This window comes from Frateuria sp. sgz306004, assembly GCF_057750885.1.
In genome coordinates this window covers 1-57,232 of record NZ_JBYLFE010000009.1, presented here as the reverse complement: position 1 = coordinate 57,232, position 57,232 = coordinate 1, and the positions used below count along the sequence as shown (strand labels likewise).

The 57,232-nt window shown below is 64.5% G+C and carries 49 protein-coding genes (1 of these 49 cut by a window edge); 16 read left to right on the top strand and 33 right to left on the bottom strand.

Translation table 11 applies throughout. The features are described from left to right. Together rng and AC3G2C_RS17755 are read left to right on the top strand one after the other, a co-directional pair. Window positions 1–1,425, top strand: the 3' portion of a protein-coding gene (gene rng / locus AC3G2C_RS17760; protein WP_488385976.1) for a ribonuclease G. It extends 66 nt beyond the left edge of the window; the window shows 1,425 of its 1,491 coding nt (coding positions 67–1,491); its start codon lies off the left edge, out of view; its stop codon occupies window positions 1,423–1,425. 66 nt (window positions 1,426–1,491) lie between these two features. After that, window positions 1,492–5,394 (top strand): YhdP family protein, encoded by a 3,903-nt coding sequence (locus tag AC3G2C_RS17755; protein ID WP_488385975.1) that lies wholly within the window; start codon window positions 1,492–1,494, stop codon window positions 5,392–5,394. A gap of 12 nt (window positions 5,395–5,406) precedes the next feature. Here AC3G2C_RS17755 and AC3G2C_RS17750 read toward each other — a convergent pair whose 3' ends face one another. Next, window positions 5,407–6,612, bottom strand: coding sequence for a sterol desaturase family protein (locus AC3G2C_RS17750; RefSeq protein ID WP_488385974.1), 1,206 nt, complete (start codon window positions 6,610–6,612; stop codon window positions 5,407–5,409). 143 nt (window positions 6,613–6,755) lie between these two features. On the opposite strand from AC3G2C_RS17750, the gene tldD reads away from it, so the two are divergent. The 3 genes from tldD to AC3G2C_RS17735 all read left to right on the top strand — a co-directional run bounded on the left by tldD (window position 6,756) and on the right by AC3G2C_RS17735 (window position 10,062). Then, window positions 6,756–8,195, top strand: coding sequence for a metalloprotease TldD (gene tldD, locus AC3G2C_RS17745; RefSeq protein WP_488385973.1), 1,440 nt, complete (start codon window positions 6,756–6,758; stop codon window positions 8,193–8,195). 209 nt (window positions 8,196–8,404) lie between these two features. Further along, window positions 8,405–9,826, top strand: coding sequence for a YeiH family protein (locus AC3G2C_RS17740; protein WP_488385972.1), 1,422 nt, complete (start codon window positions 8,405–8,407; stop codon window positions 9,824–9,826). Between the two features lie 5 nt (window positions 9,827–9,831). Further along, on the top strand, window positions 9,832–10,062 hold the full coding sequence (locus AC3G2C_RS17735; protein ID WP_488385971.1) for a hypothetical protein: 231 nt from the start codon (window positions 9,832–9,834) through the stop codon (window positions 10,060–10,062). A gap of 10 nt (window positions 10,063–10,072) precedes the next feature. On the opposite strand, the gene yjgA is transcribed toward AC3G2C_RS17735, so the two are convergent. Both yjgA and AC3G2C_RS17725 read right to left on the bottom strand, forming a co-directional pair. After that, the gene (gene yjgA, locus AC3G2C_RS17730; protein ID WP_488385970.1) at window positions 10,073–10,654 is read right to left on the bottom strand and encodes a ribosome biogenesis factor YjgA; all 582 of its coding nucleotides are present in this window, start codon (window positions 10,652–10,654) and stop codon (window positions 10,073–10,075) included. Window positions 10,655–10,681: 27 nt separating this feature from the next. Beyond that, a complete protein-coding gene (locus AC3G2C_RS17725) occupies window positions 10,682–10,930 on the bottom strand; it encodes a DUF1653 domain-containing protein (RefSeq protein WP_488385969.1) in 249 nt (82 codons plus the stop codon). A 114-nt stretch (window positions 10,931–11,044) separates the two neighbouring features. On the opposite strand from AC3G2C_RS17725, the gene pmbA reads away from it, so the two are divergent. Continuing rightward, window positions 11,045–12,397: a metalloprotease PmbA gene (pmbA, locus tag AC3G2C_RS17720; RefSeq protein ID WP_488385968.1), complete on the top strand. Its 1,353-nt coding sequence runs from the start codon at window positions 11,045–11,047 to the stop codon at window positions 12,395–12,397. 145 nt (window positions 12,398–12,542) lie between these two features. After that, complete coding sequence (locus tag AC3G2C_RS17715) at window positions 12,543–12,980, top strand: DUF4870 domain-containing protein (protein WP_488385967.1); 438 nt, start codon at window positions 12,543–12,545, stop codon at window positions 12,978–12,980. Between the two features lie 98 nt (window positions 12,981–13,078). On the opposite strand, the gene AC3G2C_RS17710 is transcribed toward AC3G2C_RS17715, so the two are convergent. The 8 genes from AC3G2C_RS17710 to dnaE all read right to left on the bottom strand — a co-directional run bounded on the left by AC3G2C_RS17710 (window position 13,079) and on the right by dnaE (window position 22,125). After that, window positions 13,079–13,498: a hypothetical protein gene (locus AC3G2C_RS17710; RefSeq protein WP_488385966.1), complete on the bottom strand. Its 420-nt coding sequence runs from the start codon at window positions 13,496–13,498 to the stop codon at window positions 13,079–13,081. Window positions 13,499–13,501: 3 nt separating this feature from the next. Beyond that, entirely contained in the window at window positions 13,502–13,813 is a 312-nt protein-coding gene (locus AC3G2C_RS17705) for a hypothetical protein (protein ID WP_488385965.1), read from the bottom strand. 238 nt (window positions 13,814–14,051) lie between these two features. Beyond that, a complete protein-coding gene (gene ispA / locus AC3G2C_RS17700) occupies window positions 14,052–14,951 on the bottom strand; it encodes a (2E,6E)-farnesyl diphosphate synthase (protein WP_488385964.1) in 900 nt (299 codons plus the stop codon). A gap of 51 nt (window positions 14,952–15,002) precedes the next feature. Continuing rightward, window positions 15,003–15,251: an exodeoxyribonuclease VII small subunit gene (locus AC3G2C_RS17695; RefSeq protein WP_488385963.1), complete on the bottom strand. Its 249-nt coding sequence runs from the start codon at window positions 15,249–15,251 to the stop codon at window positions 15,003–15,005. Window positions 15,252–15,335: 84 nt separating this feature from the next. Beyond that, window positions 15,336–16,625: a tRNA lysidine(34) synthetase TilS gene (gene tilS, locus AC3G2C_RS17690; protein ID WP_488385962.1), complete on the bottom strand. Its 1,290-nt coding sequence runs from the start codon at window positions 16,623–16,625 to the stop codon at window positions 15,336–15,338. Beyond that, entirely contained in the window at window positions 16,618–17,373 is a 756-nt protein-coding gene (locus AC3G2C_RS17685; RefSeq protein ID WP_488385961.1) for an NYN domain-containing protein, read from the bottom strand. The genes tilS and AC3G2C_RS17685 overlap by 8 nt, the downstream gene beginning before the upstream one ends. 99 nt (window positions 17,374–17,472) lie before the next feature. Continuing rightward, window positions 17,473–18,429 (bottom strand): acetyl-CoA carboxylase carboxyltransferase subunit alpha, encoded by a 957-nt coding sequence (locus AC3G2C_RS17680; protein ID WP_488385960.1) that lies wholly within the window; start codon window positions 18,427–18,429, stop codon window positions 17,473–17,475. A gap of 141 nt (window positions 18,430–18,570) precedes the next feature. Continuing rightward, window positions 18,571–22,125, bottom strand: coding sequence for a DNA polymerase III subunit alpha (gene dnaE / locus AC3G2C_RS17675; protein WP_488385959.1), 3,555 nt, complete (start codon window positions 22,123–22,125; stop codon window positions 18,571–18,573). Between the two features lie 235 nt (window positions 22,126–22,360). Here dnaE and AC3G2C_RS17670 point away from each other — a divergent pair, with 235 nt between their 5' ends. Next, window positions 22,361–23,800: an amino acid permease gene (locus AC3G2C_RS17670; protein ID WP_488385958.1), complete on the top strand. Its 1,440-nt coding sequence runs from the start codon at window positions 22,361–22,363 to the stop codon at window positions 23,798–23,800. A 44-nt stretch (window positions 23,801–23,844) separates the two neighbouring features. On the opposite strand, the gene AC3G2C_RS17665 is transcribed toward AC3G2C_RS17670, so the two are convergent. The 15 genes from AC3G2C_RS17665 to rpsB all read right to left on the bottom strand — a co-directional run bounded on the left by AC3G2C_RS17665 (window position 23,845) and on the right by rpsB (window position 39,330). Further along, window positions 23,845–24,054: a hypothetical protein gene (locus AC3G2C_RS17665; protein ID WP_488385957.1), complete on the bottom strand. Its 210-nt coding sequence runs from the start codon at window positions 24,052–24,054 to the stop codon at window positions 23,845–23,847. Between the two features lie 442 nt (window positions 24,055–24,496). Further along, a complete protein-coding gene (gene rnhB / locus AC3G2C_RS17660; RefSeq protein WP_488385956.1) occupies window positions 24,497–25,192 on the bottom strand; it encodes a ribonuclease HII in 696 nt (231 codons plus the stop codon). Next, the gene (gene lpxB, locus AC3G2C_RS17655) at window positions 25,128–26,339 is read right to left on the bottom strand and encodes a lipid-A-disaccharide synthase (protein WP_488385955.1); all 1,212 of its coding nucleotides are present in this window, start codon (window positions 26,337–26,339) and stop codon (window positions 25,128–25,130) included. The genes rnhB and lpxB overlap by 65 nt, the downstream gene beginning before the upstream one ends. 78 nt (window positions 26,340–26,417) lie before the next feature. Beyond that, window positions 26,418–27,191 carry an acyl-ACP--UDP-N-acetylglucosamine O-acyltransferase gene (lpxA, locus tag AC3G2C_RS17650; protein WP_488385954.1) on the bottom strand — a complete coding sequence of 258 codons (774 nt, stop codon included), beginning with the start codon at window positions 27,189–27,191 and terminating at the stop codon, window positions 26,418–26,420. After that, complete coding sequence (fabZ, locus tag AC3G2C_RS17645; RefSeq protein ID WP_488385953.1) at window positions 27,188–27,661, bottom strand: 3-hydroxyacyl-ACP dehydratase FabZ; 474 nt, start codon at window positions 27,659–27,661, stop codon at window positions 27,188–27,190. The genes lpxA and fabZ overlap by 4 nt, the downstream gene beginning before the upstream one ends. Continuing rightward, window positions 27,654–28,682 carry a UDP-3-O-(3-hydroxymyristoyl)glucosamine N-acyltransferase gene (gene lpxD / locus AC3G2C_RS17640; protein ID WP_488385952.1) on the bottom strand — a complete coding sequence of 343 codons (1,029 nt, stop codon included), beginning with the start codon at window positions 28,680–28,682 and terminating at the stop codon, window positions 27,654–27,656. The genes fabZ and lpxD overlap by 8 nt, the downstream gene beginning before the upstream one ends. 344 nt (window positions 28,683–29,026) lie before the next feature. Then, the gene (gene bamA, locus AC3G2C_RS17635; protein WP_488385951.1) at window positions 29,027–31,474 is read right to left on the bottom strand and encodes an outer membrane protein assembly factor BamA; all 2,448 of its coding nucleotides are present in this window, start codon (window positions 31,472–31,474) and stop codon (window positions 29,027–29,029) included. A gap of 199 nt (window positions 31,475–31,673) precedes the next feature. Beyond that, complete coding sequence (gene rseP, locus AC3G2C_RS17630; protein WP_488385950.1) at window positions 31,674–33,020, bottom strand: RIP metalloprotease RseP; 1,347 nt, start codon at window positions 33,018–33,020, stop codon at window positions 31,674–31,676. A 22-nt stretch (window positions 33,021–33,042) separates the two neighbouring features. Beyond that, window positions 33,043–34,233 (bottom strand): 1-deoxy-D-xylulose-5-phosphate reductoisomerase, encoded by a 1,191-nt coding sequence (locus tag AC3G2C_RS17625; RefSeq protein WP_488385949.1) that lies wholly within the window; start codon window positions 34,231–34,233, stop codon window positions 33,043–33,045. Continuing rightward, window positions 34,230–35,048, bottom strand: coding sequence for a phosphatidate cytidylyltransferase (locus AC3G2C_RS17620; RefSeq protein WP_488385948.1), 819 nt, complete (start codon window positions 35,046–35,048; stop codon window positions 34,230–34,232). Before AC3G2C_RS17620 ends, AC3G2C_RS17625 begins: the two co-directional genes overlap by 4 nt. Before the next feature lie 13 nt (window positions 35,049–35,061). Beyond that, window positions 35,062–35,802, bottom strand: coding sequence for a polyprenyl diphosphate synthase (uppS, locus tag AC3G2C_RS17615; RefSeq protein ID WP_488385947.1), 741 nt, complete (start codon window positions 35,800–35,802; stop codon window positions 35,062–35,064). A gap of 17 nt (window positions 35,803–35,819) precedes the next feature. After that, complete coding sequence (gene frr, locus AC3G2C_RS17610) at window positions 35,820–36,377, bottom strand: ribosome recycling factor (protein ID WP_199042227.1); 558 nt, start codon at window positions 36,375–36,377, stop codon at window positions 35,820–35,822. 174 nt (window positions 36,378–36,551) lie between these two features. Further along, window positions 36,552–37,274: a UMP kinase gene (gene pyrH, locus AC3G2C_RS17605; protein WP_488385946.1), complete on the bottom strand. Its 723-nt coding sequence runs from the start codon at window positions 37,272–37,274 to the stop codon at window positions 36,552–36,554. 242 nt (window positions 37,275–37,516) lie between these two features. Then, complete coding sequence (gene tsf / locus AC3G2C_RS17600) at window positions 37,517–38,395, bottom strand: translation elongation factor Ts (protein ID WP_488385945.1); 879 nt, start codon at window positions 38,393–38,395, stop codon at window positions 37,517–37,519. Between the two features lie 56 nt (window positions 38,396–38,451). Then, a complete protein-coding gene (rpsB, locus tag AC3G2C_RS17595; protein WP_488385944.1) occupies window positions 38,452–39,330 on the bottom strand; it encodes a 30S ribosomal protein S2 in 879 nt (292 codons plus the stop codon). A gap of 346 nt (window positions 39,331–39,676) precedes the next feature. Between rpsB and map the strand changes: the two genes are divergently transcribed. The 5 genes from map (at window position 39,677) to AC3G2C_RS17570 (ending at window position 46,394) form a co-directional block, all read left to right on the top strand. After that, on the top strand, window positions 39,677–40,441 hold the full coding sequence (gene map / locus AC3G2C_RS17590; RefSeq protein WP_488385943.1) for a type I methionyl aminopeptidase: 765 nt from the start codon (window positions 39,677–39,679) through the stop codon (window positions 40,439–40,441). Between the two features lie 167 nt (window positions 40,442–40,608). Next, complete coding sequence (glnD, locus tag AC3G2C_RS17585) at window positions 40,609–43,263, top strand: [protein-PII] uridylyltransferase (protein ID WP_488385942.1); 2,655 nt, start codon at window positions 40,609–40,611, stop codon at window positions 43,261–43,263. Between the two features lie 881 nt (window positions 43,264–44,144). After that, a complete protein-coding gene (gene dapD / locus AC3G2C_RS17580) occupies window positions 44,145–44,972 on the top strand; it encodes a 2,3,4,5-tetrahydropyridine-2,6-dicarboxylate N-succinyltransferase (protein ID WP_488385941.1) in 828 nt (275 codons plus the stop codon). Beyond that, window positions 44,969–45,325 (top strand): Spx/MgsR family RNA polymerase-binding regulatory protein, encoded by a 357-nt coding sequence (locus AC3G2C_RS17575; protein WP_488385940.1) that lies wholly within the window; start codon window positions 44,969–44,971, stop codon window positions 45,323–45,325. The genes dapD and AC3G2C_RS17575 overlap by 4 nt, the downstream gene beginning before the upstream one ends. Window position 45,326: 1 nt before the next feature. Then, window positions 45,327–46,394 (top strand): VIT1/CCC1 transporter family protein, encoded by a 1,068-nt coding sequence (locus tag AC3G2C_RS17570; RefSeq protein WP_488385939.1) that lies wholly within the window; start codon window positions 45,327–45,329, stop codon window positions 46,392–46,394. A gap of 69 nt (window positions 46,395–46,463) precedes the next feature. Here AC3G2C_RS17570 and AC3G2C_RS17565 read toward each other — a convergent pair whose 3' ends face one another. From AC3G2C_RS17565 to AC3G2C_RS17550, 4 genes are read right to left on the bottom strand one after another with little or no spacing between them, the layout of a single operon-like run. Continuing rightward, complete coding sequence (locus tag AC3G2C_RS17565; protein ID WP_488385938.1) at window positions 46,464–48,143, bottom strand: flotillin family protein; 1,680 nt, start codon at window positions 48,141–48,143, stop codon at window positions 46,464–46,466. Between the two features lie 12 nt (window positions 48,144–48,155). Further along, entirely contained in the window at window positions 48,156–48,773 is a 618-nt protein-coding gene (locus AC3G2C_RS17560; protein ID WP_488385937.1) for an OB-fold-containig protein, read from the bottom strand. Further along, window positions 48,770–49,447 carry a PspA/IM30 family protein gene (locus AC3G2C_RS17555; protein ID WP_488385936.1) on the bottom strand — a complete coding sequence of 226 codons (678 nt, stop codon included), beginning with the start codon at window positions 49,445–49,447 and terminating at the stop codon, window positions 48,770–48,772. The genes AC3G2C_RS17560 and AC3G2C_RS17555 overlap by 4 nt, the downstream gene beginning before the upstream one ends. A gap of 33 nt (window positions 49,448–49,480) precedes the next feature. Further along, complete coding sequence (locus AC3G2C_RS17550) at window positions 49,481–49,984, bottom strand: hypothetical protein (protein ID WP_488385935.1); 504 nt, start codon at window positions 49,982–49,984, stop codon at window positions 49,481–49,483. Between the two features lie 308 nt (window positions 49,985–50,292). On the opposite strand from AC3G2C_RS17550, the gene dapE reads away from it, so the two are divergent. Beyond that, a complete protein-coding gene (dapE, locus tag AC3G2C_RS17545) occupies window positions 50,293–51,426 on the top strand; it encodes a succinyl-diaminopimelate desuccinylase (protein WP_488385934.1) in 1,134 nt (377 codons plus the stop codon). 21 nt (window positions 51,427–51,447) lie between these two features. Here the strand turns inward: dapE and AC3G2C_RS17540 are convergent, their stop codons facing one another. Next, window positions 51,448–52,260: a DoxX family protein gene (locus AC3G2C_RS17540; RefSeq protein WP_488385933.1), complete on the bottom strand. Its 813-nt coding sequence runs from the start codon at window positions 52,258–52,260 to the stop codon at window positions 51,448–51,450. 281 nt (window positions 52,261–52,541) lie between these two features. On the opposite strand from AC3G2C_RS17540, the gene AC3G2C_RS17535 reads away from it, so the two are divergent. Both AC3G2C_RS17535 and AC3G2C_RS17530 read left to right on the top strand, forming a co-directional pair. After that, the gene (locus tag AC3G2C_RS17535) at window positions 52,542–54,191 is read left to right on the top strand and encodes a M20/M25/M40 family metallo-hydrolase (RefSeq protein WP_488385932.1); all 1,650 of its coding nucleotides are present in this window, start codon (window positions 52,542–52,544) and stop codon (window positions 54,189–54,191) included. 503 nt (window positions 54,192–54,694) lie between these two features. Beyond that, the gene (locus AC3G2C_RS17530; protein ID WP_488386026.1) at window positions 54,695–55,750 is read left to right on the top strand and encodes a DUF5694 domain-containing protein; all 1,056 of its coding nucleotides are present in this window, start codon (window positions 54,695–54,697) and stop codon (window positions 55,748–55,750) included. 26 nt (window positions 55,751–55,776) lie between these two features. Here the strand turns inward: AC3G2C_RS17530 and AC3G2C_RS17525 are convergent, their stop codons facing one another. Further along, window positions 55,777–56,055 (bottom strand): helix-turn-helix transcriptional regulator, encoded by a 279-nt coding sequence (locus AC3G2C_RS17525; protein ID WP_488385931.1) that lies wholly within the window; start codon window positions 56,053–56,055, stop codon window positions 55,777–55,779. 154 nt (window positions 56,056–56,209) lie between these two features. Further along, window positions 56,210–56,542 (bottom strand): hypothetical protein, encoded by a 333-nt coding sequence (locus AC3G2C_RS17520; protein WP_488385930.1) that lies wholly within the window; start codon window positions 56,540–56,542, stop codon window positions 56,210–56,212. Window positions 56,543–57,232 lie beyond the last annotated feature (690 nt).

The window sequence follows — 57,232 nt, the reverse complement described above, 5'->3', positions numbered from 1 at the left end:
ATGTTGCAGGAGGTGCACGTGGAGCGAGCCTCCCGTCGCGGCTACGTCGGCAACGTCTACAAGGGCCGCGTGCAACGGGTCATGCCCGGTATGCAGGCGGTGTTCGTCGATATCGGGTTGGAACGCGCGGCGTTCCTGCACGCCTCCGATATCGTGCGGCCGCCGTTGCCGGTGGCGGAAGGGGCGGAGCCGGTGCCGCACGCCAATGGCAACGGCCATGTGCCGTCCATCAGCGAACTGGTGCACGAAGGCCAGGAGATCGTGGTGCAAGTGGTGAAAGACCCCATCGGCACCAAGGGCGCCCGGCTCTCCACGCATCTGTCCATTCCCTCGCGCTACCTGGTGCTGCTGCCGCATGCCAAGACACTGGGTATTTCCGCGCGCATCGAAGAAGAAGCCGAGCGCCAGCGCCTGAAGGATGTCCTGAACTCCCTGATTGGCGAGAATCCGTTGGGCTACATCGTGCGCACCAACGCCGAAGGGCAGACGGCCGAGTCGCTGGCGTTCGACGTGACGTACCTCGGCAAGGTCTGGCGCGTCGTGCAGGAAAACATCGTCAAGGCCAAGGTGGGCGAGCGCGTGTACGAGGAGTTGTCGCTGCCGCTGCGCAGCCTGCGCGACATGCTCAACGACGACATCGAGAAGGTGCGCGTGGATTCGCGCGAAACCTTCGAGAAGGTGGTCAAGTTCGTGCACAAGTTCATGCCCCACCTGGATGACCGCGTGGAGCATTACAGCGGCGAGCGGCCGATTTTCGACCTCTACGGGGTGGAGGACGAAATTCAGCGCGCGCTCAAGAAGGAAGTGCCCCTGAAGTCGGGCGGCTACCTGATCGTCGACCAGACCGAAGCGATGACCACCATCGACGTAAACACCGGCGGCTACGTCGGTACGCGCAACCTCGAGGAAACGGTCTACCGCACCAACCTGGAGGCCGCCCAGGCCGCCGCCCGTCAGCTGCGCCTACGTAACCTGGGCGGCATCATCATCATCGACTTCATCGACATGACCGACGAGGAGCATCGTCGGCAGGTGCTGCGAATGCTGGAAAAGGGCCTGGCGCGTGACCACGCCAAGACCACCGTCTATCCCATGTCCGCTCTGGGCCTGGTGGAAATGACCCGCAAGCGCACCACCGAAAGCCTGGAGCGCCAGTTGTGCGAGCCATGCCCGGCCTGCGGCGGGCGCGGCACGGTGAAGACCGCCGAAACGGTCACCTACGAGATCTTCCGCGAGATTACCCGGGCTGTGCGCCAGTTCAACACCGAGAAACTGCTGGTCATGGCCAGCCCCAAGGTGGTGGGCCGCATCCTCGAGGAAGAGTCCGTCGCGGTGGCCGAATTGGAAGAGTTCATCTCCAAAAGCATACGCTTTCAGGCCGAAGAGCATTATTCGCAGGAACAGTTCGATGTGGTTCTCCTCTAAGGCCTCTGCGCATCGCCGATCAGGCGATGCGGTGGCGGGGCCGTGAGCCCCCTTTGGCATAAACGCATGCAACTGAGCGCCCGGGCCTTGGCCTGGGTCGTTGGCGTGGGCGTGATTTCGCTCGCGGTCCTGATGGCGTTGACCCAATTGTTTCTGCCGCTGATGGCACGCCACCCGGAATGGGTGGCCGCGCAGCTCGGCGCGCGCCTGAATCGCCCGGTGAGCTTCCAGAGCATGGAGGGGCACTGGCAGCCTGCCGGCCCACTGTTCGTGATGCATGGGGTGACCATCGGCAACGGCCCCGGTGAGCAAGGCGAACCGGTGCGGGTGCCGGAGACGGAATTGAAGCTGGACTTCGGTGGCCTGCTGCTGCCTTCCCGGCATCTGCTCAACCTGCGCGCACGTGGCCTGCAACTGGACTTGAGCCGCGACCCCGACGGCACCTGGCATATCAACGGCATCGGCCTGGCTGGCGGCCAGGAGCGGCAGAACCCGAGCTTTGGTCGTCTATCCGTGGGGCTGTGGCTGACCCAGACGCGCCTGGACATCACCGACAACCGCCTCAATCGCCACTACACGTTGCTGGCCGATCAGTTGCGCCTCAGTCGTCAGGGTAGCCGGGTGCGTGTGGGGGCCTTGCTGCGCCGTGAAGGGGCGCCAGGGGTGCTGCGTGGCGCTGGCAGCTTCAGCGACGATGGCGCCGATGGCCGCTTGTGGCTGAGCGGCAGTGCGTTGGACTTGCATGCCATGTCCAACGGCATCGACATGGGTGGCTACACCGCCGACGGCGGTACCGGCTCCTTCGAAAGCTGGCTGGATTGGCGCGAAGCCAAGATCGTGCGTGTACTCGGTCGCGTGCATCTGCGCGATGTCGCCATTTCCAACCCGGACGGGGCAACCGCCAACGTGACCGCGTTGGATGGTATTGGCGAGCTGGCGAACGACAACGACGGTTACCGCCTGCGCTGGGCGGCGGACGACGGCGGCGCTGCCCTGGCCGAACTGCATGGCCTCCATACCGATCAGGCCCGGGTCGACGTGGTTGCGAAGGATTTGGAACTTGCCCCGCTGGTGCCCTGGCTTGCGCTCAAGCCGCAATGGTCGCCGGGGCTTGCCCAATGGGTAGGTAGCGGCAAACCACGTGGTCGCCTCACGCGGGCGCAGATGCACTGGAATCATGCCGATGGATTGCAGCAGTTGGAGGTTGGCTTCAGCGGCCTGGCGATCAACCCGGTAGGCAAGTTGCCGGGCATCGACGGCATGCAAGGCGAGTTTCGCGGCGACGCCCAATCCATGGCCGTGAGCTTGCCGGCGCAGGCTACGGTGTTGCGTTTTCCGCATACGTTCCGCGAGCCTTTTGTGATGCAGAAGCTCGCCGGCGACGTGGCGTTTTGGCATGAGGACGATGCCTGGCGCATCGGCACCGATGCCTTCGTGTTCGAGGGGGCCGGGTTCGGCGGTGAGGCGCGCGGCGAGGTTGCGTTGCCCGATGCCGGTGGACACCCGTTCCTCGACCTCTACGCCGCACTCGACCACGCTGATGTGGCTGCGGCCAAGCTGTTCTGGCCGATCGATTCGATGGCTCCGTCTGCTGTGGAGTGGCTTGACCAGGCATTGGTGAGCGGCAAGATCGATCACGGCGATGTGCTGGTACGCGGCGACCTGAAAGACTGGCCTTTCCATCACAACGAAGGGCGCTTTGAGGCGCGTGCCGAAATCAGCGGTCTGGAACTCGACTACGGCAAAGACTGGCCGCACGCGCAGAACGTTACCGCCGTTGCCAATTTCATTAACAGCGGCATGCTGGTCGAAGCCTCCGCCGGCGAGTCGCTGGGCAACAAGGTGGATCGCGCGGTCGCCTTGATTCCCGAGTTCGGCAACACGGTGCTCGATCTCAATGTGAGCGGCAACGGCACGGGTGCCAGCATGCTGGAATTCGTGCGCAAGAGCCCCATCGGCATGCATCAGGCCGACACGTTGGCGAAGCTCAGTCTGGGCGGTACGGGTGCGTTCGACTTTCACCTGTCGTTGCCGGTAGCGCACGCAGAAGATTTTCAGCTCACTGGCCATACCCAACTCAAGGGTGTGGACTTCAATGCGCCGGAGTGGAACCTCAAGCTCGACAAGCTCACCGGCCCCGCCACGTTCGACAAGGCCGGCTTCCACGCGGGGCCGCTCGATACCAGTTTCCACGGTCAGCCATCCAAACTTGATCTGGCCATCGCCGGCGCCACTGGGCAGCCGGATACGGTGTTGCTCGCCAAGCTGACCGGTCGCTACAGCATGAGTGAGTTGACTCAGGGCTATAAGGAACTTGAGTGGCTCAATCAGGTGGCGGAAGGTCGTAGCGACTTCACCATCGGCTTCGGCATTGCTCACCCCAATGGCGCCGCCGCCACCACGCAGCAGCTCACTGTCGATTCGAACCTGGGAGGCATGGCGCTGAACTTTCCGGTGCCGATGAAAAAAAGCGCGGACGGCATGTTGCCGCTGCATCTGGACATGAATCTGCCCATGGCGGGTAGCGATGTGCAGTTGTCCGTGGCGCAAGTGATGCGTGCGCGCATGCGCTTGCCGCAGAACGACAATCAACCCTTCGCGGCAACGTTCGCCTTTGGCACCCGTTCGCCCGACGCCTTGCCCGACCATGGCATCCGTGTGCGCGGTCGCGCATCCAAGCTCGATGTAACGGGCTGGGTGCAATACGCCGCGTCCGGCAGCAGTGGTAACGGCCCCGGCCTGGAAAGCATCGATGTGAGTGCTGAGCAAGCGATGGTGTTTGGCCATCCTTTCGCGGACATGCGCCTCGTTGCCAGCAACGCGCCGGACGGCTTGACCGTGGACGTGGACAGTGCCGGCATTGCTGGCCGCTTCAGCATTCCGCTCGCCCAGCTCAACAAGCGTGGCGTCACCGCCCGCCTGCAACGCCTGTATTGGCCCAGGGACACGGTGCCGCCGCCCAAGAAGGGTAGTGCCGATACGACGAGCGCCGCCAATGGCGCGGCAACGTCCACCTCGGCCACCGCGAACGCCGCGGAGCCTGCCGCCAATCCTGCCAACACCGGCATTACACCCTCGGCCTTGCCGCCATTCCATCTCTGGGTGAGTGACTTGCGTTTTGGCGACTCCAAGCTGGGTGATGCGCGCCTGGAAACGTGGCCCACCGATCGCGGTCTGCATGTCGATCAGTTGCGCACGTTGTCACGCGGCGTGCAGATCAACGGCACCGGCGACTGGAATGGCACAGCGGGCAACAGCAGCTCGCACATGCGCATCGATTTCGCGGCGGAGAACCTTGGCGAGATGCTCGGCGCGTTTGGTTATGAGGGCCTGTTGGCCGGCGGCAAGGTGCGTGCGCAGCTCGATGCCACCTGGCCGGGCGCGCCCTCGGCGATGGAGCTGGGCAACATGGACGGCAAGCTCAGCATCAACGTCACCGATGGCCGCATGCCCGAGGTGGCGCCCGGCGGTGTGGCGCGCCTGTTTGGTCTCGTATCGGTCCTGGAGTTGCCGCGTCGCCTGTCGTTCGATTTCGGCGATGTGTTCGGCAAGGGCTTGGCCTTTGACGCCATCACCGGCGAGTTCCGCCTCGGCGACGGCAACGCCGTGACCGACAATCTGCAGATTCGCAGTCCGGCGGCAGAGATCACCATCAGTGGTCGCACAGGTGTGCGGGCCAAGGATTACGATCTGCAAGTGCTGGCCATTCCACATGCGGGCAACAGCCTGCCGATCGTCGGTGCGGTGGTGGGCGGCCCCATTGGCGTGGCCGCGGGCTTCGTGGCGCAGGGGCTTCTGGGCAAAGGCATCAACCATGCCGCCAGTGCGCGCTACAAAATCACCGGTGGTTGGGATAAGCCCAACATCACGTTGATGGAAAAGAAGAACGTGTCCTTGCCTTCATCGACCCCGCCCTTGCAGGGCGAGGTCGATGCGCAGCCAGCGCCCGCGAGCAGCAGCGGGCGCTGAGCGCGAGCGATTTCAGGCCTCTGGTTCGCGTGCCTTGGTGCTGCCCACGAACGGAAACATTTGCTGTCGCCGGAACCCATCGGGCATGTAGTCGCCGACTACGCCGTAGTGCTCGGGGAACTTCTTGGTCGACTTCACCGCTGTGCCGAACAGATAGTCCAGAAACGCATAGTGCGCGGCGTAGTTCTTGTCGATGGCCTCTTCGTCGGAGGCGTGGTGCCAGTGATGGAAATCCGGCGTCACGATCACGTACTTCAGCGGGCCCCAGGGCAAATGCACGTTGGCGTGATTGAACACCGCCTGGAAGCCCACCACGATGATGTAGGCATTCATCACCGCTTCGCTGAAGCCGAGGATGTACAGCGGCGCCAGCACGCACACGCGCGTGGCGATCAGTTCCAGCATGTGCTGGCGTGAGCCGGCCAGCCAGTCCATGGTTTTCACCGAGTGGTGCACGGCGTGGAAGCGCCACAGGAACGGCACCTCGTGATAGGCGCGATGCGTCCAGTATTGCGCCAGGTCCGCCACCAGAATGCACAGCAGCAATTGCGGCACAAAGTGGATGTGCTGCACGGCCTGCTGGAACTGGCTGCTCACCAGCCAGCCAAACAGATGGTGCAGCAGAAAGTTCACCACCAGTAGCGCCAGGCCCACGATGAAGTGGTTCACCGCGAAGTGCTTGAGGTCCGTCTGCCATTCCTTGCGGAACAGCGATTGTCCTTTGTACAGCGGGAACAATTTTTCGATTACCACGAACACCAGCGTGGAGCCGAGCAGATCGAGAATGAACCAGTCCAGCCCGATGTAGGGCGTGTGATCGGGAAAGTCGCCCACCGGCACGCGCGATCCGCCAAGCACCGTCGCCGCCAGCACCAGGGCGAACGCCACCATGCTCACCCGACGCATGCGCCCCAGTATCACGTTGGCGAGCGACATGCCCCCGGCCACCAACAAGGCGACCAGCAGCAATTGCCGAAGCACATCCACCGAATACTTGTGGCGCAGGTCCGGCGTGGTCAGGTACTGGGGAAAGTGGAAAGCCAGCACACCCAACAGGCACAGGATGCCCAGCGACAGCGCCACGATGCTGCTGATCTTGCCCAGGCCGGGTTTGAGTTCGCCATCGCGATGCAGCAGCTCGCGGGTTTCCTCGATGGGCGCCTTGATGGCGCGGTTGATGACCTTTTGGGTCAGCGGGGGCCGATGGGTATCGCTCATGCGTGATCCTTCACAGGGAGGTAGGAATGGCACGCATCCTAGCCGCTGCGAGACGTCCATGGCAGCCAGCCCCAGGCTTTAAACCCCGGGAGCCAACCCCCACTTGGTAACATGATTCCCTTTATCTCTACGGCAAGGTCCTCATGGATTCCCTGATCGCGTTGGCTGAACGTCGCCTGCTGGCTCCCGGTGGCCTGGCCGCTACTGACCTGGACCGCGTGTTCAGCCAGCTGATGGGGCCGTCCATTGATGCCGCGGATCTGTATTTCCAGCATTCGCGCAGCGAGTCCTGGTTGCTGGAGGAGGGCATCGTCAAGGACGGTAGCCACTCCATCGAGCAGGGCGTGGGCGTGCGCGCCATCAGCGGCGAAAAGACCGGCTTCGCCTATTCCGACGAGATCGTGCTGCCGCAGCTGCTGGAGGCCTCCAAGGCGGCCCGCGCCATTGCCCAGGGCGGCAATGGTGCCGGCACCCCGCTGGCGGTCAGTGGCGGGCGCCAGCTTTACCCGGCCATCGACCCGGTAGAGAGCCTACCCAATGCCGACAAGATCGCCCTGCTGCGCGAGGTGGACGCCTACGCGCGCTCGCGCGACCCGCGCGTGAAGCAGGTGATCGTGAGCCTGGCGGCCACCATCGACACCGTGCTGGTGGCCGCCTCCGACGGCACCCTGGCGGCGGACGTGCGCCCGCTGGTGCGCCTGAACGTGCAGGTTATCGCCGAGCAAAACGGGCGCCGCGAGCAGGGCAGTGCGGGCGGCGGCGGTCGTTACGGCTACCGCGAGCTGATCGACAACGGTCGCGCCATGGCATTTGCCGACGAGGCGGTACGCCAGGCCTTGGTCAACCTGGATGCAGTTGACGCGCCGGCCGGCAGCATGCCGGTGGTGCTGGGGCCAGGCTGGCCGGGCGTGCTGCTGCACGAGGCCATCGGCCACGGCCTGGAGGGCGACTTCAATCGCAAGGGCAGCTCGGCCTTCGCCGGCCGCATCGGCCAGCGCGTGGCTGCACCGGGCGTCACGGTAGTGGACGATGGCACCCTGGCGGGGCGTCGTGGCTCGCTCAACGTGGACGACGAAGGCACGCCCACCGAATGCACCACCCTGATCGAGGACGGCATCCTCAAGGGCTACATGCAGGACAAGCTCAATGCGCGCCTGATGGGCATGGCGCCCACTGGCAACGGTCGCCGCGAATCCTTCGCCCAACTGCCCATGCCGCGCATGACCAACACGTACATGCTGGCGGGCCAGCACGATCCGCAGGAGATCATCCGCTCGGTCAAGAAGGGCCTGTACGCGGTGAACTTCGGCGGCGGCCAGGTGGATATCACCAACGGCAAGTTCGTGTTCTCCGCCAGCGAGGCCTACCTGATCGAGGACGGCAAGATCACCCGCCCGGTCAAGGGCGCCACCCTGATCGGCGCCGGCCCCGAGGTGCTCAACCGTGTCTCCATGATCGGCAACGATCTGTCGCTGGACGAGGGCGTGGGCGTGTGCGGCAAGGACGGCCAAAGCGTGCCCGTAGGCGTGGGCCAGCCCACCCTCAAGATCGACGCGATGACGGTAGGCGGCACCGCCTCCTGAGTCGGTAAGGGGCCGGCCTGCGCCACGGCGCGGCCGGCAGGCCCGTTCTCGGTATGTGACAGTGCCGCGCCGGCGGCATGTCGATAGAACAAAAGCTCATTTCGCTTCCACGGCCCTGGCGCCGAAAGTACGGAACATGGCGGGTCTTGCCGCCATGGTGATGAGGACGTCTGGACGTCCAAACCATTCCGCACGAGAGGGGTCGGATCATGAGCGAGATTTCCCACGCATTGCCGCGAGGCGACCAGCCGGATCAGGCTGGTGCGCAGTCGCGCGCGCGGCCCGCACTGTTCGCCAATGAAGACTGGTGGTCCGTCTGGATCGGCTTGCTGGTCGTTGCGGTGGCCTGGGCGTTGTTTGCCAATGGCAGCAGCCTCAAATGGCTGGCCGTGGCGCCGGCGAAATGGAAAACCCTGGCGGAAGCAGGGCAGGGGTTGGTCAGCCACTGGCCCAACTATCTGGCGCTGTTCGCCACGCTTGCGTTGCTGTTCGGCTCGGCGCTGGCCGTATTGGGGCAGTCGTTGGCGCGGTTCCTGCCGAGTTTTCTGATCCTGTTCGTGGCGTCGCTGCTGATTTTCACCGTGTCGGCGTGGACGCAGGCGTCCCGCTACAACCTGGAGGCGCCCTTGCTGGCGCTGGCGCTTGGCCTGGTGGTGTCCAACGTGGTCAGCTTGCCGGCGTGGTTCCAGGCCGGCTTGCGCGTGGAGTTCTACATCAAGGTGGGCATTGTGCTGCTGGGCGCCACCTTGCCGTTGACCTTGCTGGTGTGGGCGGGGCCGGTGGCGGTGGTGCAGGCGGCGATTGTCTCGCTGGTGACGTTCTTCACCATCTTTCTGGTGGGCAAGGCCTTGGGCTTGGATCGACGCTTCGCCGCCGTGCTCGGCGTGGGCGGCGCGGTGTGCGGCGTATCGGCCGCCATCGCCACGGGCGGCGCGGTGCGCGCCAAGCGAGAGCAAACGTCCATGGCGATCTCGCTGGTGGTGGTCTGGGCCATCGTGATGATCTTCGTGCTGCCTTTTGCATCGCGGGCCTTGGGGCTTTCCACCGCGGTGGCGGGTGCCTGGATCGGTACCTCCGAATTCGCCGATGCGGCCGGGGTGGCGGCGGCCCAGGCCTATGGGGACGCCGCGCGTAACGCAGGCGGAGCCATTGCGGGTGCTCCCGACGCGGCCGTGCAGGCCTTTACGCTGATGAAGGTGGTGGGGCGCGATATCTGGATCGGCATCTGGGCATTCGCGCTGGCCTGGGTGGCCACGACGCGCTGGAACGACGAGGTCGGTGGTGTGCATGCCAAGGCGGATGTGCGCGAGATCTGGTCGCGCTTTCCCAAGTTCGTGCTGGGCTTCGTACTGGCATCGGCCCTGCTCACCTGGATCGCCAGCCATTATTCACTGGCCGACTACCGCAAGATCGTCACGCCCGACCTGGTGGCACCGATCAGCACGCTGCGCACCTGGGCATTCACCTTTTGCTTTCTCAGCATTGGCCTGAGCACGCGGCTGCGCTCGCTCACGGCCACCGGCTGGCGACCCTTGCTGGCATTTACCGTGGGCGTGGCGGTGAACATCGTGATCGGTTACGTGCTTTCCGTGCACGTGTTCGCCGATTACTGGAACCACCTGGGCGGATGATCGGCATGTCCCCCACGCAGGCCGATACCCAGCACGTGGCGCGTTGCGATCAATGTCGTTATCGACTGGCCAGCCGGCGCGCACTGGAGCTGAGCTTCGCCGGCATGAATGTCTTTGGCTCAGCCTATGGCGCCAGCATCGCGGCGAGCCGGTTGTGCACGCTGCTCCAATGCTGGGTGTCGCCCCAGGACAGTTGTTCGCGCTACGCGCCGATCGGGGCACCGAGCGACGCGTAGCGAAAGCGGCTTATTCGTCGCCGCTTTCGTCGTCTTCCGCGATGTCCAGCGTCTCTTCCGAGGCTTCGCCATCCGGCGTCGCGAGCTGCTTGAGGAGCTGGAAGATCTCGCGGTAGGCGCGCGGGGGCTTGTTGGCGTCTTTCTCGGCCTTGGCCTGGCGAATCAGCGAGCGCAGGTGCTGGCGATCCACCTGCGGGTACTGGGCGATCAGTTCGCCGAGGGCGGCGTCGGTGTCGGTGAGCAGGCGATCACGCAGGGCTTCCATGCGGTGCATGGCGGCCGTTTCCTGTCGCTGGCGCTCGCGGTTTTCGCCCAGGGCGGCACGCACGCCGTCGAACACATCCTGCTCGTGCCGGCGCATGACCTTGGCGAGGAACGCCAACTGGCGCTTGCGGGCGATGTGCGCGGTGATGCGGCGGGTGTTGGCGATTTCGCGCAGCACGTCTTCCGGCAGATCGAGCTTGGCCAGCTTGCTGGCGGGCAGCTCGACCAGCTGGTTGGCCAGTGCCAGCACGGCCAGCGCATCGCGGCGCTGCTGGGTGCGGGTGGGGCCGTAGTCGTGGTCGGGATTGTCGGTGTAGGTACGGTTCACGGGGTTCTTCCGGCGGGGCGGGCGGGCTCAGGGGGCGGCGTCGAGACTGTCCAGTGGAGTGCGTTCGGCCCGCTCCAGCGCAAAGCGCGGGATCGGCTCGCCCTCCAACTCCACCGTTTCGCAGAACATCGACGCGGGGCGCACCCACAGGCCGTAATCGCCATAGAGCGCCTGGTAAACCACCACTTCTTCCAGGGTTTCGCTGTGGCGGGCAGTGCCCAGCACGCGGTAACGCTGGCCCTTGTAGTGACGGTAGATGCCGGCTGTCGGTGACATGGCGTTCTCCGTGGACGCTCTTTGCAAATCGGCCACGCTGCCCCCATGTAGGTCGGCTGCGCGGGTAGGACCGCGTATTCTACCCGTTACCCGCCCGTTTGCAGGAATCCACGCGTGACCGAACTGAGCACCACCCAGGACCGCAGCCTCGAAGATCTCGACCGCCTGGCCCAATTGGCCGAGGACGTGATCCGCCGTGCCCGCGCCGCCGGCGCCAGCCAGGCCGAGGTGGCCGCCAGCATCGACACCGGGTTGAGCGTGAACGTGCGCCTGGGCGAGGTGGAAACCGTGGAGCACACGCGGGACCGCGGCTTTGGGCTCACCGTCTACTTTGGCCAGCGCAAGGGTTCGGCCAGCACGGCCGACCTGCACCCCGACTCGATCCAGGCCACCCTGGATCAGGCCTGCGCCATTGCCCGCTTTACCGAGGAGGACCCGGCCGCGGGCCTGGCCGATGCTTCGCGGATGGCCACGGAGTTCCCGGATCTTGATCTGTGGCATCCCTGGCGCATCGACACCGCCGGCGCGATCGCGCTGGGGCAGCAGATCGAAGAGGCCGGGCGCGCGCACGCCGGCATCACCAATTCCGACGGCGCAGGCGTGCAGATGGGCGAAAGCCTGGCCGTCTACGCCAATTCCCACGGCTTCCTGGGGCGCGAGCGCGGCACCCGCCACTCGTTGTCGCTGTCCCTGATTGCCGGGGATGACGACGGCATGCAGCGCGATTACTGGTACGACAGCGTGCGCTCGGCAGGCGACTTCATGAGCGCCCAGTCACTGGGTGACATGGCCGCGCGCCGCACGCTGTCGCGGCTGGGCGCGCAGCGCCTGTCCACCCGCCAGTGCCCGGTGCTGTTCGCGCCGGAGGTGGCGCGTGGGCTCATCGGCCATTTGGTGGGCGCGGTGAGCGGCGGTGCGCTTTACCGGCGTGCCAGCTTCCTGCTGGATCATGTGGGCAAATCGGTGATGCCCGGTTGGCTGAACATCGTGGAGCGGCCGTTCCTGCTGCGTGGGCAGGGCTCGGGCGCGTTCGATGCCGAGGGCGTGGCGACCCGTGACAGCACCCTGGTCGAAAACGGGGTGCTGGCCCGCTATGTGCTCGGCAGCTATTCGGCGCGCAAGCTGGGGCTGGAATCCACCGGCAACGCGGGTGGCATCCACAACCTGATCGTGGAACCGGGCCAGGACGACTTTGCCGGCATGCTCAAGCGCATGGGCACGGGCCTGCTGGTCACTGAGGTGATGGGGCAGGGCGTGTCCATCGTCACCGGCGATTACTCGCGCGGCGCTTCGGGCTTCTGGGTGGAGAACGGCCAGATCGCCTATCCGGTCGAAGAGATCACCATTGCCGCCAACCTGCGCGACATGTTCGCCAACATCGTGGCGGTGGGCGCAGACGTGGACCATCGCTCCCACATCCTCACCGGCTCGATCCTGCTGGAGCAGATGACCATCGCCGGCGAGTAAGCGCCGGCGCACGATCGCCCCACGCCCGCGCCGGAAGCGGGACTTCCGGCAACGGTAAAAGTGGCGAACACTTGCTAGGATCCTGGGTGCCGGCTTATGGCCGGCCACGAAGAAGTCTGGCTTCTACGACCCAGGAGATGTGCGCATGAGCGTTCCACCCGAGTCTGTCGTACCGCCCCCGTCGCAAGGCCCTGCCGAGCCTTCCGACCTGCCTTCCGCCGAAGAGCGGCAGTGGGCCTTGTTCGCTCATCTGTCCGCGCTGCTGGGCTGCATCCTTACCGGCGCCTGGTTTGGCTGGGGCTGTTTCCTGGGGCCGCTGGTGATCTGGCTGGTGAAGAAGGACACCATGCCCTTCGTCAACGACCAGGCCAAAGAAGCGCTCAATTTCAACATCACCATCGCCATCATTGGCGTGGCCCTGTTGCTGCTCACCGTGATCACGCTGGGCCTGGGTGTGCTGCTGGCCATTCCGATCGGGGTGGTGGTGGGCGTGGCCTGGCTGGTGCTCACCATCCTCGCGGCCATTCGCGCCAACGAGGGTGTGCGCTACCGCTACCCCTTCACCTTGCGGCTGATCAAGTAAGCGCGGCTTTTCGCGGGGCGGCAGCCACTGGTGCCGCCCCATGCACTGGAATCCGTTCACGATTTCCCACGTCGGCTACGCGAGTGGCGTAACCGCGCTCAGTGCAGGCCCACGTACGTGCGCTTGAAGCTCACCGGTTGCTGCAGGGTGGGGATTTTCCAGTTGCCCGTCACGACCATCTGCTTACCGTCCGGCGACAGCGTCCAGCTCTGAACCAGCTGGGTACCGTCAGCGTATTGGATGGCGACATCCATGCGCCCCGCTTCGATATGCCCGCGCACCATGGCGTTGCCGTTGAGCGACTGGTGGGTCTGGCCATCGAGCGTGGCGGTGAGGCGATCGCCATTGCCCAGGTGCACCTCGACCGTTTTGGCGTCCTGCTGCACCAGCAGCACCGAATCGGCGTCGAGGGTGGGAGGCAGCGGATAGTTGCCGGCATCGCTGCCTTTGTCGTCGCTGGTGGAGGCCATATTGCCATTGCCGCCATGGCGGCCGTGGCCGCCGCCACCGCCGCCCATGCCTCAGCCGTGGCCGCCCATGCCATCGCCACTGCCACCGCCACCACCACCACCCATGCCGCCCCGGTGACCGCCGCCGTTGCCCTGGTTGCCCGAGCTGCTGGCCTGGCTGGCACTGTCCTGTGAGTTCTGGGTGTTGGCCTGCTGCTCCTTGCGCGCTTCATCGCGCATGGCCGTCGTCACGCTGGCGCTGCTGTCGCTGTTGCGGTCATCCAGGCGCCAGGCGCCGCTGAAATCGGCGTTCTGCGGTGGCGTGGCGTGTGCGGACAGGGCCAGCAGGCCGGCCATCAAAGCGGAGGGGAGGGAACGGGGCATGGCGTACCGCGAGTGATCGGTGTGTCGATCACTCAACGTGTCAGCGGGGCGTGTGTTGACCGGCATTCCTGCGAACCCCGAAATGGAAGTCGGCGCGGGAGGCGCTTTTCAACAGACGAAGGGCCGCTTGTCCTGGGTCTTTGCGTTCAAGGGGCTAGAGGCGCTGGATGACCAGCCCCTCGGCTGTTGAAAGGCGCTTCCAGCGTTCGCTGGGATGACGATCCAATTCAGAGCACCGTTAGTGCGCGCGGGCGGCGGCGTAGCGCGCCAGTTCTTCCAGCAGGGCGCCGTGTTCGCCGAGCGGCGCGATGGCCTCCAGCGCATCGGCGGTGAGACGGGCCAGGCGTTCGCGCGAGGCCTCCATGCCGATGATCGAAGGGAAGGTGGGCTTGTCGGCGGCGGCATCCTTGCCGGCGGTCTTGCCGATCACGGCCGACTCGCCTTCCACGTCCAGAATGTCGTCGCGAACCTGGAAAGCCAGGCCCACGGCATGAGCGTAGCGATCCAGGGCGGCCAGGGCCGTATCGTCGGCGCCAGCGGCGAGGGCGCCCAGGCGCACCGATGCGCGGATGAGCGCGCCGGTCTTGCAGGCGTGCATGTGCTCCAGCTCATCCAGCGTGAGCTTGTGACCCACCGCGGCGAGGTCCAGCGCCTGGCCGCCAGCCATGCCCTCCGCGCCGCAGGCGCGGCCGAGCACGCGCAGCATTTCCACGCAGCGCGCAGGTGCCACGCCCAGTTCGACATCGTGCGCCAGCAGCTCGAAGGCCAGCGCCTGCAGGGCGTCGCCGGCGAGGATCGCCATGGCTTCGCCGAACACGATATGGCAGGTGGGGCGACCGCGACGCATGTCGTCGTCGTCCATGGCCGGCAGGTCGTCATGCACCAGCGAGTAGGCGTGGATCAGTTCCACCGCACACGCGGGCGCGTCCAGCAGCTGGCCGCTTTCGCCGAACGCGTGGCCCGCGGCGTACACCAGCAGGGGGCGCAAACGTTTGCCACCGCCCAACACGGCATAGCGCATGGCGCGATGCAACGCGACCGGGGATGCGTCTTCCGACGGCAGCGAGCGGGCGAGCGCCTGGTCGGCGCGGGCGATCAGTGACTTGAGGGCACTGCCCAGTTCAGCGTCTGTCTTCATAGTTCCAGTGCATCGTGCCGGGAGCCGTGGGCTCGCGGAGAAGACAGGCTCTCAGAGTTCGGGTTCAAATGGCTCGGCGGTATCCGGCGCCTCGGGGTCGAGCAGCAGCCGTACACGCAGTTCGGCGCTTTCCAGCGCCTGCTGGCAATGCCGATACAGGCCGATGCCGCGCTCGAAAGACGAGAGCGACTCGTCCAGGCTCAGCTCGCCACCTTCCATACGGGCTACCAGCTGTTCGAGTTCGTCCAGCGAATGCTCGAAATCAGCGGCAGGGGCAGGGGCGGGAGTGGACTTGGCCATGGCCCGCAAAACTAACGCAGGGGGCGTGTGGAATCAATCCGCACGGCGGCTCGCGACGTTCGCGCGAGCCCCTTTGGGCGTGTTTCAGTACGCCGGCTGCCACAGCGGGCGGGCTGCGCCGAGCAAGCTCAGCCCGCGCGCGGTAAACCAGCGATCGGCCACACCAATAAGCTCGTCGCCGGCATACAGCAGCGGGCACGCCAGGCGTCGCCAGGGCGGCATGCTGCCTTGCTGGAACAGGTCGCGCAGTTCGCGTGTATGGGCGTGGCCGTTGGGTCGCAGCTGCTCGCCGCCACGGCGCAGGCGCACGGTGAGTGGTTCGGCGAGCTGCCCGGGTGGGTCCAGGCGAAGGCTGCCGCCATCAGGCAGCGCCATTGGCTCGCCATGCCAGGCGGATTGCCATAGCGGATCAATCGATGGCTGCGGAGGCAGCGCCCACAGTCGCCCCTTCCAAACGTGCAGCTCGGCGCCAGGCCAGCGAATGCAGGGCAACTGGCCATCGCGTGCCTGACATTGGCGCTCGATCTGTTCCCGTTGAGCGGTCGTGGGCGCCGGCAAGCCGCGAGCGTGCAGCCAGTCGTCGAGCAAAGGGTGCCGCAGGGCGGGCGGCAAGGCGAGCCAGCCATCGCGATCGAGGCTGCCGGTGGTGGGGTCGAGCAGCTCGTGCTGCGCGGCGCGCCATTGTTGGGCGAGGGCATCGGCAGCGGCGCGGCTCAGGCTGGCAGCATGCACGATGGACTCCACCGCCTGGGGCCAGTGCTGGCTCAGGCGCGGCAGGATGTCGTGGCGGAGGAAGTTGCGTGACAGCCGATGATCGGCATTGGAGGGATCATCGATGCACGGCAAGCCGTGTCGATCGACGTGTTCGCGCAACCATTCGCGCGGTGCTTCCAGCAGTGGCCGCCACAGGGTGCCCCGGCCCAGTGGGCGTTGCGCGCGCATGCCGCCCAGGCCTTCCGGGCCGGCGCCGCGCAACAGTTTGAGCAGCACGGTTTCGGCCTGGTCATCGCGATGGTGACCCAGCAGCAGGTATTCGTGATCACACAGCGACAACGCAAAGGCGCGATAACGTGCCTCGCGGGCGGCGGCTTCCAGGCCGTAACCGCGCGCGTGATCCACCTCCACGCGCATCACCAGGCAGGGCACGTGCCACTCGGCCGCCAGTTGCCGGCAGTGCTCGGCCCAGGTGTGGCTGTCGGCATGCAGCCCGTGATCGATGTGCAAGGCGCGCAGGCCGCGTGCCTGCGCCTGGGGCAGCGTGGCGAGCGCATGCAGCAGCGCGGTGGAATCGGGGCCGCCGCTGTAGGCGACGCAGAGCGCGCCGGTGTCGTGCGCGCACAGCGAGCGCTGCAGCAGCTCGGTCAGTCTAGTCACGGGTGGTGGATTTCTTGGTCTTGTTGCGCACGTAGATCACTTTGGGGCGGCCTTCGCCAGGGCTGCGCCGATCCATTTCGAACAGCGTGGTGGCGGTGATCAATTCGCTGAGCTTGTTGTAGCCATAGCTGCGCGCGTCGAAGTTGGGGCGTTGCTTGGTGATGATGGAGCCCACACCACCCAGCGCCGCCCAGCCGTCGTCATCGGACGCGGCTTCCACCGCGTTGCGCAGCAAGTTCACCAGACTGGAGTCCTGCTTGAGTTGTGCGGCGGTACGAGGCACCAGCGGCTGTTCTTCGTCGGGCTTGGCGACCAGGATGTCGGTGTAGATGAACTTGTCGCAGGCAGCGACGAACGGATCGGGTGTCTTGCGTTCGCCGAAGCCGTAGACGATCAGGCCGGACTCGCGGATGCGCGCGGCCAGGCGGGTGAAGTCGCTGTCGCTGGACACAATGCAGAAGCCATCGAAGCGACCCGAATAGAGCAGATCCATCGCGTCGATGATCATCGCCGAGTCGGTGGCGTTCTTGCCGCTGGTGTAACCGAACTGCTGGATGGGCTGGATCGACTGCGTGAGCAGTTGTTCCTTCCAGCTCTTGAGATGGTTGCTGGTCCAGTCGCCGTAGGCGCGCTTGACGTGCGCGGTGCCGTACTTGGCGACTTCTGCCAATAGCGCTTCAGCCAGCGTCGGCTGCGCGTTGTCCGCGTCGATGAGCACGGCGAGCTTGGTGGCGTGATCGTTGGCCATGGCGCGGGATCCGGGCGAGGTTGCCGGGATGGTAGCGCGTGGCGCGTCGTGACGTGAGTGAAGGGCGGGGCAGCGGAAGCGCACCCGCCCGCGAGCGGGTTACTCGTTGTACGCGCCGTAGCCGCGCAGGCGCTTGTAACGCAGTTCCAGCAGGTCCTTCATGGGCAGTGCTTCCAACTCGTCGAGCTGGTTGAGCAGCACGGCCTTCAGGCGCACGGCCATGGAATGCGGGTTGCGATGGGCGCCGCCCAGCGGTTCGCGCACGACCTTGTCGATCAGGCCCAGTTCGAGCAGGCGCGGTGCGGTAAGGCCCAGTGCTTCGGCGGCGTCCTTGGCCTTGTCGGCGCTCTTCCACAGGATGGAGGCGCAGCCTTCGGGCGAAATCACCGAGTACGTGGAGTACTGCAACATGACAGTGCGGTCGCCCACGCCGATGGCGAGCGCGCCGCCGGAGCCGCCTTCGCCGATCACCGTGCACACGATGGGCGTTTTCAGGTCGGCCATTTCCAGCAGGTTGCGCGCAATGGCTTCGGACTGGCCGCGCTCTTCCGCGCCCACACCCGGATAGGCGCCTGGGGTATCGATAAGGGTGATCACCGGCAGGCCGAAACGTTCGGCCATCTTCATCAGGCGCAGCGCCTTGCGGTAACCCTCGGGGCGCGGCATGCCGAAGTTGCGGCGCACCTTGCCCTTGGTGTCGCGTGCCTTCTGGTGGCCGATGATCACGACCGAGCGGCCGTTGATACGGCCGACGCCGCCGACAATGGCGGCATCGTCGGCATAGGCGCGGTCGCCTGCCAGCTCATGGAACTCGTCGCACATCACGCTGATGTAGTCGAGCGTGTACGGGCGACCCGGATGGCGCGACAGCTGGGTGACCTGCCACGGCGTGAGGTTGCGGAAGATCTCGTTGGTCTTGAGCTTCAGCTTCTCACGCAGGCGGCCCACCTCTTCGTCGATGTTGAACGCCTGCCCGTGGCTGGCATGACGAAGCTCTTCAATCTTCGCGTCCAGCTCGGCGATGGGTTGTTCGAAATCGAGGAAGTTGGGATTCATTCGGTGCAGTTCATGACACGGAAGCGGCGCAGTATACCGGTCTGGAAAAAAACGCGGGAACGGGGGCGTATGGGTTTGTGCGGGTGGCTTCACAGGTCCGTCATTCTCGCGAAAGCGGAAATGAGGTCAGTCTTGGGCGGGCTAATCGCCGCGGGGGCGGTCGTCCGTCTTCACGATCTTGAGCTTGGCCGCCTCCACGCCAGGCAAGGCGCGAATGGCGCGCAGCAGCTCGGGGATGGCCTCCACGCGCCAATCCTCGCCCAGCTCCAGGTCGGCCTGGGCGGTCTGGTTGTGGTAGCCGTAGAGCACCACGCTGGCACGCCCGCCACGGTAACCGCTGAGGGTGCGGCGCAGGTCATCGATGAAGCCCGGGCCCACGCCATTCAGTTTTAAACGGAGCAGACGCGCAAAGCGGCGGCAGGCATCGCCCAGGCTGTAGGCACTGCGGGCGCGTAGCGCGAAGCCGCCGCCGGAGAAGTCGTCGATACGCAGGCCGCCTTCGACCACCAGCAAGGCGTCGCGGGTGAGCATGGGCGCGGCCTGTTGGTACAGCTCGCCGAAGAAGCTCACTTCGATGATGCCGGTGCCGTCTTCCAGGCGCACGAAGGCGTCACTGTCGCCGCGCTTGCGCACGGCGGTGACCATGCCGGCGACGGTCCACGGTGTGTCGGGGCCACGGCGGAAACGGTTGTCGTCGCCGTCGTTCTTGCGCGGCTTGGGCGGTTGGTAACGGTCGGCGATCTCACCCAGCGGGCAGGTGGACAGCTGCGCCAGTTCCTCGCGCCACGGATCGGTGGGGTGGCCAGACAGATAGTGGCCGAGCGTGTCGCGCTCACCCTGCAGCTTCTGCTCCAGCGGCCATTCGGGCACCACTGGCAAGTCCACGGCCACCACCGGCGCGGAGGCGCCCATCATGGCGCCGAACATGTCGTTCTGGCCGCTCTGCGCGTTGCGCAGGTGCTGCTCGGCCGCCTTCATGGCGTTGGGCAGCTGGGTCATTAGGCTGGCGCGGTTGGGCGCCAACGCATCCAGCGCGCCGGAAAGAATCAGCGCTTCGAGCACGCGACGGTTGAGCTTGCTCGAATCCACGCGACGGCAGAAATCGGCGAGGTCCTTGTACGCGCCGTGGCGCTGGCGTTCTTCGGCGATGGCTTCGCACGCGCCCTGACCAACGCCCTTGATGGCGCCCAGGCCATAGCGGATGACCTTGGGCTCCACCGCCACGAACATGAAGTCCGAGGCGTTGACGTCCGGCGGCAACACGGTAAGACCGATGGCCTTGGACTCTTCGATGAAGGTCACCGCCTTATCGGTGTTGTCCATGTCCGACGAAATCGTCGCGGCCATGAACTCGGCGGGGTAGTGCGTCTTGAGCCAGGCGGTCTGGTAGGAAACCAGCGCGTAGGCAGCGGCGTGCGACTTGTTGAAGCCGTAGCCGGCGAACTTCTCCATCAAATCGAAGATTTCGTCGGCCTTGTCGCCGGTAAGACCGTCCTTGGCGGCGCCCTCGCGGAACTTGGCGCGTTCCTTCGCCATTTCCTCGAGTTTCTTCTTGCCCATCGCGCGGCGCAGCAGGTCGGCGCCGCCGAGCGAGTAACCGCCCACGATCTGCGCCATCTGCATCACCTGCTCCTGATAGACCATGATGCCGTAGGTCTCTTTCAGGATCGGCTCGACGCGCGGGTCGGGGTAAACCACGTCCTCGCGGCCATGCTTACGCGCCACGAAGCTGGGGATGAGGTCCATCGGGCCGGGGCGATACAGCGCCACGAGCGCGATGATGTCCTCGAAGCGGTCGGGCTTGGCGTCCTTGAGCATGCGCTGCATGCCCGAGGATTCGAGCTGGAACACGGCCACCGTTTGGGCGCGCTTGAGCAGCTCGTAGGTTTCCACGTCATCGGTGGGGATGGCCGCGATGTCGAGCGCGTCTTCACCACTGACGGCGCGGCGCGCGTTGATGGCCTTCACTGCCCAATCGATGATGGTGAGCGTGCGCAGGCCGAGGAAGTCGAACTTCACCAGGCCGACGGCTTCCACGTCGTCCTTGTCGTATTGCGTGACCACGCCGGCGCCACCCGGTTCGCAATACAGCGGCGCGAACTCGGTCAGTGGCTGCGGGCCAATCACCACGCCACCGGCGTGCTTGCCCACGCCACGCGTGAGGCTCTCCAGGCTCAGCGCCAGGTCGATCAGCGTGCGCGCTTCTTCGTCCTGGTCGTAGAGGTCGCAGAAATCCTTGACGATGCGGTCGGGCTCTTTCTTGGCCTTTTCCGAGCGGCCGAGCGCGCACTGCAGGGTGAGGTCGAGCGGGCGCGCCGGGATCAGCTTGGCGATCCGGTCCACCGCGTTGTAGCCCATGCCGAGCACGCGACCGGAGTCGCGCAGCACGGCCTTCGCGGCCATGGAGCCGTAGGTGATGATCTGGCTGACGTGATCGCGCCCGTACTTGCGCGCCACGTAGTCGATCACCTCGTCTCGGCGATCCATGCAGAAGTCGATGTCGAAGTCGGGCATCGACACGCGTTCGGGGTTGAGGAAGCGCTCGAACAGCAGGTCGAACTGGATCGGGTCCAGGTCGGTGATCTTCAGCACCCACGCCACCAGCGAACCGGCGCCCGAACCGCGCCCCGGGCCGACGGGGATGCCGTTCTGCTTACCCCAGTTGATGAAGTCCGCCACGATCAGGAAGTAGCCGGGGAAGCCCATCTTGATGATGACGTCCAGCTCGCGCTCCAGGCGCGTTTCGTACTCCTCCTGCGTGCGGCCGGGCGCTACGCCGGCGAACGCCAGGCGCTCCTTCAGGCCCTCGCGGGAAAGCTCGCGGATGTAGCTGGCCAGGTCGTGCCCTTCCGGCACCGGGAAGTCGGGCAGGTAGTAGGTGCCAAAGCTCAGCTCCAGCGTGCAGCGCTTGGCGAGCTCGAGGGTGTTTTCCAGCGCTTCGGGCAGGTCGGCGAACAGCTCGGCCATGTCCTCGGGCGACTTGAGGTATTGCTGGTCGCTGTAGTCGCGCGGGCGCTTGGGGTCGGCCAGCACGCGGCCCTGGTTGATGCATACGCGTGCTTCGTGCGACTCGAAGTGCTCCTGCTTCAGGAAGCGCACGTCGTTGCTGGCGAGCACCGGCAGGTTCAGCTCGGCGCCCAGCGCGAGCGCGGCGGCGTTCCAGTTTTCCTCGCCTTCGCGCCCGGTGCGGGTGAGCTCCAGGTACAGGCGGTCGCTCATCTGCTGGGCAAACGGGCGCAGGCGTGCAACGGCGGCATCCACACCCTGGTTCACGGCGATGCGGCCGGCTTCGCTTTCGCGGCCGATCATGGCGATCAGGCCCTGCGTCGCCTGCGGCGTGAGCCAGGCCATGTCGACCATGGCGCGACCGCTGTGCTGGCCGTCGCGCCAGGCGCGCGATACCAGGCGCGACAGGTTGAGGTAACCCTCGCGGTTCTGGCAGAACAGGGTGAGGCGCCAGGGGCGCGGGTCGTCCGGTGCGCTGATCCACAGATCGCAGCCGCCGATCGGCTTGATGCCGGCCGCACTGCAGGCCTTGTAGAACTTGACCAGCGCGAACATGTTGCTGTCGTCCGTAAGCGCCACCGCCGGTACGCCCAGGCGCACACATGCTTCGACCAGCGCCTTGATGCGGATGGTCGAATCAACCAGCGAGTATTCGCTGTGCAGATGGAGGTGGGCGAAGCGGACGGACATGGCGCACGCGCAGGATGGGGGCTCAGCCTACCGGTGCGGCCGGGTACGGGCAAGAATTGACAGGGGCCCAAAGCCCGTTTCTGCCGCGTCGCAGCGCGATGTGCGCCACCCTTGGGCGTGTCGGCGCAGATCGCACGGAGGACTTCCGGCAGGTTGCGGTTGGCTGCCAGGGCTGGCATGGTCGGGGACTTTCTACGCTTACACGGTGGCGGCTTTCGCTGCCTGGGACTCGCCGATGTCACTGCTCCGCTCGCTGTTCACCGTCAAACCGATCGAGGCGACGCTGAACGCCAACGACAACCTGCGCCGCACACTGGGCCTCAAGGACCTGATCGTGCTTGGCGTGGGTGCGGTGATTGGCGCGGGTATCTTCGTGATCACCGGCCAGGCAGCGGCCGAGCATGCCGGCCCGGCGCTCACTATCTCCTTTGTGCTGGCGGGTCTGGCGGCGGCGCTGGCGGCGCTCAGCTATGCGGAATTTGCCGCCATGCTGCCGGTATCGGGCAGCGCCTATGTCTACGCCTACGCCACCTTTGGCGAGCTGCTGGCCTGGTTCATCGGCTGGAACGTGGTGGCCGAATACCTGCTGGCGGTGTCCTCCGTGGCGGTGGGTTGGTCCGGCTACGGTGTGGGCCTGCTGCACAGCCTGGGCATCCATGTGCCGGCCGCGCTGGCCAACGCGCCCCTGAGCTTCAAAGACGGCCACTTCGTGACAACGGGCGCCCTGTTGAACCTGCCGGCGCTGTTGGTGGTAGGGGCGATCACCGCGTTGCTCTACGCGGGGACGCGTCAGTCCACCTGGTTCGCCAGCGTGGTGGTGGTGCTCAAGGTGCTGGTGGTGATCTTGTTCGTGGTGTTTGGCCTGCAATACATCGATACGTCGCTGTGGCACCCCTACGTGCCGCCCAGCCAGGGCGGCGATCACTACGGCTGGAGCGGGGTGTTCCGCGCGGCCACCAGCGTGTTCTACGCCTACATCGGCTTCGATGCGGTGGCGACCGCCGCCCAGGAGACGCGCAACCCGCAGCAGAACGTGCCGGCCGGCATCCTGATCTCGCTGGCGATCTGCACGGTGCTATACATCATCGTGGCGGCGGTGCTCACCGGCCTAGTGCCATATCCCCAGCTCGCCACGGCCGAGCCGGTGGCGACCGCATTGGCGGCCCATCCGCCGCTGGCGTGGCTGAAGCTGCTCACCCAGATTGGTGCAGTGGCAGGCCTCACCTCGGTAATCCTGGTGATGCATATGGGCCTGGCACGCATCCTCTACAGCATGTCGGGCGATGGCCTGCTGCCGCGCGTGTTCGGCGCTGTACACGAACGTTTCCGCACGCCGCATCGCTCGACCTTGCTGGTCGGTCTGGTGGGTGGCCTGCTGGCGGCCCTGTTCCCACTGAGCCTGTTAGGCGATTTGCTTTCCATGGGCACGCTGCTGGCCTTTGCCACGGTGTGCGTGGGTGTACTGGTGCTGCGCCGCACGCGTCCGGATTTGCCGCGCGGTTTTCGCGTTCCCGCCGCACCGGTGGTGTGCTCGCTGGGCGTGATCGTGTGTCTGTTCCTGCTGGCGCAGATGAACGCGGCCAATTGGCTGCTGCTGGCCGGCTGGACCGCGCTTGGCATGCTCATTTATCTGAGCTACGGCTTCAGGCACAGCGAGCTGCGCAAGCGCTCGTAAGCGGCGGCGGGCGCATGGCCCGGTCGCCGCCCGTGCCGCTAGCGTCAGGAAATGTGAAAGCGTTCGTCGCTGGCGGCGCTGTCGATGTAGTGATCCAGGCCCTGTACCCGCAACGGGTGCAGGTTGTAGTCCACGTGCCGGCTTTCAGCGGCCGCGATGGAGGCGATCTCGTCGGGCGTGAGCGCCGAAGAGGGCGTTACGTTCAGATGGGCGCCATTGGATGGCGCGCTGGTTGGGCGGTTGGGGAACGTCATGACACGGCTCCTGCGTTGGGATGCGCGTAGGGGTCTCTCATCACCGTGCGGCCGCAGCCACCCGGTGGCCTGTGCGTCCGTGCATGGAGGGAAGTGCACCGCGCCGCTGGAGAGGGCGTATCGGTTAAGTTGGCGTGGGCGCTTGGCGGCCCGGCGTCTTCGCTTCCAGTATCCGTTGAGATGCAGCAATGGATCGAAAGGTTGCCTTAGTGAAGGCGCCATTTGGCGCCTTCAAAGACCCATGCCCAGGCATGGGGCCCGACTGTATCGGGGCCGTGTCGCAGGTCACGGCTTTCCGTGAGTCGAACGTATTCTAACTCCGTGACATGCGAGTGACGTGGGTCATTGGGCATGGCTTTCGCGGCGTGCGCTGGCCTTGCAGTTGCATGCGCGGTGCGACTCATGGCAGGTGATATGGACGTCTATATCACCCTTTCGAGGCTCAGAACAGGACGCCCTGATCCACCAGTAGCTTCACTGGCGCAAAGCTGCGCCGGTGCTGAGGGCAGGGGCCCAGGCGCTTGAGTGCCGCCAAGTGGGCAGGCGTGCCGTAGCCCTTGTGCTCGGCGAAGCCATAGCCTGGGTGCTCGCGATCCAGCGCCACCATCCAGCGGTCGCGGGTTACCTTGGCAAGAATGGAGGCCGCGCTGATGGCTGGCTCCAGCGCATCGCCCCCAATGATGGCGCGGCCAGGCACGGCCAGCTCGCGCGGCAGCGCATTGCCGTCGATCCAGGCTTCCTGCGCGGCAGGCGTAAGGCCGGCCAGCGCGCGGCACATGCCGGTCATGGTGGCCTGGTAGATGTTGATGCGATCGATCTCGTCGGGCATCACCATCACGATGCAATGCGCCAGTGCGTTCTCGATGATCTGCGGATAGAGCGCCTCGCGACGCGCTTCGGTGAGCTTCTTGGAGTCGTTGAGGCCGGCGATGGGGCGCGCGGGATCGAGAATGACTGCCGCCACGCTCACCGGGCCCGCAAGAGGGCCACGACCAGCTTCGTCCACGCCGGCGATCAAGTGGGACGACGATGAAGCGATGTTGCTAGACGCGGCAACGCGCGATACGCGAGGTTTAGCGGCCACCGGCGTCCACCAGTTCACCCACGGCCTGTGCGGCGAGGTCGCCGGCTTCGCCATCGAGGTTGCCGCGCAGGGCCTGATGCAGGTGTTCGAAGGCTGCGACGATGGCACCGCGACGCTCGCTATCCTGGAACAGTGCGAGGGTGGCGTCGGCGAGCTTGTCGACGGTGAAATCGTCCTGCATCAGTTCCGGCACCAGCAGCGCATCCGCACCCATGCCGCTGGCGCGAGCCAGGATGTTGGGTAGTGAATAGACGTCCGTCTTGAGCATGTTGAAAGCGCGCGCAATGCGGTAGCTGATGGGCGATACGCGGTAGCCCACCACCATCGGGCGCTTGGCCAGCATCGCTTCCAGGGCGGCCGTGCCGGAGGCCAGCAGCACGACGTCCGCCGCGAGCATCGCCTCATGCGCGTGCCCGTCCAACAACTGTGGCGCATGGGGTGCCGACGCGTCACCGATCAGGCCTTGCAGGCTGGCGCGCACGCGTTCGTTGGCGGCCGGAATGATGATGCGCAGGCCGGGCAGTGCGGCGGCGACTTTCTTGGCGGCGTCGATAAAGGTGCGGCCCAGCATGCTGATCTCGGACGCGCGACTGCCCGGCAGCACGGCCAGCACCGGTACGTCGTGCGGCAACTGCAGATCATCGCGCGCGGCGGCGCGGTCCGACACCAGGGCAAACCGATCGGCCAGCGGATGACCGACGAAGCGCGCGTCGACCTGATGGCGTGCGTAGATCGCCGGCTCCATGGGGAACAGGCACAGCACACGGTCGGCGCTTCGGCCGATCTTCTCTGCGCGTTTCTCGCGCCATGCCCACACTGACGGGCTGACGTAGTGCACCGTGCGCAGGCCCGCGGCGCGCAGGCGCTGTTCCACGCCGAGATTGAAGTCAGGCGCATCGATGCCCACCACTACGGCAGGCTTGGCGCCGATCAGGCGGGCCACCAGCTCCTTGCGCAGGCGCAGCAGGCGCGGCAGATGCGACACCACTTCGGCAAAACCGAACAGCGAGAGCTCTTTGATGTCGTACCAGGAGTCGAAACCCTGGGCCTTCATGCGCGCGCCGCCGATGCCTACGAAACGCGCATCGGGATAACGGCGATGGAGGGCTGCGATCAAGTCGGCGCCAAGTTGGTCGCCGGAATCCTCACCCGCGATGATCGCAATAAGGGGAGCCGGATGGGCGTTATCAGTGGGAGTCATGGCGTATCAACCAGAAACAAAATCGAACCCCCATGCCTGACGCGCCGGCATGAGCGTGGCCCATGCCGGCGACGTCGTTCAACGCGCCAGCGAGCGTTCGCTGCGATCGAGGAATTCGAGCATGGCGCGCACGTCTTCGCTGTTCTCCGCCTGTGAGCTGAGCTGCTCGCGGGCATCGGCCAACGTGAGGCCGGCCATGTACAGCGTGCGATAGGCGCGCTTGATGGCGGAGATGCGCGTGGCATCGAAACCACGGCGCTTGAGGCCTTCGCTGTTGATGCCGCGCGGGCGACCACGCTGGTCGTTGGCCATCATCACGAAGGGCGGCACGTCGGAGCCGAGCAGGCAACCCATGCCGATAAAGGCATGCGCGCCCACCTTGCAGAACTGATGCGCACCCGAGAAGCCGGCCATCACGACCCAGTCACCCACTTCCACATGGCCTGCCAGTGCGGAGTAGTTGGAGAACACGGTGTTGTTGCCGATCTGGCAGTCGTGAGCCACATGCACGTAGGCGAGCAGCCAGTTGTCGTTGCCGATGCGGGTGGCGCCGCCGCCATCACCGGTGCCACGGTTGATGGTGACGAACTCACGAATCTGGTTGCGATCGCCGATGATCAGCTCGGTGCGTTCGCCCTGGAACTTTTTATCCTGCGGCGCACCGCCCAGGGAGGCGAACTGGCTGATGCGGTTGTCCCGCCCGATACGGGTCGGGCCCTCGATCACCACGTGCGGGCCGATCACCGTGCCTTCGCCGATATGCACGTCGGCGCCAATCACACTAAAGGCGCCGATGCTGACGTTGTCGCCGATAACGGCGGAGGGATCGATCTGCGCGGTGGGATGGATCATTTGTCGGACCTCGCGGCGCACATCAGTTCGCAGCTGGCCACTTCCTTGCCGTCCACCACGGTGCGCGCCTCGAACAGGCCCATGCTGCGCAGAAGGCGCTTGAGCGACACCTCAAGGCGCAACTGATCGCCCGGCACCACCGGCGCGCTGAAACGCGCATTGTCCACCTTGGCGAGGTAGAACAGCGGGCTGCCGGTGGAGCCCTTGAGTCGGCTGGAAATCTGCGTGAGCAGGCCGGCCGCCTGGGCCATGGCCTCCACGATCAGCACGCCCGGCATCACCGGGTGGCCGGGGAAGTGGCCCTGGAAGAACGGCTCGTTGATGGTGACGTTCTTGATCGCCACCACGCTCTTGTCGGGTACCAACTCCACGACGCGATCGACCAGCAGGAACGGGTAGCGATGCGGCAGCAGTTGCTGGATCTGTTCCACATTCACCGGGAGGTGGAAGGGCACGGTGAGGTCACTCATTGTTGCTGTCCTTCTCCAGCGCCGAGAGGCGGCGCGCGTATTCGTCGAGATGTTTGAAGCGGGCCGCATTGCGACGCCACAGGCGGTTTTCCTGCAGCGGGACGCCCGAAGAATATTCACCCGGCTCGCGTATCGAGTGCGTGACCAGGCTCTTGGCCGTAATGGTAACCCGGTCGGCCACTTCCAGATGCCCCAGCACGCCGGCATTGCCGCCGATCATGCAATAGCGACCGATCTTGGCACTGCCGGCCACGGCCGCACAGCCAGCCAGGGCGGTATGGGCGCCGATATAGACGTTGTGGGCGATCTGGATCTGGTTGTCCAGGCGGACATCCTCTTCCAATACGGTGTCATCCAGCGCGCCACGGTCGATGGTGGTATTGGCGCCGATCTCGCAATCGTTGCCGATGCGCACACCGCCCAGTTGGGGCAGCTTGATCCAGTGGTCGCGGTCAAAGGCCAGCCCAAAGCCGTCCGAACCGATCACCGCACCCGGATGCACCAGCACCCGCTTGCCTAAGGTGACCCGGATCACCAGGGTGACGCGCGCCACCAGGCGGCTGTGCGCGCCGACGGTGCAATCCGTGCCGATGATGCAATGGGGGCCGAGGATGGCGCCGTCTTCCACCACTGCACCGTCCTCGATCACGCAGCCCGGGCCAATGCTGGCGGTGGCGGCGACGCGCGCGGTCGGTGCCACGACGGCGCTGGGATGAACGCCTTGCGGCGCGGCCGGCAGGCGCTCGAACAGAGCGGCGATCTTGGCGTAGGCAACATAGGGATCGCGGGCTACCAGCGCGTCGACTGGGCTGTCGGCGGTGTTCTCCTCGCGCATCACGACCACGCCTGCGCGTGTACTGGCCAGCTGCGAGGCGTATTTGCTGTTGGAGAGAAAGCTCAACTGGCTGGGGCTTGCGCCGGCCAGCGTGCCGACGCCGTCGATGACGCGCGCGCCATCGCCCTGGAACGTCAGGCCATAACGTTCGGCCAGTTCAGCCACGGTAATAGTGAAAAAGCTCATGCGTGGGCTCCCTGCAATCCGTCCATTGTAGGGGTTGGGCCCGCTTATGGGGCACGGTTGCCGCCATGCATGGCGGCATTAGGGATGCTCTGATTTTTATCGTCATCCCAGCGAGTGCTGGAAGTGCCTTTCAACAGCCGAAGGGCTGGTCATCCAGTGCGTGTAAATCTTTGAACGTAAAGGCGCTGGATGACCAGCCCTTCGGCTGTTAAAGAGCACCTCCTGCTTCCGCAGGAATGACGGCCAAAAAGTCGATGAATCAGACCTTCCTTGGGCGGCAGAAACGAAAAGAGCGCGGGGCAACCGCGCTCTTTTCGGTGTACGCAAGCGAGGCCTTCAGCTCATTAGAACTGGCTGCCGAAGGTGAACTGAATGCGCTCCTCGTAGTGACCGTCGTCCTGCTGGGTGCGCAGCGGCACCGCGAAGTTGATGATCAGCGGGCCGATCGGTGCCTGCCAGTGCAGCGACAAGCCGGTAGACACGCGCAGCGTCTTGGCGGTGAAGCTCTGGTAGTCCTGGTACACGTTGCCGACGTCCACGAACCACGACACGCGAGCGGTGTTGATGTCCTTGAGGAACGGTAGCGGCAGGTACAGCTCGGCCGTTCCCAGCACCTTGAACGCACCGCCCACCGGTTGCGCGTAGCTGTAGTAACTGCCTGCGCACGTGCCATCCGGCAGCGGCTGGATCGGCTTGCCGTTGGCGTCGGTACCGGTACACAGGCGCGGGCCCAGGGTGTTGTCCTGGAAGCCGCGGACGTCGCGCACACCACCCGAGTAGTAGTTTTCCCAGAACGGGAAAGTCACCGTGTCACCGGCCTTGTAGGTGGTGCCACCGTCGTTGGCGAAGGTCTGCCCGTAGGTCTTGCCGTAGCCGACCTGGCCGTCGAGGTACAACACAAAGCCCTTGCCGATCGGCCAGTAATGGTTGGCCTCGCCGAAGATCTTGTAATACTGCACGGTGGAGCCCGGCAGCGCAATATCGGTCGATAGCGAGATCAAGCCGCCGCGGGTCGGTGCCCAATAGCCGTTTCGGGTGTCGTGCTGCCAGCCGATGGTGGCATCCCAGGTATGGACGGTCTTGTGGCCCAGCGCATCCTGGTAGTCGATCAGCACCTGCGGCGAGAGCTGCTGTGTGATCACCTGGCCTGTGGTCGAGTCGATGTACTGATAGTTGAGGTTGATCTTGTTGCTGCTCAGACCCAGGCCGGTACGGACGCTGTCCGTCTCCGAGATCGGGAAGCTGAGGTAGCTCGAGAACGACTTCATCGAGCTCTCGTAGTTCACCAAGTCGCTGTTGGTGTCACCGTAGTTGCTCTTGGTGTAGCTCGCCGAGTAACCGATACCCACACCGCTGTCGGTCAGGTAGGGGTTGAAGTAGTTGGCGCTGATGTTGGTGGAGTAGTCGCTGCGCGAAGCACCCACCGAGAAGCTGTCACCGGTGCCCAGGAAGTTGTTCTGCGACACCGAGGCGGACAGGATGATGCCCGAGTATTGCGAGTAGCCCACGCCAAACATCAGGCTGCCGGCGGACTGTTCTTCCACCTTCACGGTCAGGTCGACCTGATCCTCGGTGCCGGGCACCAACGCCTTGTCGATGTTGACGGTCTTGAAGTAGCCCAGGCGCTGCAGACGGATCTTGGAGCGGTCGATCGCCGGCTGCGAGAACCAGCTGCCTTCCAGCTGGCGCATTTCGCGGCGCATCACGTCGTCTTCCGTGCGTGTGTTGCCCTGGAAGATCACGCGGCGCACGTACACGCGCTTGCCCGGCTCGATGTAGAGCGTAAGGTCGACGGTGCGCTTGTCTTTGTCCAGCTTCGGCACCGGCGTGACCTTGGCAAAGGCGTAGCCGATGCTGGCCAGGATGCTCTTGATGGAGTTGGTGCTGGCCTCGATCGCCTTGCGATTGAAGGTGTCGCCCTGCTTGACGTACACGAGCTGCTTGAGCGACTCCTCCGGCAGGATGAGTTCGCCGAGCAGGTGCACGTCGGAGATGGTGTAGATGTCGCCTTCCTTGACGCTGGCGGCGATGTACATGGCGCGCTTGTCCGGCGCGATGGTCACCTGGGTGGAGTCCACGCCGAAGTCGGCGTAGCCGCGATCCATGTAGTAGGACTGCAGCTTTTCCAAGTCGCCGCTGAGCTTTTCGCGCGAGTACTGGTCGTCCTTGGAATACCAGGACATCCAGTTCGACGTATCCGACTCGAAGCCCTTGCGGATCTCCTTGTCGGTAAACGCCTTGTTACCGACGATGTTGATTTCTTTGATCTTGGCGACCTTGCCTTCGCGGATTTCGATGTCGATGGCGACGCGATTGCGATCAAGGTTGGTTACGTGCGGCTCGACCGACACGTTGTACTTGCCGCGGTTGTAGTACTGGCGCACCAGTTCCTGCTGCACGCGATCCAGCGACAGGCGGTCGAAGGTTTCACCCTCCGACAGGCCGATCTCCTTCAGGCCCTTGCGCAGGTCATCTTCCTTGATGTCCTTGTTGCCGCGGATGTTGAGCTTGGCGATGGACGGGCGCTCCACCACCTTGATGACCAGAATGTCTCCCTCGCGATCGATCTGCACGTCGCTGAAGAACTTGGTTTGGTAGAGGGCACGGATAGCGCGCTGGGCACCATCGTTGGTCAGGCGGTCACCCTTGCCCATGGGCAGGTAGTTGAGGACCGTACCGGCGGAAATGCGGCTGAGGCCATCGATACGGATGTCGGAGATGACGAACGGATCGAACGCAAGTGCATTGGCGGACAGGGAGGCAAGCAGGATCAGGGCGGCGATACGCTTCATCGTCGATTCCGTTGGTTTTATTCCGATGAGGCGGCCGAAACCGCCCCGATCAATAGGTGAAGCCGGTACGAGCCCAGCTTCGAGAAAGTGCTTGCATCTTCCCCAGATGCGACGGGCAACCCAGCGCCAGTGTCCGGACGGAATCCGGGCACGCTACACCCCCCGAAGGCAGCGCGGCGTTCGGCAATATCCGCGCGCGTCACGAGGGGAGGAAGCGATGTATGTCGTTGTAGAAAGCCAACCCCATCAACGTGAACAGCAACACCAGACCGACATACTGACCGGCCATCATGACGCGTTCGCTGACAGGGCTGCCCTTGACCAACTCAATAAGGTAATACAGCAGCCAACCGCCGTCCAAGACAGGAATGGGCATAAGGTTGAGGATGGCCAGGCTCAGCGACACCATGGCGAGGAAGCTGAGGAACCAGCCCGGCCCCATGCTGGCCGACACATTGGCGACCTGTGCAATGCCGATCACACCCGAAAGGTTCTTGGTGGAAGCCTGTCCGGTGACCATCTTCCCGATCATGTTGAAGGTGTTGGCTGCGCTGGTCCAGGTGGTATCCAGCGATGCGCCGATGGCCTTGAGCGGCCCGTAGCGCAGCACGGCCTGCTCCCGTTCGGTCGCGGTCACGCCAATCACCCAGGTGGTGGGCTGGCCTTCCAACGACTCGTTGCGCGCGGTGATGGAGAGGGGCAGCGTCTGTTGCCCGCGCTGTACCACGATGGCGAGCGTCGGCGACTTGGCCGCTTCCAGGGGTACCAGTTTCTGGAAGGCTTCGTAGCTGTCCACGGGCTGGCCGTTCACGCTGACAATGCGGTCGCCGCCCTGCATATGACCGAACGAGGCGGGCTTGCCTGGCAGAACGGTGCCGATCACCGGCGGCATGGAGGCCAGCTTCAGGCCCAGCTTGTCGAAGTATTGGTCAATCGGTAGCCCGGCGGGCAGCTGGTCGAGCGGCAGGGTGACCGTGCGCTCGGCACCGTCGGTGCCGCGCACGCCCAGCGGAAGCGGTTCGCGCCCCAGCAAGCCGTTCGCCACCGCGTCCATGGAGTCGCTCCAGGTCGACACCGCATGGCCATCCACGCTCAGGATGCGGTCACCGTTACGGATGCCTGCCTCGGCCGCCATGCTCTGCGGCGCGGCAGCCACAAGGGGAGCAACGTCCGGTTTGCCGATGAGGAACATCAGCCAGAACGCCACCAGGGTGAAGATCAGATTGAACCCGGGGCCGGCAGCCACAATGGCAATGCGCTGCCACACCGGCTTGGCGGTGAACTCCTGCCCTGCCAGTGCAGGGTCCACGTCGCCTTCGCGGGCGTCGAGCATCTTTACGTAGCCGCCCAATGGAATCATGGCGACCTGGTACTCCGTGCCGTCACGCCCCACGCGTTTCCAGATGGCCTTGCCGAAGCCGACCGAAAAACGCAGCACTTTGACGCCGCAGCGTCGTGCGACCCAGTAGTGACCGAATTCGTGAAAGGTCACCAGCACGCCGAGCGTGACGAGTAACCAGAACACGGAGCCGAAGATAGGATTCATCTGCAAGAGCTTATCAGGCTTGTCAGCACGCGTTGCGGAGGATGCGACGAGCGGCCTCGCGGGCCACCCGGTCGCGTTCATTCAGGGTTTGGACATCGACCACAGGTTGCGCCGGCAGTTCCGTAAGTACGCTCTCGACGAGATCGGCAATGCCCAGGAAGGGGAGGCCGCCGCCAAGGAACGCCTCGACCGCGACCTCGTTGGCCGCATTGAGGATGGCGGGCGCATCGCCGCCCTCGCGCAGGGCCTGGAAGGCCAGGGCGAGGCAGCGGAAGGTCGTGAGATCCGGCTGCTGGAACGCCAGCGGCGCGCTGGCGGCCAGGTCCAGCGGTGCCACGCCGGCCGCGATGCGCTCGGGCCACGCGAGCGCATGGGCGATGGCCGTGCGCATGTCTGGGTTGCCCAACTGGGCAAGCACCGAGCCATCCACGTATTCCACCAGCGAATGCACCAGGCTTTGCGGGTGCACCAGCACCTCGATACGCTCGGGCGGCGCACCGAACAGATGGTGTGCTTCGATGACCTCCAGGCCCTTGTTCATCAGGGTGGCGGAGTCCACCGAAATCTTGCGCCCCATCACCCAGTTCGGGTGCTTGCAGGCCTGCTCGGGTGTCACGGCGGCCAGTTCGGCGCGGCTACGGCCACGGAACGGGCCGCCGGAGGCGGTGAGGATGAGGCGGCGCACGCCGCTGGCATCCAGATTGGGGCGGCCACCAGGCAGGCATTGGAAGATGGCGTTGTGTTCCGAATCCACCGGAATCAACTCGCCGCCACCGGTGGCCAGGGCCTCCAGCAGCAGCGGGCCGGCCATCACGATGGATTCCTTGTTCGCCAGCAGCAGGCGTTTGCCGGTACGGGCGGCGGCCAGGGTGGAGTCGAGGCCGGCGGCGCCGACGATGGCCGCGACCACGGTATCGCACTGCTCGCCAGCAACAGCCTGCGCGATGGCGTCATGGCCTCCGGCGACCTCACAGCGCACGCCCGCCGCTGCGAGGCGGCGCGCGAGTTCGCCTTCCAGGGCCGCGTCGGCGATCACCGCCAATTCGGGTTGGTGGCGCACACACAGTTCCACCAGTGCCGTCACGTTGCGGTGAGCGGTCAGGATGGTGGCGCGAAATCGGTCAGGATGGCGAGCGATGACGTCGAGCGTGCTGCCACCGATGGAGCCTGTGGCACCCAGCACCGCGACGTTGCGAAGCGAAGGTGTGCTCATAGACCCAGCAACAGCTTGCCAGCAGCGAACACGGGCAGGGCGGCGAACACGCTATCCAGGCGATCCAGCAGGCCGCCATGGCCTGGGAACAAATTGCCCGAATCCTTTACGGCGGCGTGGCGCTTCATCAAGCTTTCCAGCAAATCACCGACGATCGATGCCACTACCGTAAATGCGGAGAGCACGACCAGGCCCACCAGCTTCGCGCCAGACAGATCCAGTAGCAGGCCACCCACCAGCGCTACGATGGCTCCTGCGACGAAGGCGCCATATACACCCGCCCACGTTTTACCGGGGCTGATGGTGGGCGCGAGCTTGCGGCGGCCGAACTGGCGACCGCTGAAATAGGCGCCGATGTCCGCGGCCCACACGATGAACAGCGCCAGCAGGGTCCACCAGTGGCCATGCTCGCCCGTGCCATGGATGGACACCACGGCAACCCAGGCCGGCACGATCACCAGCAGGCCAGCGCCGAGCTTCATCAGGGAGTTTTCGCGCGTGGGGGCCGCGCCAAAAGCGAAATGGCGCAGCCATTGGCCCACCACCACCCACCAGGCCACGCCCACGCCGATGAGCAACGGCCACCAGGTGGTGTCGCGGCTCACCCAGCACAGCACTAGCAAGACAGCGGTTAGTGCCAGTAGGGCACCGCGCGGCAGTGCATCCTTCAGACCGGAGAGGCGCGTCCACTCCCACATGGCCGCCAGGAAGGCGACAGCAACGATGGGGGCGAACAGCCAGGTGGGTGTCAGCAGGATCAGGCCGATCACCAACGGAGCGAGGAGCAGAGCGGTGAGGGTGCGCTGGAGCAGCATGCAGATCCTTGGGTTACGCCTTTGAGGCGACCTGGTCACCGGTCTTGCCGAAACGGCGTTCGCGGCGAGCGTAGTCTTCGATGGCCTGTTTCAGGCAGGCCTGGTCGAAGTCCGGCCAGAGTGTGTCGGTGAAATAGAGCTCAGCGTACGCCAATTGCCACAGTAGAAAGTTACTGACGCGAGATTCGCCGCCGGTGCGGATGAACAAATCGAGTGGCGGCAGTTCCGCCAGGCACATCCAGTGACCCAGCAGGTGCTCGTCGATCTCGTCCGCGCGCAGCTCGCCGCGTGCCACCGATTCGGCGGCCTTGCGGGCGGCCTGCACGATGTCCCAGCGACCGCCATAGTTCACGGCGATATTGAGATGCAGCGCATCATTGGCGGCCGTGCGGGCCATCGCGCCCGTCATGCGTTGGCGCAGGCCGGCATCAAAAGCGCTCAGGTCGCCGACGAAGCGGATGCGTACGCCATGGCTGTGGAGTTCGTCCACTTCCTTATCAAGCGCGCGCACGAACAGTTCCATGAGTGCGCCGACTTCGTCTTGGGGACGCTGCCAGTTCTCGCTGGAAAACGCGAAGAGAGTCAGCACTGTCACGCCCTGGCGCAGGCAGCCCTCCACCACGTCGCGCACGGCCTTGCGTCCGGCGTTGTGGCCGAACGTGCGTGGTCGATGACGGAGTTTGGCCCAGCGACCGTTGCCATCCATCACGATGGCAACGTGGCGCGGAACCCGCGCAGAATCGGCGCTGGTCATGGGAAGGGTGATGACGCTTAGAGCGCCATCAACTCCTCTTCCTTGTTCTTCACGACGCCATCGACGTCCTTGACGAAGCGGTCGGTGAGCTTCTGGATCTCGTCTTCGGCGCGGCGCTCATCGTCTTCGGTGATGAGCTTTTCCTTGAGCAGATCCTTGACCTGCTGCATGGCATCGCGACGCACGTTGCGGATGGCGATCTTGGCCTCTTCGCCTTCGTGCGCCACGTGCTTGGCCAGTTCGCGACGACGCTCCTCGGTGAGCGGCGGCATGTTGAGGCGAATGGTGGTGCCGGCGGTGTTCGGCGTGATGCCGATGTCCGAAGCCATGATGGCCTTTTCGATCGGCGCGACCAGGGTCTTCTCGAACGGGGTGATGATGATGGAGCGCGAATCGCCCAGCGCCACCGTGGCCACCTGGTTCAGCGGCATGTCCGAGCCGTAGTACGGCACCTTGATACCGTCGACCAGCGCGGTGCTTGCGCGACCGGTGCGCAGGCGCGTCAGGCTGTGCCTGAGCGAGTCGATGCTCTTGCCCATGCGGGTCTGGGCATCGTTCTTGATGTCGTTAAGCATGGGAAACACCCCTCAAACCGTGCAAGCCAACAAGTATAGCAGGGGGTTGCAGGGCATTGGGCGCGGTACGGCGCGGTTTAGAAATGGCGCCAAGGGCGATGTTGCGCTGCACGAGGGGCTGAGCGGTGTTGCCGTCAGACCCTCTCCCCGCGTAGGGGAGAGGGTTGAGGTGACTTAGTGCTCGGAGACCAGGGTGCCTACGGCCTCGCCGCGCATGATGCGCATGAGGTTGCCGGGTACGGTCATGTCGTAGATGCGCAGCGGCATGCCGTGGTCGCGGCACAGCGCGATGGCAGCCGTATCCATCACGGCGAGCTTGCGCTCGATCACCTGGTCGTAGGTGAGCGTGTCATAGCGCGTGGCGTCCGCGTGGCGAGCCGGGTCGGCGGTATACACGCCGTCCACCTTGGTCGCCTTGAGCAGCAAGTCTGCGCCCACTTCCACCGCGCGCAGCGCAGCGGCCGAGTCGGTGGTGAAGAAGGGGTTGCCGGTGCCGGCAGCGAACAGTGCGATGCGGCCCTTTTCGATGTGACGAATGGCGCGACGACGGATGAAGTCCTCCGCCACGTCGTGGATCTGGATGGCGCTCATCACGCGAGCGTAGCCGCCGCGGCGTTCGATGGCGTCCTGCATGGCCAGCGCGTTCATCACGGTGGCGAGCATGCCCATGTGATCGCCGGTGACGCGATCCATGCCGGCCGCAGCCAGGCCGGCGCCACGGAAGATGTTGCCGCCGCCGATGACCACGCCGATCTGCACGCCGGCCTTCTGTACTTCGATGATTTCATCGGCCAGTCGACCGATGACCTTGGGATCGATGCCGTAGTCGGCTTCGCCCATCAGGGCTTCACCGGAGAGTTTGAGCAGGATGCGATGGTACTTAAGGGGTTCGCTCATGGGGTCTCCGGATTGTGTGGGGCAAAACGTGCGCATTGTAACGGCAGCGACGCGAGCCGGTAAGACGGCTGTGCTGCCTCTCGAGGGTGGAAAACCCAGTCCGCTCACGGCCTTGGCGCCGGCGTGGGGAGCGCGCGGCAGGCCGCCTCGCAAGGGCGCGAAGGGTGGAGGGGGCTTTCATAAAAACAAAAAGCCGCGGTTTCCCGCGGCTTTTTGCCTGGACCCGGCTGGAGGCGGGGTCTTTAGACCTGCATCGCCTTGGCGACTTCGGCCAGGTAGTCTTCCTGCACCTTCTCGATGCCTTCGCCCACGGCCAGGCGAACCACGGCCACGACGTCAGCACCTTCCTTCTTCAGCGCGTCGCCCACGGTAACGTTGGTGTCCAGCACGTACGGCTGGCCGACCAGGGTCACTTCCGAGACGATCTTGTTGATCTTGCCGGAGATGATCTTCTCCAGGATGTCGGCCGGCTTGGCCTTGTCCTTGTCGGTCATCTGGCTCAGCGCGATTTCCTTTTCCTTCGCGATGAACTCGGCCGGGACGTCTTCCGGCTTCACGTGCGGCGGGTTCATGGCCGCCACGTGCATGGCGATACCCTTGGCCAGCTCTTCCGAGCCACCCTTGAGCGCCACGATCACGCCGATCTTGCCGCCATGCGAGTAGGTGGCCAGCGGGCCATCGTTCGAAACGTGAGCCACGCGGCGCACTTCGATCTTCTCGCCGATGGTGGCGGTCTGGGACTTGGCGGCGGACTCGACGTTGTCGGCGCCCGGGAAAGCGGCAGCCTTGGCGGCGTCGATGTCGGTGGCGCCGGAAGCCAGCACGGCTTCGGCCACTTCATTGGTGAACTGCACGAAGTTCGGCGCCTTGGCGACGAAGTCGGTTTCGCTGTTCACTTCGACCAGCACGGCCTTGCCGTTGGCCTGGGCGGTGGCGATGCGGCCTTCGGCGGCCACGCGATCAGCCTTCTTGTCGGCCTTGGCCAGGCCGGTCTTGCGCAGGTACTCGATGGCGGCGTCGATGTCGCCGTTGTTCTCGACCAGCGCCTTTTTGCAATCCATCATGCCGGCGCCGGAGCGCTCGCGCAGTTCGCTAACCAGTTTTGCGGAAATGGCAGTCATCTGGGTTCCTCAAGAGCTTTGATGCGCCCCGGCCCGAAGGCCGGGGCAGGGATGGCTTACTCGCCGTCCGCGTCGTCGTTGCGGCCGCGGCCACCACGGCCGCCGCGCGGCGCACCGGCGCCCTTCTTGGCCGGACCACGGTTGTTGCGGTCGTCACGGCGCGGGGCAGCCTTGCGCTCTTCCTTGGCAACCGGGTTGCCTTCTTCGTCCAGTTCGACGAACTCGTTGGCGTCACCCTGGGCGGCGGCCGGAGCGGCAGCCTTGCCTTCGAGGATGGCGTCAGCGGCAGCGCGGGCGTACAGCTGGATGGCGCGGATGGCGTCGTCGTTGCCCGGGATGGCGTAGTCGACCAGTTCCGGGTTGTAGTTGGTGTCGACCACCGCGATCACCGGGATGCCGAGCTTCTTGGCTTCCTGCACGGCGATGTCTTCGTGGCCGATGTCGATGATGAACAGCGCGTCCGGCAGACGGTTCATGTCCTTGATGCCGCCCAGCGAGTTCTCGAGCTTATCGCGCTCGCGACGGCGAGCCAGCACTTCGTGCTTGACCAGGCGATCGAAGCTGCCATCGGTCTCAGCGGCTTCCAGCTCCTTCAGGCGGCCCACGGACTGCTTGACGGTGCGGAAGTTGGTGAGCATGCCACCCAGCCAGCGGGCGGTGACGTACGGCATGCCGGCGCGTGCGGCTTCCTCGGCCAACGGCTCACGAGCCGAACGCTTGGTGCCCACGAACAGCACGGTGCCACGCTTCTGGGCGACGGCCGACAGGAAGTTCATCGCGTCGGTGAACAGCGGCAGCGTCTTTTCCAGGTTGATGATGTGGATCTTGCCGCGCGCGCCGAAGATGTACGGGGCCATCTTCGGGTTCCAGTAACGGGTCTGGTGACCGAAATGCACGCCAGCTTCGAGCATCTGGCGCATGGTGACTTGAGCCATGGTGTAACTCCAATTTGTAGGGCGATCCCTGGCTTGGAGGGAAAGACCCGGGGGTTGGGACCTCCACGCATCCCCGGCTTCGACCCCGGCTGGCCCTAAGATGTGGAGGGCTGACCGAGGCACCCCGAAGGCGGTGCCGATGCGTGTGTGGCGTTTTTGTTGTCCAATCATGGACTTGGGGGCTTGCGCCGCAACGCGGTTACAATCTCCCTTCGTTTTGCGACGACCGGTTGGGGTGTCCCCAAAGGGCACCTTGGGTCAGCAAAACTTGGAAATTGTAGCCGGTACGCCGGCGGCGCGGCAAGTTGCTGGATTTCTGGGCAATTGCCGCCATGTGAGTGGAACTATGGCAGTCACCCTGAAAACCCCCGAAGACATCCAGGCCATGCGCGAGGCCGGCAAGCTGGCCGCCGAAGTGCTCGCCATGCTCAAGGAGCATGTAAAGCCTGGCGTTACCACCGAAGACCTGGACCGCCTGGCCTACGAGCACATCACCAAGGTGCAGAAGGCCATTCCGGCCAACGTGGGCTACAACGGCTTTCCCAAGACGTTGTGCACCTCGGTGAACCACGTGATCTGCCACGGCATCCCGAGCCCGGCCAAGGTGCTGAAGGATGGCGACATCATCAACCTCGACGTCACCGTCATCAAAGACGGCTGGCACGGCGACACCAGTCGCATGTACTTCGTGGGCACGCCCTCGGTGCTGGCCAAGCGCCTGGTGGACACCACCTACGAGGCGATGATGCGCGGCATCGAATCCGTGCGCCCCGGGTCCACCCTGGGCGACATCGGCGCGGCGATCCAGAAGCACGCAGAGGCGGCGGGTTTCTCCGTGGTGCGCGAGTACTGCGGACACGGCATCGGCAAGGTCTATCACGACGAGCCGCAGGTGCTGCACTACGGGCGTTCCGGCACCGGGCTGGAGCTCAAGAAGGGCATGACCTTCACCGTCGAGCCGATGATCAACGCCGGCAAGCCACAGACCAAGCAGCTTCCCGATGGCTGGACCGTGGTGACCAAGGATCACTCCCTCTCCGCCCAGTGGGAACACACCATTGCCGTGACGGACGACGGTTTCGAGATCCTCACGCCCTGGCCTGATCAGTAATACGCAAGAATGTTCGGCTTTACCTCTCCTGCGCTGTTCTTGGCGAGGTACCGAAGGCTCGCCGGTAAACACCGGCGGGCCCCAAGGGGGAGCCCGCCGGTCGCCTTTTCCCGCACTGCGCTTGCTATCGTTGACGCCAGTTTTCAGCCGCGATGGCGCAGCCCTCCGTGACCGATTCCCTTCTGCCTATCCGTCTTCCGCCGCTACCGCGCCTGCCGTTGGCAGTGCCACGCTCGGGCGTTTCGACCGAGGCGCGCCACGCCCTGCGGCAATTGCTGGGCGATGTGGATCGCGCACTCGCAACCGCCTTTCGCGACGGTGCCGATGCCGCCGCACTGGCGCGGCGGCGCGGCGATTCGGTGCAGCGCATCGTGGTGCACGTATGGACGGCCTGCCTGGGTGACGTGAGCGACGCCGCGTTGTTCGCCGTTGGCGGCTTTGGGCGTGGCCTGTTGTTCCCGTGTTCGGACGTGGATCTGCTTGCCCTGGTCGGCCCGTCCGACCCCGCGCGCTTGCGCGCGCTGGAGCAGTTCTTCGCCACCCTTTGGGATATCGGCTTGAAAGTGGGGCACGCGGTGCGCGACCTCGCGCAGTGCCGCATGCTCGCCGAGCAGGACGCCAGCGTATTTACCAGTCTGCTGGATGCACGTCGCTTGGCGGGTGACCCGGCCATGGAAGAGGGCTTGCAGGCCATCGTGCGCGATCCTGCATTGTGGCCGCCCGCTGCGTATCTCGCCGTGCGCCTGGCGGAGCGCGATGCGCGCCACGCGCGCTTCAACGACACCGCCTACAACCTGGAGCCGAACCTCAAGGATGGTCCGGGCGGATTGCGTACGCTCGACTCGCTGCGCTGGCTGGGGCGTCGTCTGGCGCACGCGGAAGACTTCGACGACATGGTGGCCGAAGGCCTGCTCGATCCGGCTGAAAAGGATCAGCTCGAACAGGCCGAAGCCACCTTGCGCCGCTATCGCTACGCGCTGCACCTGGAGGCAGGGCGTGCCGAAGAACGTCTGCTGTTCGACTACCAACGCGGCTTGGCCGCTCGCCTGGGTTTTCAGGACGAACACGAGAAGAACCTCGGCGTCGAACAATTCATGCAGGGCTATTACCGCGCGGCGAGCCAGGTGGAGCGCCTGGGCGTGCAGATCGCCGAGCGCTTTGAAGAGATGCTCGAACCGCCGGCGGCACCCCTGCCGGTGGGCGATGAGTTCGTGCGCTACGGCAAGCGCTTGGCCGTGCGAGATCCGGAGCTTTTCATGCGCCGCCCCGCCGCGCTGGTGGAGGCGTTCATCGTGCGCCTTGGCGAACCGGGCATCGTGGGTTTCACTGCCGACACCATGCGGCGCATCCATCAAGCCACCGCGGTGCTGGAGCGCAGCCTGGCCGACGATCCGGAAGTACTCGCCGCCTTCCTTCGTTTGCTAAAGCAAGGCGCGCCCGCGGTCGAGGCACTGTGGCGCATGAATCGCCATGGTTTGCTCGCGGCCATCTTGCCGGCCTTTGGCGCGGTGTTCGGGCGCATGCAGTACGACCTCTTTCACGTGTACACGGTGGACGAACACACCTTGCGCGTATTGCGCAACGTGGCGCGCTTCGCCGATGCGGCCGCGGCCAAGGAATTTCCCATCGCCTGTGAAATCTGGCCGCGTCTGCCCAAGCCAGAGTTGCTGCTGCTCGCGGCACTATTCCATGACATTGCCAAGGGGCGCGGCGGTGATCACTCGGTGTTGGGCGAGGAGGAGGCATTGGCCTTCGGTCGCCGCCTGGGTTTGCCCGAGGAAGACACCCAGCTCATCGCCTGGTTGGTGCGCTGGCACTTGCTGATGAGCACCACCGCGCAACGCCAGGACATCACCGACCCCGATGTGGTGCAGCGCTTTGCCGAAACCGTGGGTGACGGCGAACGCCTGGACAATCTGTACCTGCTCACCATCGCCGACATCATCGGCACCAGCCCCAAGCTGTGGAACGGCTGGAAAGATCGTCTGCTCGCCGACCTCTACACGGCCACACGCTATGCGCTGCGCAGCGAGGACGAGCTGCCCGCCGATGCGGCGGCGCGCGTGCGTGCCTGTCGAGAGCAGGCGCTCGCCTTGCTGGAAGCCGAAGGTTTCATGGCCGATGCCTGCGCACGCGTGTGGCGCAGCTTTCCCGAGCAGAGCTTCCTGCGCCATCGCCCGGAGCAGATCGCCTGGCAGACGGCTGCCATTCTTGCGGCCCAGGGCACCACGCCGTTGGTGGCCGTGCATCCGCAATCGGTGCGCGGCACCACGGAACTATTCGTCTACACGCCCGATCGCGATGGCTTGTTCGCCGCCGTGGCCATCATGCTCGATCGCCTGCATTTCTCGGTGATGGAGGCGCGTGTGCTCAGTTCCGCCACGGGCATGGCGCTGGATACGTTTCTGTTGCTGGAGGCCGACACGCAGCTGCCCGCTTCGCCGGAGCGCGCGGAAGAGCTCAAGCAACGCCTGCTTCGTGCCTTGTCGCAACCGGCGCATGTGCATCAGCCATCCCGTCGCAGCATGTCGCGGCACCTCAAACACTTCCAGACGGCACCCAAGATCTCCTTCAGTACCGTAGGCGGTCGCACGCGGCTGGCATTGGTGTGCAGTGATCGTCCCGGCTTGCTCGCCGCGGTGGCGCAGGCGCTGTTTCAGGCAGGCGTGCGCGTGCACGACGCGCGCATTGCCACATTTGGCGAGCGCGTCGAAGATTTCTTTCTCGTCACCGATCGCCACGATGCGCCACTGAGCATCGACCTGCAGGATCGCCTGCTGCATGCATTGCTGGACACGCTAGGCACGGCCAAGCGTGCCTGAGGATGCAGCTAGGTCGGTGCGCGCGGTGCCGACAACATGCCATGCCTCGCCATGGGCTTGTGCATCGCTTCAAGGAAATCATGGCCTGTATGAAAACCAGAAAACTTTCGCTTGTCGTGTTGGCGTGCCTGCTCACTCGCACCAGCATGATCGTCACCTAGGGAAGCTCTGAATCCGCGACGTATTGCTCGTCATTCCCGCGAAAGCTGGGTCCAGTGCCTGTAGATACTTGAGCGCAAGGGCACTGGATCCCAGCTTTCGCTGGGATGACGAGCAAAATCAGAGCTTCCCTAGGTGACGGGCGGAGTTGGTGATGGCTCCGTCGGTATCGACTTTGGCGTGCCCATCGCCTGCGGCCTGCGCGCCGACCTGGGCTACCTCATGGCCGACGATCGCCGCGGTGACGCTAACATCGACTCGGAAGCTTTGATGGTGAGGCCCGTTGCGTCACGGGTGGCCATGCGGGGTTCGGTAGATGGGCCTACCGGCATTCGCTGGGTTACCGTGGACGCCTATGGCTTCTACACGCGGTCGGGCCTGACCATGGCGACATGCACCACGGCTACGAGTGCGACGTGCAACTGCACATGCGGATCAATACGAACCTCTCGCCGCATGGGGACTACCGCCCTGTGCGCACCACCCTCGACGCCGCCGGCATCAGGGATTTGTACAGGGGCCGGATGTCCGGCGTGCGCGTAGGGCTGTAACGCCCGCGTTCGGTAGCTGGGCCCAGAGGCCTTGCCGTTCGTCTGCAATTGGCCCAGCGGGCGACATGTGGCTCGCGAGCCGGGCCAAATCTTGTCAGAATCAGACGTCCCTTCCGCCGCAACGCGCGGTCATCGCCGCGGCGACTCACTGATTCCAGGCAAGAAAACATCATGCAAAGCATCGAATCCCTGATCGAAGACGCCTTCGAACGTCGCAACGAACTGACCCAGGCCGAGATCGAGACGCATCTGCGCCCCGCCGTGTCGCAGGTGATCGACCTGCTTGAATCCGGTGAGCGCCGCGTGGCCGAGCCCGATGGCCAGGGCGGCTGGACGGTGAACCAGTGGATCAAGAAAGCGGTGCTGCTGTACTTCCGCATCAACAACAACCGCGTGGTCGATGGCGGCCCCGCGCTGGCCTTCGACAAGGTGCCGCTGCGCTTTGCCCACGGCAATGACGCCGAGTTGCAGGGCCTGGGTGCGCGCGTGGTGCCGGGCGCGCTCGTGCGCCGGGGCGCGCACGTGGCCAAGGACGCCGTGTTGATGCCCAGTTACGTGAACATCGGCGCCCACGTCGGCGCGGGCACCATGGTCGATACCTGGGCCACCGTCGGCTCGTGCGCGCAGATCGGCGCGAACGTCCACCTTTCCGGCGGCGTGGGCATCGGCGGCGTGCTGGAGCCGCTGCAGGCCAACCCTACCATCATCGAAGACAACTGCTTCATCGGTGCGCGCTCGGAAGTGGTCGAGGGTGTGATCGTGGAGAAGGGTAGCGTGATCGGCATGGGCGTGTTCCTGGGCCAATCCACCCGCATTTACAACCGCGCCACGGGTGAAGTCAGCTACGGCCGCGTGCCGGCGGGCAGCGTGGTGGTGGCAGGCAGCCTGCCGTCCAAGGACGGTTCGCACAGCCTCTACGCCGCCATCATCGTCAAGCAGGTCGATGAGAAGACCCGCAGCAAAACCGGCATCAACGAACTGCTGCGGAGCGCCGAATGAGCGCGACCCTGTATGGCCTGACCACTTGCGATACCTGTCGCAAGGCACGCAATTGGCTGGATCGTTTCGAGGTGCCTTACAGCTTTGTCGACTATCGCGCCAACCCGGTGCCCGCGGCCACGCTCAAAGAGTGGGCGCAGCAATTGGGTGGTTGGGAGAAGCTGGTGAACAAGGCGTCCACCACCTGGCGCAACCTGCTGCCGCAGCGCAAGAACCCCGGATCCGACCCGGAGTGGACGCTGCTGCTCAAGGAGTACCCGGCCCTGGTGCGTCGCCCCGTTGTGCAACAGCCGGATGGCTCGGTGAGCGTCGGCTTTACCGACAACGGCTTCAAAAAGCTGTTCGGCAAGTGACATGAAAAAGCCCCGCTCGGCCAGGCACTATCGCATCAACCTGCGCATAGAGCGCGACAACGCCGCGCTCTATGACAACCTGGCCGAGCTGGCGGACGACGCGCGCCTGAGTCGCGCGTACCGCCGCATCGCCGACGGCGAGCGCGCCAATGCGGCCTTCTGGGAGGAGCGTTTACGGCATATCGGCGCCCCGGTGCCGCCGCCGCGCCACGGCGTGCGCGTACGCGCGCTCACCTGGTTCGCCAAGCAGTTCGGCACCGAGTTCGTCATGCCCACCGTGGTGCGCCTGGAGCACGCGGATCATCTGCCCACGCCCGTGGATCGCAACGGTTATCGCGACCACTTCCTGGAGGAGCAGGCCCCCGCCACGCGCAGCGGCCGGCATCGCACGCAAAGCGGCAACACGCTGCGCGCCGCCGTGCTGGGCGCCAACGACGGCCTGGTATCCAACGGCAGTTTAGTGATGGGCATGGCCGGTGCCGCATCGGGCGATCACGCGATCCTGCTGGCGGGTTTTGCCGGCTTGGTAGCTGGCGCCTGCTCGATGGCGCTGGGCGAGTGGTTGTCGGTCAACAGCTCACGCGAGTTCTACCAGGCGCAGATCGCCGCGCGCGCCGAGCGCCTGGCCGTAGCGCCGGAAGACGGCACTCATAGCCTCGCTGGCATCTATCGCGAAAAGGGCTTGCAGGCCAGCACCGCAGAGGCCTTGGCCGAGCAGATTTCCGAACGCCCGCGCACCGCGCTGGATACCTTGGTGCGCGAGGATCTGGGCATCGATCCGGAGGAACTGGGTGGTTCGGCTTACGGCGCGGCGGTGTCTTCGTTCTGTCTGTTCGCTTTGGGTGCGCTGTTTCCGGTCGCGCCGTATCTGTTTCTCAAAGGGCACGCTGCACTAGTGGGTTGCATGGTGTCCACGGCCGCCGGTCTGGCGTTGATCGGCATGGGCACGGCGTTGTTCACGGGGCGCAGCATGGTGTTCTCCATCGCACGCCAGCTCGCTATTACGGTGGCTGCGGCGGGTGTGACCTATCTGGTCGGCCACTTGCTGGGCACGACGCTGCTGGGTTGATGTCGCTCGAAGCTCAATGGCACCAGGAGCCCGCCAAGCGGCGGGCTCCTGGTGTTGCGGTCATCGAGATCAATTCACGCCGTTCCGTGCCGCGTCGTCCAGCATCTGGCTGGCGCCACCCATGTCGTGCTTCACGCCATTGACGAGGCCAGCCAGGCTGTCGCCTTTCATGCCAATCTCGCCCAGCACGGCATCAAGAATGGGCTGTTGTGCCCGATAGGCGAGGGCTGCCGATACGGCTTGCTCCGCCAGGTTGCCGCCGCTGGCAGTGGCGGGTGCACCTGCCGTGCCTGCCGCCGCGTTCCTATTGAGGCCGTCGACCTGCACGATCTTGATGCCGTCGATCTTCTCCATGGGCTTGACGGATGCCTCGATGATTCCGGGCAGGGCGGCAATCAGCGCCTGCTTGATTTGCAGGGTGATCTGTTCCGAGCCGAGCGTATTAAGCGATTCGTTGCGCATACGGATACCAGCGGCTTCGACCTCAAAGCGGACCCGATCCGCCTCCGCTCGAATACGTGTCGCCTGTGCGTGATTGTCGGCTGCATCACGCTCGGCTTCGGCCGATACCTTGACGCTGATCGCTTGTTGTTGGGCGTCCTGTTCGGCCGCAACCAGGGCGATTTGCTTGTCGCGCTCCGCAATAGCCACATCACGCGCGGTCTTCACTTGTTCTTCCGCGCGCGCCGCAAGGGCGCGTGCCTCGTTGGCCACCTGTTCGGCCTCTGATTGGGCTTTGGAGCGCTCGGCAATGGCGATCTGCTTATCTTGATCAGCCAGCGTCGTGCGCTTCTGCTGGTCAATCTGAGAAACCGTGATCTCGCGCTCGGCCTCGATCTGCCTCTGCTTGATCGCGCGCTCCTTCTCCACTTGGGCCTCGCGAACCTGGCGTTCGGCGTCGATCTTGGCTTGTTCGGCTTCGCGCTCGCGCTGCGACTGAATAGCAGCAATTTCCGCCTTTTGCTGTGCTTCGCGGGTTGCTACTTCCTGCTGCTGGCTTAGCGTTGCAAAGGTCTGTTGCTTGTCGATCTCCAAGCGTTGATTGGTCGCCTCGAAATTCTTCTGGGCGATCTGCACGGCAGTCGTTTGTTCGATCTCGTTGCGTTGCTTGGTACGCAGTTGGGTGGCCTCGGTGAGCTTGGTGAGGCCTTCAGCGTCAAAGGCATTGTTCGGGTCAAAGTACTGCATCGGCGTCTGGTCAACGCGTGTGAGCGATACGCTCTCCAGTTCCAGGCCGTTCTTGAGCAGGTCTTCCGACACAGCGTGTTGCACGGCCTGGATGAAGTCTTGGCGCTTGTCCAGCAGCTCTGGCATGGTCATCGATACAGCGGCGGCGCGCAGGGAGTCGACGAACTTGTCTTCGACCAGCTCGCGAAGGCTATCGGGTGCCATGGTGCGTTGTCCCAATGTCTGCGCCGCATTGGCAATGCCTTCCACACTGGGAATCACCCGCACGAAGAAGCCAGCCACCACGTCGACGCGCATGCGATCTCGGGTAAACAAGCTGTCCTTGCCTGCGCGCGCCACTTCCAGCTTCAGCGTGTTCATATTGACGGGCATCACGTCATGAAACACCGGTAGTACGAGCGCGCCGCCGTCCATGATCACCTTTTGACCGCCCATGCCCGTACGGACAAACGACATCTCCTTGGATGAGCGGCGGTACAGGCGTGCGACGATGAGGCCGACGACGATCAAGCCGCCCAGCAGGACGCCAGCGACAATTGCAATTTCAATCAGGTTGTTCATCTCAAATCCTTATCAGACGAGTAGATCCGGGCGTGGATTGGGTATGGCGGCGAAGCGGGAGCCATCAATCTGGCGAATCAGCAGCACGTCGCTGCCGGGCTCTAGCTCGTTGACGGTTTCGTCCGGTTCCACCATCAAGTACAGCGTGTGGCCTTTTCCGTCGGATGTCTTGGCTTGCGCGGCGTAGCCCTCCCGAGCGTGTCCAAGCATCGTCGCCACGTGGCCAACGAGGCTGGCAAAAGACACCGCGTAGGTTTCTTCGCGTGGCATGACCCGAGCCAAGCCGCCGCCAAGCACGCGTATGGCCGGGACACTGATGAGCGTGGCCAAGGGTATGGAAGCCCCGCGCGGCGGCGCTGCATGCAGCAAGTGCAGCCCAAGCATGTTAATGGCGAGCCCCGCGCCGGCGAACACAGTGAGGAAAATGGCGATCAGTACGAGTATGGGCACGCGCCCCACTTGAAGCCAACCCAAAAAACCGTCGGGTGGATCGTGCGCCATTGCCCCGTCGAGCCAATGCCATGCGCTCGTGCCAAACAGAAGAGCGGCGCCTTCAATGACGCCCAGCGCGATCAGCATGCCCAGCGCTGCGATGTATGGCAGAGATTCTGGCTGTAGAAGAGTGCTCATGGCTTAGGGGCGTCGTTGGTTTGACGCTTGAGCGCTTCCAGACGGTCGTCGATTCGGCGCTTGCGCTGCAGGTCGGCGAGCTCCTTGAGTTTCATGACATCTCCCGGCGACGTGCTCAAGCTTGTCACGCCAGTCTCGCGCGCCATGACGCGATTGAAGGCCGATTCCGCCTTGTCGACGCGTCCCTCGCGAACACTGTTTGATGGTGCTTCCCCCGGAGCGGATTCGCGGCGCCGTGCTGCGATGAATTCCGCAAGAATGGCCTCGCGTTCTTCCTTCTTCGCGATGAGTGCACGCAGGTAGGTCTCGCACTCGGTGCCGCGTTCCCGCTGGCTGGCGAGGTTCTGCTCAAGTACAGGCAGCTGATCCTCGATCAGCGTTTGCCGCTCGAGGCAAGCAACCGCAAGGTCGTCGCGCTGTTCTTGCACTGCCAGCTCTGCCTTCCCGGCCAGATCCTCGTGCTCACTGGCAAGCTTGCCGATGCGTGTGGCAAGTTGATGCTTGGCGGCTTCAATACGGCCGAGCTCCATGCGCACGTCGGCCACGACGAGATCAATCTCGCGTATCGCTTGGCTCATGACGGCCTCTGGGGCCAGGCCTTCGGCCTTGTCGAGCAAGGCATGCGCGCTGCCGCTGATCAGACGAACAACGCGTTCCTGCAGGGTGTCGGACATAGCCCTTCTCCTTGGTAAGTGCGGCAGTAGATGTCAGGTGTGCGACTTTGCAGCGCGCACGGCGTCGATCAATTCGCCCAAGCGTGGCAACTGCCGCGCCATGGCGTTGTCGTCATAGGTGGCGCTACTTGGCGCAATGCTGAGTCGAAGCAAGCTGCTCAACAATGACACGCAACGTTGCAGAAGCATGTCCTCCACCTGCCGTGCACGTGCTGGGCCGGCATCGGTGGGAATGTGCTCTGAAGCCAGTAGGGCCATCAGTTGCGGCACCCACTCGATCATGGCGGCCACCACCTCCGAGCGCTTGGACGTGCGATGCTCGTAGGCAGCCACTTCGCGCGCAAACGGTTGTATTACGTCGCGCAGCCAGCCCAAGGCAAGGTCATAAGATCGGCTACCGTCGTGCTCGCGGCGATGGAGCTGTATCACGGCCCTCAGCTTGTCGGACGGGGTGCTCGCGCCCTTGATGTCGAGCGAGGTCAACCATTCGAAGTCATCCTGAGAAACTCGCACTGACAACGGTATGGACACGGCCATGCGGTGCTCCTTTGTATGCAAGTGTATACAAACGCATACTGCTTCAGCCTCTGACAGTTGTCCAGTGCTTCTTAAGGAAGGTCTGATTGTTCGGCTGTTTGTTCGTCATTCGTGCTAACCGCCAAGAGGGGGTAAGAGCAGCAGTCGCTTTTCAACAGCCGAAGGGCTGGTCACCCAGTGCCTTTACGTTCAAAGATTTATAGGCGCTGGATGCCAGCTCTCGCTGTGATGACGATCCGAATAGGAGCATCCCTTATGGCCAGGCCTTGTTATCCTCCTGGCACTCTAATTAACCCGTGCAGGATTTCATGTCAGACGTTCTGGATCTCACTTGTGATCTCATTCGCCGTCGCTCGGTGACACCGGTCGATGCCGATTGCCAATCGCTGATCGCAGAGCGCTTGGCCGCCGTGGGTTTCGATGTGCAGCACCTGCGCTATGGCGAGGTGGACAATCTGTGGGCCACGCATGGTAGTGGTGGCCCCACGCTGATTTTTCTGGGGCATACCGATGTGGTGCCCACCGGCCCGGTGGAGCAGTGGGCCAGTGATCCGTTCGAGCCGACCATGCGCGATGGACGGCTATATGGCCGTGGCGCTGCCGATATGAAAGGCTCGGTGGCGGCGATGGTGGTGGCGCTGGAGCGGTATGTGGCGGCGCATCCGAACCATCGCGGGCGCGTGGGCTTGTTGCTGACCAGCGACGAAGAGGGCCCGACCAACCTCGATGGCGTGCGTCGGGTGGCTGAGCACTTCCGCCAAACGGGCGAACGCATCGATTGGTGCGTAGTGGGTGAGCCGTCTTCCAAGGAGCGCCTGGGCGATTTGATACGCGTGGGGCGCCGTGGTTCGCTGTCTGGCACGCTGGTGATTCGCGGTGTGCAGGGTCATGTGGCTTACCCGGAAAAGGCGCTGAACCCCATCCATGCCTTCGCGCCGGCTCTGGCCGAGTTGGCGGCCGAACGCTGGGACGAGGGCAACGCGGATTTCCCGCCCACGTCCTTCCAGGTATCCAACCTCAACGCGGGCACCGGTGCCAACAATGTCATACCCGGCACGCTCACCGCGCAAATCAATTTCCGCTACAGCACGGCCAGCCGCGCCGAAACATTGCGCGAGCGCACCGAAGCCATTCTTGCGCGCCATGGGCTGGATTGGCACGTCGATTGGTCGCTCAGCGGCGAACCCTTCCTCACGCCGCCCGGCGGTGCCGTGCGCGAGGCGGTGATTGCGGCATGCCAAACGGTGTGCGGCATCGAGCCGGAAGAAAGCACCGGCGGCGGCACCTCCGACGGTCGTTTTATCGCGCCCCTTGGCGTGGAAGTGGTGGAGCTGGGGCCGGTCAACGCCACCATCCACAAAGTGGACGAATGCGTGGCGCTGGCCGACCTTGAAAAGCTGCCTGATCTTTACGCTGCCGTTTGCGAGCGACTGCTGGGCTAATGCTGGCCTGCAATGCGGGCCTCATGGCACCAGCGGGCTGGCTGCGCGCCACGTCGCGTTGCGCGCGGGCAAGTAGCGGTAGCTCTCGGCGACGAGCCACGCGCCGCTGGCGATGGCGGCAGAAATGACAAAGGCCGTCCACGGCATGCGGTCGGAGGGTGTCGCCAAAATGGCGGGCCCCCATACCAGCACCGTGATGATGCCGAGCATGGCGGCTTCCAGCCGCGCCGCCAGTTGCGCATACGTGCCCAGCAAAACCGCCACGCACGCGACAAGGCTGCACACGCCGGTGAAATAGGCCCAGCCGAGTGGGTGAGGTAGCCAGGATGGCACCAGGGCGGCCGTCTGGTCGCCATAGAACAGATGCGCCAGCCCCAAGGTCGGCAACGCGAGGGCGAACAGTAGTCGCGCCCCTTTAATGCCGCGCGCCCCCGTCATCATGCCGCGCTGTCCCGAAGTGGCGGGCAGGGTAGCCAGCCACGCCCATGCCCCGGCCAGCATCACGGCGATCTCACCGGCACCGAGCCAAGTGGCCTCCATCTGCGGCATGGCCACCACGCCGGGCAACTTAAGCAACACAACCCACATCAACAGGAAGGCACACAAAGTCCAAGCAGCAGGGCGACGTGTCGCCGGCCACAACAAACCGATACCTCCGCCCAGTTCGATGGCGGCAAAGAGATAAGCGATCCATCGTTCACCGGGCAGGTGCGCAACGGGCAAGTGCTGCCAGACCAGGGCAACATCGCCATAAATAAAGCCCAGAACCCCAAGCGCCATCATGCTGGCGGCGAACGTGATGCGTGCAGCGGACAAGCGAAGCGCATGTTCCATACCGTGGCTCCTGATTCGACGCTTAAGAAATGTCTCGGAAAGTGGAGGCCCGCCACGCTCGATTTACAGAGAGTGACGACCTCTTTCGGCCTTGTTTGAAAGGCGGGACATCGGGCAACGCAACGACAGGCCGGGCAATGGCATCCGGTGCGCGCACCATGCCTGTGTTCGGCGGCGTGAGCAAGGTCGTCCGCCGGGTGGTTTGCCCGTGGCCGCCGCCCGTGGCAACCTCGATCCTCCCGGCGGCTGGACGTCCAGCCGTCTGCAACACCGGAGTCCCCATGTCCCGAACCCTGCTCACCCTGGCCCTCGCCGCCGTTACTTGTTCGAGCGCGCTTGCCGCCTCACCGTCTCCACAACAGGCTGGCCTGGCCCAGATCCGCGAAACTGACCTGCGTGCCGATATCGGCTTTTTGGCCTCCGATGCCCTGCAAGGGCGCCTCTCGCTGCAACCGGGCGACGAGGCGGCCGTGCAATGGATCGCTTCGGAATTCGCCAAGGCGGGCCTTAAGCCCGCTGCCACCGACGCACAAGGGCAGCCGAGCTTTCTGCAGGCCGTGCCCTTGATCGAGTACTTCCCCGACCCGAAAAAATCCGGCCTGAGCCTCGTGCGTGGCGGCAAGACCGTGGAATGGACGAGCAAGGACGCGTCTGGCAGCTTCCCCGACAATGTGGATGTGCAGGCACCGGTGGTGTTTGCCGGCTACGGCATCACCGCGCCGGAACTGGGTTATGACGATTACGCCAAGCTCGACGTAAAGGGCAAGGTCGTGGTGGTGTTCGACCACGAACCGCAAGAAAAAGACCCCAACTCCATCTTCAACGGCACCGGCAACACGCGTTACGCCACCAGCTACGTCAAGGTGCTCAACGCACAAGAACATGGCGCGGTGGCGGTGCTGTTCGCGCCCGAGCCCTCGCACAACCATCCCTCCGCGCAGGAGGTGCGCTCGCGTATCGGGCATCAGGCGGAGCACGCGGACAACCCCATCCCCGCCCAGGTGCTGGCGGACAATCCGCTGAAGATACCCAGCATGATCCTCTCCAGCGACGTATCGAATCAGCTGTTCGCCAGCAGTGGCAAAACGCCCGAGCAGTTGCAGCAGGCCATCGACAAGGACTTGAGCAACCAATCACTGGCCTTGCCCGATACCTCGGTAAAGCTGCGCTTGCGCAACAGCGGCCGCCGCGAGGCCACCACGTGGAACGTGGTGGGCCTGGTAGAAGGCAGCGACCCCAAGCTGGCCCCGGAAACCATCCTCATCAGTGGCCATCACGATCACGACGGCATGAGCGGCAGCAAGATCTGGCACGGTGCCGACGACAACGCCTCCGGCACGGTAGGCGTGGTTACCTTGGCGCGTGCCTTTGCCGCCAACCCGGTCAAGCCCAAGCGCTCAATACTGTTCGCCGTGTTTGCGGCGGAGGAGCGCGGCTTGCTCGGCGCGTACTACATGGCGGAACACCCGTTGCGTCCGCTCGATACCACGCGCGCCATGATCAACTTCGACATGATCGGTCGCGATGAAAAGCCCAGCCCGCAAACCGAAGGCTTGATCCAGGTGCCGGCCGACACCAGCAACCGCCTCAACCTGATTGGTGCGGCATACAGCCCGGACTATCAGCGCACGGTTGCCAAGGAAAACCAGCAAGTGGGTTTGGTGCTGGACGATCGCTTCGATCACGAATACGCCTTGAACGTATTCTTCCGCTCCGACCAGTTCCCCTTCGTGCTGCACAACGTGCCCGCATTCTGGTGGTTCACCGGCTTCCATCCCGATTACCACCACCCCAGCGACACGGCGGAAAAGATCAACTACACGAAAATGGCGAAAATCCTGCGGCTGGCCTATCTCAGCGCCTGGCAGTTCGCCAGTGAGCCCAACCCGCCCAAGTTCGTTGCCAACCCCCAAGGGCGCAAGGTGAACTAAGCAAGTCGAGTGGCGCCCACATGGGCGCCACTTTTTTGGACAGGTTGTTTCCGCTTATGCGCATTCACGGTGGGCGGGCAGGGCGGCTCCGCGTTTGCTCGCAGCTCCGGCGAAGGGGGCGCTTTTCAACAGCCGAAGGGCTGGTCATACCGTGCCTTCAGGCTCAGGCGCTTACAGGCGCTGGATCCCAGCGTTCGCTGGGATGACGATCAAATTCAGAGTATCGCTAGGGGGCTGATTAACCGACATGTTGCTCGTCATCCCAGCGAACGCTGGGATCCAGCGCCGATAAATCGCGGAGCGTAGAAGCACTGGATGACCAGCCCTTCAGCTGTTGAAAAGCCCCTCCTGCTCTTGCCCCCTTTTTCGGGTTCGCAGGAATAATGAGCTAGATGTCGTTTAATCAGACCTTCCCTAGGTCATCCAGCACTGGTCGCTCTTTCGGGTACTGCCTAGCGTTGGCGGCGTAACCGACCCCAGGGGGCTATATGCGCAAGCGCTGGCTGGTATGTCTGTGTCTATCGTCGATGGTCGTGGGCAGTGCCTGGGGGCAAACCCCGGCAGATCTGGCCTGGCTCCGCAGCAACGTGGCGGGGCCACGCACCCAGGTGTTGGTATTGGGCACCGCACACCTTTCTCAGGCGCCGAAAGACTTCAAACCCGAATCGCTTGCGCCTGTGCTCGACCGGCTCGCGGCATTCAAGCCGCAGATCATCACGGTGGAACAAATTTCCGGCGAAGGTTGCGATTTGGCCGCGCGGCACCCCGCCGTGTACGACCCCAAAGACATGGAAACCTACTGCGCCGACCCCGTTGAGGCGCGCAAGGCCACCGGGCTCAATGTGCCCGCCGCCATCGCCCAAGTGCAGAGCACATGGAAAGCGTGGCCTGAGCACCCCACGCCCGCGCAGCGTCGGCACCTTGCTGCATTGTTTATGGCCGCCAACGACAACGGGTCGGCGATGGTGCAGTGGTTGCAGTTGCCAGCGGCAGAGCGCCACGTGGGTGATGGCCTGGATAGCGCCCTGGTCGCCGCCATGAGCAAACGCGAAAACAGCCGTAATGAAACCTATGTGGTCGCGGCTCGCCTGGCCGCCAAGCTGGGCTTGCAACGCCTGTACTCGGTGGACGATCACACCGGTGACAACGTGCAGGTCGACAACGACAAAGCCTATGGCGATGCCATCCAGGGCGCCTGGAATGGCGCGGCGGACAAGCTCAAACCCGTGCTGGATCGAGAGCAGTCGCTACTCACGTCGGGCGACATGCTCACCATGTACCGCTACATCAACGACCCCGCCGTGCTGCGCATTGGCCAGGGCAGTGACTTCGGTGCCGCCTTGGGCGACGCCAACCCACCGCACTACGGCCGCATGTACGTGGCGGGCTGGGAAACGCGCAACCTGCGCATGGCGGCGAACGTGCTAGCCACCTTCCGCGAAACGCCGGGTGCGCGCGTGCTTTCCATCGTCGGCAGCTCACACAAGCCTTGGCTCGACAGCTTGCTGGGGCAGATGCCCGGCGTGGAAATCGTCGATGCGGAGCAGGTGTTGAAGTAACGGCCGTGCGTAGCGCGATGCGACAATTACTCCCCCTCCAACACCCAGCGCGCCTCCAGCACCATCCAATAGAACGCCGAGGTGCCAAACCCCTTTGCCAAGGCGCGCGCCAAATCCGGTGTCATCGGGCCGCCATCGAGCATCCAGTGCTTTAGGGCCTTGCTACTGATGCCCATGCGACGCGCAGCGTCCACCCAACGCAATTCTTGTGGCAGCAAAAAGTCGTGCAGCAGCACCTTCGCCGGCGAGCGCAGTGGCACACGCGGGTTGACCTGCATGTGCGGGGTGAGAGAAATCCGACTCATCACTATCCTTGGTTGATGTGCGCGCACGCTTAAACACGCCGGCGCGAGCGCAGCGATACATGTAGGCAAAATGCCAATTCAGGCGTACGTCATCGCCAAGGTGCAGCACACCGGCAACACGCCCGGTGCGCCGCGGGGGCGATCAACGGACGGGTCAGGTGCTGGCGGCGGTTTTTTGGCCCAACAAGCGCGCGTAGGAGTGCAGGTAATGCACAGCCAACGATAACCCCGTGGATTCCAACGGGGTTAGGGCAAGCTGGCGTACCGGCTGGGAACCTCGGCGCGACGGGGCGAGGAGAGCCTCCTCGCTATCCATCAGCAGACCCAATAAGGCGTCTGCGGAGCGGGCAATGCCGATCAGCGTTAACAACCGCTGCTCTGCGTCCTGCGCCTCAGCTGAGGGGGCCAGCGTGTCGGCGGAGGTCGCGTGCGTAGCCTCTGGTGGGAAAGACGGGCGTGCGCGTGCCGTATGATCGTGGACAGCCATGATCAACTTCCTAACAGTTGGTGATGGTCAGCGGGTCGTGAGTGTTGTCGCACTCGCGGCCCGCGCTTCATGAACCGAGGGTCACGATTGCGCGAGAAATGGATTCAGACACCCCGCGCGCAACGAGACGAAAAGTAACAGAGCCCTGCCGAGTACCTTGTCAGGCGAACACCCGTCGCAGCATGCGGCCCCGGCGCGCATCCACTGCGGCATACGCTGTCAGCGCCCGTGGTGGCTGTAGTCGCGCACAAGCGCTTTGCCCGTACCCATAAGCAGATGCCGTCATGGCAATAGGGGCGTTGGCCCCTTGGCTTCGGCAACATTGCCGCCCGCCTTGCCGGGCGTACGTCGCTCTAAGCAGATTGACCACCATGGGCCACGCCTGATGCTCGTTTGCGCATCGGGTCAAATGCGGCTCTGCATGGCTTTGCGCCGTTATCCTGCACCACGTCGATTTCTCGTTTGTCCGCAGATTCCGGTCCGGTTGAACATCCAGGCCGGTAGGTACCGACCACCCCGCTGTTGGTGAGCAGGGGCGCAGAGGGGCGCTTGCGGCTATATTTTGTGAAAAGGTCCGCTTTCGACTGCGACTTCAGCCGGTCATTGCAACACATTGCTGGAATCGTTCGGCCGGCGTTTCAAAGTTCAACGTCTGCCGAGGTCGCTCATTCAAGCGTCGAGCCACGGCAT

Coding starts and splice junctions, on each gene's coding strand:
- AC3G2C_RS17625 (WP_488385949.1), bottom strand. CDS start 34,233: ATGAGCACACCTTCGCTTCGCAACGTCGCGGTGCTGGGTGCCACAGGC.
- rseP (WP_488385950.1), bottom strand. CDS start 33,020: ATGAATCCTATCTTCGGCTCCGTGTTCTGGTTACTCGTCACGCTCGGC.
- rpsB (WP_488385944.1), bottom strand. CDS start 39,330: ATGGCTCAAGTCACCATGCGCCAGATGCTCGAAGCTGGCGTGCATTTC.
- uppS (WP_488385947.1), bottom strand. CDS start 35,802: ATGACCAGCGCCGATTCTGCGCGGGTTCCGCGCCACGTTGCCATCGTG.
- map (WP_488385943.1), top strand. CDS start 39,677: ATGGCAGTCACCCTGAAAACCCCCGAAGACATCCAGGCCATGCGCGAG.
- AC3G2C_RS17740 (WP_488385972.1), top strand. CDS start 8,405: ATGAGCGAGATTTCCCACGCATTGCCGCGAGGCGACCAGCCGGATCAG.
- AC3G2C_RS17750 (WP_488385974.1), bottom strand. CDS start 6,612: ATGAGCGATACCCATCGGCCCCCGCTGACCCAAAAGGTCATCAACCGC.
- tldD (WP_488385973.1), top strand. CDS start 6,756: ATGGATTCCCTGATCGCGTTGGCTGAACGTCGCCTGCTGGCTCCCGGT.
- dnaE (WP_488385959.1), bottom strand. CDS start 22,125: ATGTCCGTCCGCTTCGCCCACCTCCATCTGCACAGCGAATACTCGCTG.
- AC3G2C_RS17620 (WP_488385948.1), bottom strand. CDS start 35,048: ATGCTGCTCCAGCGCACCCTCACCGCTCTGCTCCTCGCTCCGTTGGTG.
- AC3G2C_RS17565 (WP_488385938.1), bottom strand. CDS start 48,143: ATGAACAACCTGATTGAAATTGCAATTGTCGCTGGCGTCCTGCTGGGC.
- dapD (WP_488385941.1), top strand. CDS start 44,145: ATGCAAAGCATCGAATCCCTGATCGAAGACGCCTTCGAACGTCGCAAC.
- AC3G2C_RS17735 (WP_488385971.1), top strand. CDS start 9,832: ATGTCCCCCACGCAGGCCGATACCCAGCACGTGGCGCGTTGCGATCAA.
- AC3G2C_RS17695 (WP_488385963.1), bottom strand. CDS start 15,251: ATGGCCAAGTCCACTCCCGCCCCTGCCCCTGCCGCTGATTTCGAGCAT.
- ispA (WP_488385964.1), bottom strand. CDS start 14,951: ATGAAGACAGACGCTGAACTGGGCAGTGCCCTCAAGTCACTGATCGCC.
- dapE (WP_488385934.1), top strand. CDS start 50,293: ATGTCAGACGTTCTGGATCTCACTTGTGATCTCATTCGCCGTCGCTCG.
- tsf (WP_488385945.1), bottom strand. CDS start 38,395: ATGACTGCCATTTCCGCAAAACTGGTTAGCGAACTGCGCGAGCGCTCC.
- bamA (WP_488385951.1), bottom strand. CDS start 31,474: ATGAAGCGTATCGCCGCCCTGATCCTGCTTGCCTCCCTGTCCGCCAAT.
- AC3G2C_RS17715 (WP_488385967.1), top strand. CDS start 12,543: ATGAGCGTTCCACCCGAGTCTGTCGTACCGCCCCCGTCGCAAGGCCCT.
- AC3G2C_RS17705 (WP_488385965.1), bottom strand. CDS start 13,813: ATGCCCCGTTCCCTCCCCTCCGCTTTGATGGCCGGCCTGCTGGCCCTG.
- frr (WP_199042227.1), bottom strand. CDS start 36,377: ATGCTTAACGACATCAAGAACGATGCCCAGACCCGCATGGGCAAGAGC.
- AC3G2C_RS17665 (WP_488385957.1), bottom strand. CDS start 24,054: ATGACGTTCCCCAACCGCCCAACCAGCGCGCCATCCAATGGCGCCCAT.
- pyrH (WP_488385946.1), bottom strand. CDS start 37,274: ATGAGCGAACCCCTTAAGTACCATCGCATCCTGCTCAAACTCTCCGGT.
- AC3G2C_RS17670 (WP_488385958.1), top strand. CDS start 22,361: ATGTCACTGCTCCGCTCGCTGTTCACCGTCAAACCGATCGAGGCGACG.
- lpxD (WP_488385952.1), bottom strand. CDS start 28,682: ATGAGCTTTTTCACTATTACCGTGGCTGAACTGGCCGAACGTTATGGC.
- AC3G2C_RS17525 (WP_488385931.1), bottom strand. CDS start 56,055: ATGAGTCGGATTTCTCTCACCCCGCACATGCAGGTCAACCCGCGTGTG.
- rnhB (WP_488385956.1), bottom strand. CDS start 25,192: ATGGCGAAGCCGGCGACCTCGCCGCACAGGCCGTGGGTGAACTGGTGG.
- AC3G2C_RS17560 (WP_488385937.1), bottom strand. CDS start 48,773: ATGAGCACTCTTCTACAGCCAGAATCTCTGCCATACATCGCAGCGCTG.
- AC3G2C_RS17540 (WP_488385933.1), bottom strand. CDS start 52,260: ATGGAACATGCGCTTCGCTTGTCCGCTGCACGCATCACGTTCGCCGCC.
- AC3G2C_RS17575 (WP_488385940.1), top strand. CDS start 44,969: ATGAGCGCGACCCTGTATGGCCTGACCACTTGCGATACCTGTCGCAAG.
- AC3G2C_RS17680 (WP_488385960.1), bottom strand. CDS start 18,429: ATGAATCCCAACTTCCTCGATTTCGAACAACCCATCGCCGAGCTGGAC.
- AC3G2C_RS17535 (WP_488385932.1), top strand. CDS start 52,542: ATGTCCCGAACCCTGCTCACCCTGGCCCTCGCCGCCGTTACTTGTTCG.
- lpxB (WP_488385955.1), bottom strand. CDS start 26,339: ATGACTCCCACTGATAACGCCCATCCGGCTCCCCTTATTGCGATCATC.
- AC3G2C_RS17550 (WP_488385935.1), bottom strand. CDS start 49,984: ATGGCCGTGTCCATACCGTTGTCAGTGCGAGTTTCTCAGGATGACTTC.
- AC3G2C_RS17570 (WP_488385939.1), top strand. CDS start 45,327: ATGAAAAAGCCCCGCTCGGCCAGGCACTATCGCATCAACCTGCGCATA.
- AC3G2C_RS17725 (WP_488385969.1), bottom strand. CDS start 10,930: ATGTCACCGACAGCCGGCATCTACCGTCACTACAAGGGCCAGCGTTAC.
- lpxA (WP_488385954.1), bottom strand. CDS start 27,191: ATGATCCATCCCACCGCGCAGATCGATCCCTCCGCCGTTATCGGCGAC.
- AC3G2C_RS17555 (WP_488385936.1), bottom strand. CDS start 49,447: ATGTCCGACACCCTGCAGGAACGCGTTGTTCGTCTGATCAGCGGCAGC.
- AC3G2C_RS17685 (WP_488385961.1), bottom strand. CDS start 17,373: ATGGCCAACGATCACGCCACCAAGCTCGCCGTGCTCATCGACGCGGAC.
- fabZ (WP_488385953.1), bottom strand. CDS start 27,661: ATGAGTGACCTCACCGTGCCCTTCCACCTCCCGGTGAATGTGGAACAG.
- AC3G2C_RS17755 (WP_488385975.1), top strand. CDS start 1,492: ATGCAACTGAGCGCCCGGGCCTTGGCCTGGGTCGTTGGCGTGGGCGTG.
- AC3G2C_RS17520 (WP_488385930.1), bottom strand. CDS start 56,542: ATGGCTGTCCACGATCATACGGCACGCGCACGCCCGTCTTTCCCACCA.
- AC3G2C_RS17710 (WP_488385966.1), bottom strand. CDS start 13,498: ATGGGCGGCGGTGGCGGCGGCCACGGCCGCCATGGCGGCAATGGCAAT.